The organism is Bacteroides sp. 3_1_23 (assembly GCF_000162555.1).
Lineage (GTDB): Bacteria > Bacteroidota > Bacteroidia > Bacteroidales > Bacteroidaceae > Bacteroides > Bacteroides ovatus.
In genome coordinates this window covers 142,131-199,801 of sequence record NZ_GG774952.1, presented here as the reverse complement: position 1 = coordinate 199,801, position 57,671 = coordinate 142,131, and the positions used below count along the sequence as shown (strand labels likewise).

Sequence of the window (57,671 nt, the reverse complement as noted above, 5' to 3'; positions counted from 1 at the left end):
CGGGCATCACGATTTCTAAATGGAAAATTCTTTCTAAAACCGGATTTTGTTTCATCTTCACTCAATGGCAAACCGTTCTCCATACCATATAAATTCACATAGTTAGCAGTAGGTTGGTGGATGATATTATCATGTTCAACCAAACCATAAATTTTAGGTCCCCACAACTTGGTCATATTCCAGTTACTACCGTTGAAGTCTTCGGACGGACCACGGAAAATAGCTTCTGTAGTACCCGGCATTTTCCAGTTCTGACCAGTAGTATAGAATATTTCAGAATAACTATTAGAAGCAGATGCCGATTTGGTATGATTATAAATATCACTATAATCAAACTGCGCCAATGCATATTGCGTCTGCCCGCTTTCGACAAGTGTCAGTAACTCTCCAAATGCCTCTGCTGCTTTTTTTGCATATTCTGTATTGTAATTGTAAGTATTGCTTCCACCTAGCTGCGCACCATGTTCCATCAGAGGGCTGGCAGCCCAAAGATAATTCTTGCCCAGATAGCCTAATGCCATAATCTTGTTGATACGCAAATCATTCTTACCCGCGGTTTGTTTGCCAACAGTTGTGTTATCCCAATTAATAGGAAGCAAATCCGCTGCCATACGGAAATCGACTGCTGCTTTATCTGCACATTCCTGATAACTCAGACGTGGCAAAGACATTTTCTCTGTAGCAGATAAGACTGTATCAATATAAGGCAAGCCACCAAAATATTGCATCATTTCAAAGTGCCACCATGCGCGGAAAAAATAAAGCTGACCGGCAATCAGTTTTTTCTCCTCATCCGTAGCTTCCGTTAACCTTTCTAGATTAGCGATACCGATGTTAGCCTTACGTATACAATACCATGCATGTGGCCACAGTGAATGTTTAAACTTAGCATTGCCGTCACTGTTCGGATGATAAGTAGCCGTAGGATCACTGCCGGTACGATAGAGCCAGCATTGATTATTGGTAGACCATGCACGGAAGTTACCCAAATCGACCTGATGCGTCATGTGGCTGTCACCTTCCGGGTTGAATATTTCATCATCTCCCCAGTTCCAGGAAGTAGTATAATTGTTCTTCTCCTTATCAGGAATACAGTTGTATATTTCCTCGATAAACCCCTGAAAATTCCTAAAGTTCTTAAATGCTTCGTCTTCAGATACAGTAGAGTCAGCTTCCTTGTCTAGATAGTCCTCACAAGATGAAAATCCCAACGAGAAGAGCAATAAGCTACCGCATAAAAGAGTTCTATATATTTTTCTCATAGTACTTTGATTATAATGTAAATTTAACACCTAAGTTGAAACGTTTCACCGTAGGATACGCCCCTTGATTACCCGAACCTGCAAAATTCGATTCACGGTCGTCCGGCATCTTAGACCATACCCATAAGTTGTTTCCATTTAAGTAAATCTTCAAATTTTTCACCCCGAGTTTTCGCACCCATCCATCTGTAAAGGTATAGGCTATCTCCGCATTTTTCAGACGAATATAAGAACCGTCATAATAGTATTGCGTACCATTACTGTAACCGCTCACCTTTGACAACCAGCGCGGAGTTACAACATCGGCCGCATCGCCAGCCTCAGACCACCAGCTACCCTGGTCATACACCGTATTCATCTGACTGCCAAAACTGGTCAACTGAACGACACGAGTCACATTGTTTACACCATAGAACTGAACAAAAGCACTAAATCCCTTCCACTCAAAGCCAAGAGTAGCATTATATGTGTTCTGTGGAGTATCAGAGTAACCGTAAGGAGCTTGGTCCTTGCTGTCGACGACACCATCCCCATTGAAATCGACAATATAATAGTCTCCGGGAAGACGTTGTGAATTGTTTGTATCATGCTGCGGGCTACCAATCACATCGTCATAAGAATTCAAATATCCATTATCAATATATGCCTTATTCTGACCAATGGCATAACCAGCCACCTTTTGATACCCAGCCAACAATGGAGCATCGTCTTTTTCAAGTATCTTATTTTCCGCATGGGTCATGCTCATATTAGCCCAAACGCGCATCTTATTGGAAAATGTCTTGTTGATACGAAGTTCCAACTCATAACCTTTGGTTCTAACCTTACCTAAGTTAGCAGTAACTGCTGTAGTACCAAAATAAGAAGGAATAGCCCGATCGCTTCCACCCACCAGAATATCAGTACGTTTATCACGAAAGACTTCCACGCTACCTGCAAACAAACCATCCAAAAAAGAGTAATCAACACCAAAATTCAATTTCTTTACTTTCTCCCAATGCACATCAGAATTACCTACTGCTGATTCACGATACCAAGTATATGGACTTTCACCACGATCTACATCCAAAGACGAGGTTCCGCCGTAAGCCCATTGGTTCATATACAACCAACGTGTTTTTACATTATCATCACCGATTTCACCATAAGAAGCACGAATTTTCAACATATCCAAAATTCTGCGTTCTTTCAAGAATTTCATAAACGGTTCTTCACTAACCATCCATCCGATAGCACCGGAATTAAAGAATGCAAAACGATTTTCTTTGCTGAACTTCTCGGAACCATTATAAGCACCATTATATTCAATAAAATACCGATCCGCCCAATTATAAGTAGTACGGAATGCCCAGTCTTCACGATAGTGAGGAATTTCACTTCCTGTAGCCGTTTCTTGACGACTGAACAATCCCATAAGGGTAACATTATGCTTTCCAAAACTACGGGCCCAATTTAACTGTGCCTGATAATTAAGGTTACGCTGTGTCGCCCAATTCTTGACTTCACCACCTTCCGTATTCCACATTACACCCTGCATAAAATCAAAACCTGTATTGTTGTCATACGACTTTTTATAACTGACCTCCCCTGTATCCGGATTAATCCATTTATGTTGTGCGTCGTTATATAGGTCATTGATACCGCGCTTCCATTCTACAAAAGTATTATCCCAAGAAACCATAGCCCTTGCACTCAATCCTTTCGTTATAAAGCTCAAATCCTGTTCCAATGCAAAGTCAGTTGTTATCTGTGTAGTAGTGGTAGTCATCGTACCTCCCAATGAAACATTTTCTGCAGAATTGGTAACATTCGAAATATTCGGATAATATCCCCATGAACCATCCGAATATTTTGGAAGAAATACATCCGGAGCAATATTATACGCCCCCGCCCACTGCTGGGCAATCGACCAGTCGGCCGAGCTATCATAATTGGAATTATTATAAGGAGTTTTCTTGTATCCATTAGAGCCCGCTACATTAACCTTAAAAACAGTACTCTTGGTTATCTGAAAATCCAGATTACTACGTACATTAATTCTGTCATATCCATAACCGGAATTATAATCACGCCCATTATCAAATACATCGAACAAGTCCCCCTCATGCACATAATCGACAGAAGCGAAATATTTTACAAACCGAGTTCCACCGCTGACATTCACATTTGCATTGTAGGACATCGCATAGTCTTTGAACAATACATCCTGCCAGTCCACATTCGGATAGCGTTCCGCTTCTTCCAAATTTGCCGGATTACGATACTTATTAATTATTGCCTGCGGCTTTATGTACGACCATGAATCCGGATACAAGCTCAACTCATGCTCAATAGCCATATTGCGCGCCATCAAAGCATCATAAGAATCCAACTTATTAGGAAGCTTGGAAGGTATCTTCATCGTGGCATTGGCTGCTATATTTATTTGGGCAGCTCCCTCAGTTCCGCGTTTAGTCGTTACCAAAATGACACCATTTGCACCTTTCACACCATAAACAGCAGTTGCAGAAGCATCCTTCAAGACAGAAATAGATTGTACAGAAGCAATATCCACACTGCTCATCGGACGTTCTATGCCATCCACCAGTACCAACGGGTCACTATTATTCCATGAACTAGTCCCACGTATTGTGATTTTCGGTTCTTCTTCACCTGGCATACCGGAACTTTGAGTCGTTATAACCCCCGGCAGGTTACCGGTTAACGCCGCACCAATATCAGAAATACCAGCCGCCCGTTCCAATACTTTTCCAGTGGTCTGCGTGATAGCACCTACCACACTCGCTTTCTTCTGTTGTCCGTAACCTACAACTACTACTTCTTCCAGTTGTTTAGTATCATCTTCCAACACCACTTTAAAAAGACCTTTGGAAACCACTTTTACCTCCTGTGGTTTCATTCCTACATACGAAACAATAAGGGTAGACTTCTCATTGGGTACAGTCAATACAAAATTTCCATCTATATCTGAAATCGTACCTATTGAATTATTACCCTTTAAAACTACTGAGGCTCCAATGATTGTCTCACCATTACTGTCAAGAACCGTTCCCCTCACCGTTATCCCTTTCTGTGCTGATGCTGTTACAAAACTAAACAACATAAGGAGAAACAAGTAAGGAATCTTTTGAATTTTCTTCGTTACATTTTTCATTACCATTAGTTTAAGATGTTAATTAACTACATTGTTTTCTAATCATCATTCTTTTTTTAAGTGCGTTAGCCATCATTATAAATATCACTCATAATTACTAGCATTATATTTATATAAAAAAAATAATTATTTGCAAGTAGCGTATAATCCAATTGTAGTACCGGTAAATCCACCAGCCGTTGTAGTAGAGAGATAACTAGGGGCTACATCTTTACAAAGCAGTTTCCAGCTTTTTTCACCATCAATAGAATAATAGAAATCGTAACCAATTCCTTGAGATACTAATTTCAAATATACTTCATTTGTATCTGCGTCTATTTCATCTGAAGCCAATGTCTGTTCCTTTTCACCGATTTGTTTCAGAGAAATATTTTTATTCTCACCCACTTTATTCAAGCAGAAGAAATATTGACGCGTCTCATCTTTAAACAACAGCATTCCGGCTGTTTCCTTATCGTTAGAAGGATTGAACAACATACGGGTAGCACATTCAAATTTATGATGTTGTAACCGACGGCAAACAAATGCCGGAGTTTTCTTTTCCGTAGCGCTAATATCTGCACACTTCAAGGTCAGATATCCGGGCGTTTCCGTCAATGAATATAAATCGGAAGCAGAAGCTCTTAAAGTCATCCATGGCATATCAAGTACAGGAGAATCAAAGTTCTCTATTAACTCGAAATTACCATAAGTAACTGTCGTATCGCGTTTCGCACCTTCACGTTTTACAATCATAGGTACTAAATCATCTCCTTGTGTCATGTACGGGAATCCGTCTTCACTCCATTTCACCGGCATCATAAATGTTTCACGTCCCAAATTCTCAAACTGATTATTAATAGGGCGACAAGCCAGAAAAACAGCCCACCAATCTCCCTCCTTTGTTTGAATCAAGTCTGCATGACCAGCACAGGTTACCGAATTAGGACGGTCAGAATTCAAATGTCTTTGCGTCAAAATCGGATTGTTTTTCCATGGAAGAAACTTACCCATCGGAGAATCACCACGGAAAATCACTTCCGAATGCCAGTTTCCCGTTCCACCTTCGGCGGACATCAAGAAGTACTTTCCATTTATTTTATATAAATGAGGTCCTTCTATCCAAATTGGTTTGTCTGCCGGTTGAGCTCCTTTGTTTACAAGAATTTTACGGGGACCGATCGTCTTATCTGTTTTCACATCAAACTCTTGTATGCGTATGGTACGGTGTCCGCTATATTCAGGCTTATTATCCGGAGCCTCATCGTTATTCACGATATACGCCTTACCATCTTCATCAAAAAAGAAAGAAGGATCAATACCACCAACTTCCGGCAACATGACAGGCTCTGACCATTCACCAAACGGATTTTGTGTCTTAACAAAGAAATTTCCGGCCCCTACATTGGTAGTCACCATATAATAGGTCTTATTATGCGGATTATAGGAAATAGCCGGAGCAAAAATACCGCCACTCACTTTCTGCCCTTCCATATTCACTAATTGCGAAGCACGATTCAACACATGCCCTATCTGTTTCCAATTCACCAAGTCCTTGCTGTGAAAAATAGGAACACCGGGGAAATAAGTGAATGTAGATGTTACTAGAAAATAATCACCTTTTCCATTTGTACAAACACTAGGATCAGAATACCATCCCGGCAAAATAGGATTATAGAAATAGTCTTCACCTGACAGAGGATTGGAAATATAGAAATCATCATTTCCCTTATAAGAAAAATAATCAAAGAGAGCCACAGATTTTCCAATAGCCGATAATTGTTGTTCTTTCTTTGAGTTACATGACATCATTGTTATCCCCAACATAAATATGGAGAACCGGACGATTGACATTAATTGTATTACCTGTGTATTCTTCATAATACCTCTTATTTTCTTTATAATCAAATATGAATTACTGATCTTTTTCTGCAAAGATATGCCAGCTTATAAAACTACAAACATAATTATGTTACGGGCTTCTTTTCCTAAATAACATCTTCATTTTCAATGTTACATCTATCTTTCCCCTTGTAGCACGCCCTAATAATTACACTGATTATAAGCACATTACAATCTTATTTTTTTTGAATAAAAGCTATTCAAATTCCCAATAATCCAGATTGAAAAGTTTGTTTCCTTTCTCTCCTTTAAAGCAGAAATAAAGATCATGTACACCCTTTGCATTCTTTATCCGGCATGACATCTGTTTATATATATCCAGTCCTCCTGTCGGTGATATACTGACACTGCCTATTACCGGACCTTCAGTGCTGTCCAGACGAATTTCTATCATTCCGCCTTTTTCAACACAAGCTGCGCTTACACTGAATTTCTTTGCTCCCTTCTTGCCAAAGTCGACACCACGCACACACAGATATTCATTATCATCAATATCGGTTATATACAAACCACCATTCTTATGATTTTCAGCTTTAAGACCATATCCCCAAGCCATCGTTTCAGCTTCCACTCTACGGTAAGGATTAAAGTTTTCAATCTGTTCCAGTTTCGTCTCCTGCCAATAAGGAACTTCCTTAATAGTTCCATCCGGATTATAATGCATTTTTGCAACAGAGACCGAACGGCGTTCCTTATGATCCAAAGTCTCCAAATGAAGCAAATCATAATTTAGGCCAAATACATAAGAACTACCTTTATAATCGATAATTCCAGGATGATTTCCTCTACTCCGCTCTGTTGGACGCATAATATATCCTTTTGTACTCCATGGTCCGGTAGCTTTGTCGCTCATGGCATAGCCAATCCCTTCCGGACAACAAGTAGAAGCGAAAGCCATATAATAATGACCGTTACGTTTATATACCCACGGTCCTTCCTGATAATGTTCCGGCCTATCAGCCAGTTTTACTATTTCTCCTGAATATGAAATCATATCCTCATTCAGTTTCACATAATAAACATTCGGATTGCCCCAATACATATACGCTTGTCCGTCATCATCAATAAATACAGTAGGGTCAATATCATCCCAATGCTCTTTTTGCCAAACTAACGGTTTGTTCAAAGGGTCTTTAAAAGGGCCGTAAGGAGAGTCGGAGACCAATACGCCAATACCATTACCGTGAATCGGACAATACATATAAAATTTGCCATTACGTTCGATGACTTGTTCTGCCCAGGCACCGTTATCACGTTTCACCCAATCAAAACTCTTCAGAGAAGCGACAGCTCCATGATCGGTCCAATTCACCATATCGGTGGAAGTATAAAGTAACCAGTCCAACATTTTGAATCCTTCGGCATCATCCTCATCATGAGTTGTATAAAGGAAAACGGTATCATTATATACCATCGGAGCCGGATCAGCGGTATATTTTGTCTGGATAATAGGATTTTGTGCCACTCCTGAAGTAGCGGCAGTCATTGCCAACAAAAACGACATGCCTAAAAATTTTAAGTTTCTCATATTCTTTTATTTTAAATGGTTTTAGATTCTACTACTTTACATTTTTATTTTCAGCTGTTTTCCTCTATACTCTATGGTCTTTCCATTGATACTTTCTGTCACATCTATTCCCGACTTTCTATCAACTTTTACCAACTTCAGTTTGCGAGATACAGTCATACCGGAATATCCACCTTTCCGGTCAGAGATTATCAATGTGTTATTTTTATCATTCCAAATTATTTCAAAACTTGAAGACTCCCCCTTCTCATAATTGTAATTGTCGCCTGCATCTTCATAGACCGTAAATGAAGAATCGGCTCCCGGATAAACCCGTATCTCCCACTCTGCATCTGTTTTTTCCGAGGTATATTGCATAACCGGCCCCATTGGAATGATAGATCCTTGACGCACCAATAGAGGAATTTCATTTATCGTTGCTTCAGCGACAATCCATTGTCCGCCCTTATATTTTTTTCCGGTCCAAAAGTCAATCCAATCGGCTCCATCCGGTAAATATACACGACGCGTCTTATCTACATTTCCCAAAGGGTTAGAATCCACCGAATAATACATAGGATTGGTGACAGGAGCAACCAATAAAGCTGGTCCGAACATAAATTCATCTTTTAAATCAGCGACCTGCATATCCTTGGCAAAGTCAAACGCAAGTGTTCTGGTCATTGTATAATTTTCACGGTGAACCTTTCCTGCTAAAGAATAGATATAAGGAAGTAAGCGATACCTTAAATGAATCACTTTAATCAAACTATCATAAAAAGGCTCACCTGGTTTACCAAAACGCCATACTTCACGAGGAGTATCGGAACCATGACTTCGAAACACCGGTAAGAAGGCTCCATATTGAAACATACGAGTGTATAATTCCCGATAAGCCATATCAGCCACTCCTTTATCATAGTCGCCTTTCCAAAACCATTGAGGTCCATTTTTTGTAAAAAAGGCCCCAATATCTACTGTCCAATAAGGGCAGCCTGTAGCCATAAAATTTAATCCGGCAGGAATCATTTGGGCAAAAGATTGCCAAGTTGCATAAGTATCACCGTTCCACGTTATTGTAGAATAACGTTGTTGACCTGCGTAACTAGAACGGGTAAGATTTACAACACGCTTATCTTCATTTGTAGAACGTTGGTTCTCATAAATTCCCTTCGCATGATATAATGAATACAACTGGCTTCGCTCTGCCCCCAATACACTATTCAGCAAATTCGTGTTTAACTCCCAACGTTGCCGATGATTATCCGCTCCATAACCATCCTTCATAAAAGTCCAATCAGCATCTAATGGTTCTGAAGCGTCACACCACCAGGCATCAAAACCATTACCAAAAAACTCATTATTCGCATAGTTCCAGTATAATTTTCTAGCCAACGGATTAAAAGCATCATAGACAGAGGTGCCGCTTAACAACCATCCCTTTCGTCTAAATTCCTCATGTTGAGGACAGTTCATGGCATTCGGCCATATTGATATCATTAATTTAGCATGTAGAGAATGAATTTCATCTGCCAGTTTTCTTTTATCCGGATAGAATTTAGGATTCATACTCATATTCCCCCATTGACCTTCAGGCCAATAGTTCCAGTCCTGTACAATCATATCGATCGGTATTTGCCTTTGGCGATACTCTTTTAAGGTATTAATTAAATCATCGGAACTGACATAGCGTTCTTTAGATTGAATATATCCAAAAAGATAGAGAGGCATCATTGGAGAATTGCCTGTCAACAAACGATAATTAGCAACCACAGCATCCATCGTCTTACCTTTCATAAAGTAATAATCAATCTGTTTAGCTGCCTCAAGTTCGACAAAACTTCCTTCCGAGTTATCCTTAAAAATCATGGCACATCCCGCGTCAAACAATAATCCATATCCGGCTGTTGAATTTAGCACCGGTACCATAGCTTTCAAATTATGCTGGCACAGATAAAGTTCCTTACCACGTAAATTCATATAGTCTTCCATGTGAGCTCCCCACCCATATAAAGCCTCCAACGGTTGCCATTTAAAATTGATCCTATATTTCCAGGTGTGCCCTATGGTATCATAACGCAAAACATTTTTTATTTCTTTATCACCATCCGCAGTTTTCTCTATATGTTTTGAATGTTCATCATATATGACTTGCTTCGTCACTCTCTTTTCACTGATTCGAGGTATATTTTGATCTTCCTGCAATAATAATCCCCCCTCTTTATCCAAATAAGTGATAGAAGCAGTACTTAAATCAACTCTGACTATCAAGCTATCCGATTTTAATAAATAACAATCCGGATTTGGGGTATATACCCAACGAACAGGATTATCAACTGCACGTGGCAAACAAACATCCGTTCCGTTTCCTATAAACGTATTTTCCCCCGTATATTGAACTCTTACCACATCCGGAGTCACAAACTCTACTTTTAATATGCCTTGTTCCAAATCACAAGAAATACCATTTACAAGAACAGTAGCCTGCTTAACCTGTGCAAAAGCTGTGAAAGTATTCGCTAAAGCCATCAACAATATTATTAACCATACCACACCAAAACTTTCTGACCCATGCTCTTTTTTCATAAACAACACTGTTATAAATCTATCTTTTGCGAAACATAAATATCAAAGATATGCTTCCATATCCTCTTCACAGCAAACTATTTAACAATCAAAATTCCGCCATTGCAAGGAATAGATAGTTGCAATTCTTGTTTCTTTCCTATTCCTATTTGTTTCACACCGCCCTGCAATACCTTATCATCACTAAATAGTCTCACCTTTTCCCCATTGGAGAACATCGGCAAATTAACTTTAAGTTTCAGTGTTTCCTTCTGCGCATTTACTCCGGCAATATACCATTTGTCGCCATGACGACGGGCAAGAATAACGTATTTACCAGGATAACCGTCAATGAAACGTACCTCATCCCAAGTCGTTGGAACCTCTTTCATAAAATCAATAGCCCACGACGGAGCATCGGTCAGGTTATTCGGTGCCAAAGCGAAATGCTGTACCGGACTCTGAAATAGCACCGCCGTAGCTAGTGCGTAGACATCTGATGTCACCCGCCGGCTTCCCCGTGGAGCATTATCCGCATTATAATATTTGTTCAATGCACTACCTCCAAGATCCATGCTACCCACAGTGTTACGGATAAACGGATGCAGGGTGGCATTAAAAGCCTCATTATCACAGCTGCCTTGAGAGAAATGAAGATTTTCACTAGCCAATACAGCCTCACTCGATGCGAAGTTAGGATACATACGTTCCCAGCCACGAGGCAAAGTACATCCATGGAAAATAACTAAAAGACCGTACTCGTTTGCATCCGACAAGATATCCTCATACAACTGCATAGTCATTTGCTTGTCACCTCCGAAAAAGTCAACTTTTATTCCACGGATACCAATGCTTTGCATCCATTTCATCTCCTTACGTCTGGCTATCGCATTATCCATAATGCCTCTCGGAGTTTGTGGTGCATCATTCCAATACCCATTCGAATTATACCACAAATAAAGAGCTACCCCTTTGTCCTTCCCATATTTAGCCAATTCTTCAATTTTATCACGCCCTATTTGCTTATCCCACAAAGCATCCACCAACACGGACTGATAGCCCATTGCTGCCGAAAAATCAATATACCGGAGTTGCTCTTTATAATTAGTACTTCCATCCATACCGATAATCCAGCTCCATGAACCCCGGCCATACGTATACTCTCCTTTTGCCTGATAAAGCGGTTTTACAACATCAAAAGGAACCGTTGTCTCCACTATTGGAGCCAAAGTCTTGCCCACAGTAATAGTACGCCAAGGCGTCTCGCCCGGCAACGCTATCCCCGGAGAAACCGTACCATTCCCATTTGCTTCACCTTCTTGCGGAAATCCAATGGTATACACTCCTCCTTTGTGTCCCAACAGACGGCTCGCACAATATCCACCATTTACTCCCGTTTCGGAAACAAGCACCCAACCATTATCTCCATTACGGAATAGGCAGGGAAATGTATACCCTTCTCCCCAGCCATTTTTGCCTGCGACATCATCTGCCGTATAAGACGTCTCATAACTTGGAGAAGTACGGGCAAATCCTCCCATCGGTTTACTTTGCGGACAAAGGAAAGTGGTGGTTCCGTCAGGAAACACAAATCCTGTGACTTCTTGCTTAACCACGCAACTTAGTGTCTCACCTTGCGGATACATCTTATATTTAAAAGCAACATCGTTATTACTTATGCGGAATATAACATCATAAATTGTTTTCCCTTGTTGTGTAAACGAAAATACAGCTTCATTTGCCACATAATGTACCTTACTCTTTTTAATAGAAGCCAACTCGTATGTTTCATCTATTTTATTTGTTGAAACATTCTTCTCCAGCGACATCCCCGATGAGAAATCTCCTATATTTGCAATCATCCCCAATGGAGATGGTTTCAAAAAGAGAACATTGTCATAACTAACAGAATAAGAGGGTCTTCCATCCATATCTGCGACTGTTACTACCAGCTTTCCATCAGGACTTGTCATCTGTTTATTTTCTGCACTTGCAACACTACTACCCAATAACATAGCCATTACTATAAAAAACTTCACCATATTTCTACTTTTTAGATTCTTCTCTATTGGCATAATCACACATTCTATTACAATCAAAACTTTACAGAAATAGCCTTTCCATTATAATCGACGTTTTTTTGAGTCCCGTCCTGGAGAGTTACAGTAAACTTACGGTTCTTCAACATTCCCTCATACGCACCTTTTCTTGCTCCTATCGTCAATTTACAAGATGTATTATTCCACGAGATTGGAATTTCCGTATAAACGCCTTTTTCGTAGTTGTAATTATCAAATTCATCTTCATATAAAATGAAGTTTCCATTCGCACCCGCATACACCTTCAGTTCAAGATGATCCCACGGTTTTTCAGTTGCATACTGAACTTGTGGACCGACAGGAATAATACTACCCGCTTTTACATACAATGGAATAACATCAAGTGTAGTCTCTTTGGTAATTTCCTTTCCGCCTTCGTGTTTCTCGTTCGTCCAGAAGTCATACCATAGCGTTCCTGCCGGTAAGTATATTTTAGTAGATTTCGTTTCCATGAAATCCACAGCAACGTCAGTTTTTGCTTTTTTCACTCCATCTCTGTTCCATCCTTCTTCTTCGGAGACTTTTACCACAGCTTCCGGTGTATATTGTGCATGAGCAATCGGAGCTACAAGGATTGATTTTCCAAACATATATTCGTCATTGATATCCCACACCTTTCTGTCATCTACAAAATCCATCATCAAAGCGCGCATAAAACTCGATTGGCGATTGCTCACCTCCCAAGAAGTAGAATAAATATAAGGCAACAGAGAGTAACGCAAACCTATCATCTTCTCGATAGCATCATATACAGGCTCACCCTTCTTTCCGAACTTATAGATTTCCCTATAAACATCCGTCCCGTGCGAACGCATCATCGGATTGAACGTTCCAAACTGCAACCAACGCACATAAAGCTCCTGATACAATGGATTTTTTGAAGCACTATCATCATTCCAGCTTTTATTATAGTGTCCTGCAAAAAAGCCACCAATATCACTATTCCAGTGAGGCATACCACACAAAGAAAAGTTTAATCCGGCAGGAATCTGATTTCTAAAACTCTCCCATGTGGAAGCGACATCACCACTCCATACATTTGCACCATAACGTTGTTGCCCCAAAAATCCCGAACGGGTTAAAATAAACACACGTTTGTCCGAAGTCACTTCACGCTGATGGTCGTAAACCCCTCCGACAGTCATCAACGGATAAGCATTGCGCACCTTACGGAACGAGCCCAGATAGGTTTTGGTATCCATATCCTCCGGCTTCCAGTCCAAATGGTCGGGTTCGGTAGAGTCCATCCACCAGGCATCCATTCCCAGCTTGAAAATTCCGCCATTCAGATATTTCCAATAAATATCACGCGCTTCGGGATTGTAAGCATCATACACTCTTACACCGGAAGGATATTCCATGTTGGGGGCCATGACTCCAATCCCGATTGCGGCCAGGTAGTGAAGTTAAACAACATCCCTTTTTTATCCAATTCTCTATAAGGCTTGGTCATCGGTCCGAATGACGACCAGATAGATATAGCCATGTGTGCGTTCATCGCATGGACATCCTCAATCATCTTTTGAGGATTATTGAAAGTCGGATTCTGAAAATCCATCGCATTCCACAAATAGTTATGCCCCCAATATTGCCAATCCTGAATAATGCCATCCAAGGGAATACCCAATTCACGATATTTACGAACAACGTCTACCACTTCCTCCTGGCTCTTATATCTTTCTTTACTTTGCCAGTAACCATAAGTCCATAAAGGAAACATCGGTGCTTGCCCGGTCAAGCTGCGTACTTGTGCTATTACACCATCGGCATCCTTCCCATACATGAAATAATAGTCTACACAATCACCTACTTCAGAACGAAAAGATGTTTCAACTTCGTTGTCCGTAAAAAGAGTCGGCGAATAGTTATCCCAAAACACACCATATCCTTTAGTGGACTGGAAGAAAGGTGACACATCTTCAACATTTCCCTGTATCAGATTTTTAGTCATGTTCCGCTGAATCATCTTTCCATTTTGCAATTGTCCCAAACCATAAATGGCTTCCTCCTTATCTAATATAAAAGGTTGATAAACCTGATAAGTTTTTGTCCCGGCATCATCGAAATCGATAAACTGCATACCGGATTTCTCTGCCAATAATGATTTGCCATCCTTTGAGAAATAAGAAACAATTCCCGTCCCGGTGTCCACACTGACACTTAGTTCACTGGTATTCAATACAATCTTATTATCTTGTATATCAGCTTTGAAACTCACCTTTTCAGGTTTGGCAATTACAGAAAGACTCTGTTTTTCATAGGCAACACCTTCCGGTGACTTTATTACTCTCGCCACAGCAGGCGCAAAGAATTGTACTTCTATATCCACTGCATTTACAGTGGTTTTGATACCGGACGATGTTTTCTGATAGTTCTGTGCGAATAAGATATTTGTGCTGAAGCATAAACATATACCCCAAAATAGATGATGTATTTTCATAATTATAGAATGATAAGGTTTCTAATTAATAACCAACAGATGTTGCATACAGCCCAATCATTGCTCCTGTAAAGCCACCAGCCTCATTAGTAGAAAGAATATCGCCGGAAACGGTTCCTCCTAAATTTAGGAAACTCTTGCCATCAATCGAATAATTAAAACGATAATCATCTCCATTGGCTGTTACTTGCAGTGTCACAGGTTTCTCTGTTTCTATCTTCACCTCACCCAGGACACTCGCTTGTCCTTTTTCGGTTCTTTGCAGTATCAGGTAATAGTCTTTTCCCTTTTTAGTGATACCGAAAACATAGTGATATCTTTCATTCTGATAACATGTTATACCGGCAAAATCTTTCTCATTTTTCGGTTTGTACTCCATGGTTGCTGCCGCTGTAAATTGATTATGCTGCTGACGGTAGAACAAGGTAGAAGTAGGTTTCACTTCATTGATATTTGAGGTAAAAGGGATGATCCGCAACCCTTTATCGGTCATCTCAACGAATTCTTCACGAGGACCTCTAAGACCGATCCATCTAAAATCTAATGTCTTATCGGAGAAATCATCCTTAAAGACAAAGTTGCCACTAGGCAAATAACCGTTTTTCCCTGTTTGGTTCTCTACTCCCGAAGGCATCTTCAATGTAGGTTTCATAGGGATAAGCCCATTCTCGAAAACGGGAAATGTTCCGCTCCAGTCCACCGGAAGAATAAAAGTTTCGCGTCCGGTATTCACTCTGTTCTTCTCATTGGGGCGTATTCCTAAAAATACACCATAATATTTTCCGTCGGGTCCCTCCACTAAGTCTGCATGACCAGCCCAGTCTACTTTATCCGCCCGGTTTGCAGGAAAATAACGTTGAGTTAAAATAGGATTATTATTTGCCGGAAGATAAGGTCCTTTCGGATGATCACTTACAAAAATAACTTCGCTATGCCAGCCTCCGGTTCCTCCTTCCGCACACATTAAGTAATAACGTCCATCTTTCTTATAGATATGAGGAGCCTCAATCCATATCGGTTTTTCTTCTATATTGACGCCACCGTTTACAATGATCCGGTCCGTTCCCGGAACCACTTTATCATTTTCCACATCATAATCCCATATTTTTATGACACGGTGTCCCGAGTAACGCTCGTTTGCTTTAGCAGGAGCATCATTATGTACCACGTATGCCTTGCCATTATCATCAAAGAAAAGAGAAGGATCAATGCCTTCAAATTGAAGTTTGACCGGATCGCTCCAGCCATTCTCCGGATTCTTTGTCTTTACCACCATATTTCCAAAGCCACCGGAAAATTGAGTCGTTATCATATAAAACGTATCATTATTGGGATTATATCTTATAGCAGGAGCATATACACCAGCACTAATACCGCAATCTTCAACCTTTAATTGTGACGTTCTGTCCAGCACATGACCGATTTGTTTCCAGTTGACCAGATCATTAGAATGGAAAATAGGCACCCCGGGAAACATAGCAAAAGATGAGCACACTAAATAATAATCATTCCCTTTCCGCGTTATACTCGGATCGGGATAGCAACCCTGCAAAATAGGATTATAGAACTCACCCGGCTTTAAAGGATTGTTTTGATAAATAGCATCCTCCCCCTGATAAATAAATTGCGTAAAGACAGGAGCATTTTTTGTTATTTTACCCTTGCCACTCACCTCCATATTAAAAAACAGCATAATAAATACGACAAGCCCCAAGGATTGCCAGCCCGACAAAATCAATTTTAATGTTCTCATATTATCACTTTTTATTTTCTATAATTTTCTGTTCCATAGTAGTGTTTGCAAATGTATCGATTCGGTTTTATCATATATGTACAATCATGATACAGGCATCTATATACAGGTTACATTTATCACAGACATGTAACATGATTCTTTTCTGATGTAACAAAAAGCCCCAAAACAGAAAAATGGTAAGATAAATAACTACATTACCTATTATTTCAGCACTTTTATCTTCCATCATATAAAATGCTGAATATCAAGAATTAGCAAATGCTCATTTTCCTTTAAAGGAAAGCCCCCGTTGGTTTAAAAGAAACGGGGGCTTGGTTTAAAAGAAACGACCCGTTCCTTTTAAAGGAACAAGGTCGTTCTTTCTTTATTCATTCAATAAATAAATCCGGATTGTCTATCTGTAAAAATAAACAAAATTCCAAAGCGGTATTACTGTACGTTCATTACAATCGTTTTCAACTTATTTCTATCAGAAGTTCCTCCATACAGTAATTCATAAGTACCTTCCAACGGACGCATCGTATTCGACTCTGCATCAAACCATTCAAAGTTCACACCGGTAAGAGGAATAGCTACTGATTCAGTTTTCCCTGCCGGAATATGAACGCGTTTGAAAGCACGCAAGGTATAACGGGGACCTTCCTTATCACCCGGACGTCTCAAATAAACCTGAACCACCTCTTCTCCATCACGTTGTCCGACATTACTTACCGGAATAGTCAATACTACATTTTCACCTTTGGCGATTGTATTCTTGCTCAATTTAGCTTCTCCATAAGTAAACGTAGTATAACTCAACCCATGACCGAATGGGAAAAGTGGTTGCTGTTGCATATATCGATAGGTACGCCCCTTCATGGAATAGTCTTCAAAGTCCGGCAATTGATTCACATTCTTATAGAAAGTGACCGGCAGGCGTCCACCGGGATTATACTCTCCCCAAAGAGCATCAACGATAGCTGTACCACCCGCCTGTCCCGGATACCATGCCTGCAGAATCGCTTCACAAGTAGTCGTTTCGGGCACTAGTCCGATAGCTGAACCGGAATAATTGATAAAGACAACCTTTTTACCAGCCTTCTTCAAAGCTTTCAACAGATTACGCTGAACGTCCGGAAGTTCAATATCCGTACGGTCACCACCCTTAAATCCGGGAACTTCTACCGGCATTTCCTCACCTTCCAGACTTGGAGAAATTCCACCAGCAAAAAGAATCACATCAGCATCCATTACTCTCTTCACTGCGAGGTTCAAGTCGATCCCGACCTCTTTGCCCAAATCAAAATCAAGTGTAGCCCTTTCATTCCGTTGTTTGAATAAAATCTCGATATGATACTCTTTTCCAGCCTTCGCCTGTAACGTATAGAGGTTCGTCGGATTCTTAACATATATTTTCCGAGCCACTTGCTCACCATTTATAATAAGAGTCACTTCACCATCCAGTTGGAAACGGAAAGCAACATCACCCGACTGCGAAGGACGAAAGACAGATTCATAACGAGCCGAGAAATTAGTTATTTCCACACCGGGCGCAAATGTAGTAGCCCCTGTTGTCGCAAAATGGAACGGAGTGGAAATCTGATCGGTAGCAACCACTTCCCCTTCACGATCACGATTATTCCAATATTCTGCCAAGAAACCGGGTTTACCATTTATGCTACATTCATCAAACAGGCTTTGGAGTGTCTTTCCATCCACACGGTCACAACCCGGTTCGTATATGATTTGTCCTTCCGGTAGTTTGGCACGGACAGCTTCCAATAAGGTAACCGTATGTGCCGGAATACCGTTATAATTTCCCCACTGCATCACGGAGTCATTGGCATTAGGTCCCATAACAGCTACTTTCAGATGGGTATTCAGAGGCAGGATGTTGTTTTTATTCTGCAAGAGCACCAATGATTCACGGGCCATACGCAAAGCCAATGCCTGATGTTCCTTACTATTCAACACAGAGGTTGGAATTTCCGACCAAGCCGGTTGTTCGTCCATTTCTCCCAGTTCAAAACGTGCCGTCAACAAACGTTTCAATGAAATATCTATTTCTTTTTCGTCAATCAAACCGGCTTTTACAGCATCCGCCAGTGATGCATATTCACTTCCACATTCAAGGTCTGTGCCTGCCCGCACAGCATCGGCCGAAGCGTGTTCCTTGTCCGGGTGAGTCCCATGCGTTCCCGGTCTATAGAAATCGGAGATCGCTCCACAGTCAGAGACTACAATGCCTTTGTATCCCCATTCATCCCGCAATATTTGCATCAACAGGCGATTACTGCCACAACAAGGCTCTCCCTCAAAACGATTATAGGCACACATCACTTCCTTTACATGCGCTTTCTGTACCAAATCTTTAAAAGCAGGCAGATAGGTTTCCCATAAATCCCGGGGATCTATATTCTCCGCATCAAAACTATGCCGGTTCCACTCCGGTCCTGAATGAACGGCAAAGTGCTTGGCACATGCGTGCAGCTTATCATACCTGGCATCTTCCGGTCCTTGCAAACCACGGACTACAGCCATTCCCATTTGTCCTGTCAGATAAGGGTCTTCACCATAAGTTTCCTGACCGCGTCCCCAACGAGGGTCACGGAATATATTGACATTCGGTGTCCAGAATGTTAATCCCTGATAGCGTTTCAGCACGCCGCTTTCACCGAAAATACGCGATTTTACGCGAGCCTCATCGGAAGTGGCATTGAACACTTCATATAATAATGAATCATTAAAAGAAGCTCCCATACCGATAGACTGGGGAAAAACAGTAGCCAATCCGGCACGTCCCACACCGTGCAACGCCTCATTCCACCACTCATATTCTTTAATTCCCAGTCGAGGGATAGCAGGTGACGCATTTTGCATTAATGATACTTTTTCTTCCAAAGTCAACCGGGGCAACAAATCCTCCGCCCGTTGTTCCGCCGTTAAAGAAGTGTCCTGGTAAGGCAGCAATTGCTTACATGCCGAAAACGATAACACCAAACAAACACCCATAATCGGTATCCAACCTCTTTTCATAATATTATACTTATTAGTTATGATTAATTTGGAAACAAAAATAGCCTATTTTCCAATAAAACAATGTTTCATTGGTTACAAATACATATTTGTTTGTTACATTGACGCATCACAGAACGAATAATCAAAAGAGTCCACATCTACATAACCGCCTACAGAACGTGTAGCATAGTTAAATATGGCAAACTTACTGCCCATAAACATACGGGTGTAGTCAAATTTCATCTTGACAGGCAGACCAACAGGTATCCATGCTTTCCCATCAAGACTATAAGAAAAACGAGCCTCATCCCGTCCATTGGTAAAGTCACCTTCCACACGCAAGTAGACAAGCTCTTTGTTAAGAGGTATACGGGCTTGTTCGGTCATATCCACACGGCTAATGGCACGCTTCGTTTTCTCAAACACGCTTTTCTGTTCACTCATCACAAGAGACAGTTTATTTCCGTTCTTTTCAATCGTAAGCACACCGCTGTCACCATTAAAAGCCGATAATCCTGCACGGTCACCATCTTTCATCCCCCCCAGAGAGAGACTGACAGTGCCCATACATTTCGGTCCTACCATACGTTGGGTCAACGTATTGGGAGCAACAAACAGGTTATCTACCACACGGGAGGTTTTCAAACGCAGAAATCCGGGACGGTCGGTAAGACTCCATGCCTGATCGACGGGGTTATGATTCCACTGCCAATAGAGGGAAAGCCCGGAAGCGGAAAAATCATCCGAACCGCAGATACCATCCATTGACATATACGATAAAGTGGTATCATTCGGAATGTGCCCATCCTTGTCTCCCAGCATAGGCCAACCATCTTCCGTCCATGTACAAGGCATGAGACACGGCACACGCCCTACGCCACCACGATCCTGAAAAATCAGTCCGTACCATTCACCGTTTTTCCCGTCTACGATACATCCTTGACCAACACCGCCATGCCCGTCAAACTCCGTTTCAAGAATGACACGCTTTTCGTAAGGTCCGGTAATCTTATCGGCACGATAGCATACTTCACGACGCAGACGGCCGGGAATACTCCAATCCATAGAAATCATCAGCAAGTAATATTTCCCATTATACTTGATGACGGAACTACCTTCCAACAGCCCTTGTTCGTCAGCATCCCGTTCAAATATTTGCTGATTGATGCCACCGGGAAGTACATCGGTCAAATCGGTTTTCAACTCCGTAAGCTGTCCCGTACTGTGAAAGAGATACACCCGCCCGTCATCATCAAACAGAAGCGAACCGTCATGGAAATGCGGAGGACGCGAAAGAAGTTTCCAGGGACCGGCCGGATCTGTCGCAGTATAGACAAACCCACGTCCGGGCGCGCCATTGGCTGTAAACCAGACATAGAATTTACCGTCATGATAGCGGATAGATGATGCCCATTGTCCTTGCCCGTAAGCAGTGCCTTCGAGCAAATCATAACGAGGACCATCGTCAATGCGAGAAAATACGTAGCTGATAGTTTCCCAATGTTTCATGTCCGGCGAACGCATGATAGGTGCTCCCGGCATCAGATGCATAGTAGTGGAAACCATGTAAAAGTAATCGCCTGCGCGACACACCGACATATCGGGCACGTCAGCATAAAGAATAGGATTACGGTATTGTGCTCCGGCTGATAGCGGGAAGAACAATGTAAAAAGAGTACACAGTAAAATAGTGTTGATTTTTGTTTTCAGCATAATCATCGTTTTTTATTAACTGGCTACATTATCTATTATTTGAAAGCTAATTATTTAAAATGTTCCTTGTTATCTTCCACATCACAAAAATAGAAAATGCAAACAGATATATTGACCAAAGTATGCTACATGATTTCTTTGTGATGCTACATATCGAATGAAGAATGTTACATCTATATTTACTCATGTTACATCACCCTATCTCCCAAAGAGAGGAGACTGTATTCAGCCTCCTCTCACTTATTACATACCCGAAACAACAGGCATCAACAACTATTCTTATTACAAGAACTTATCAGAACTCAACCAGTATACGGAACACCTTTCCCGGATTCGCCGTCCATTCTTGCATAGCTTCCAAAGCCCCTTCCGGTTTTGCTATCCTCGAAATCAGTTCTTCCACCGGACAATTCCCTTCTTTCATATAATTAATAACCGCACGGAAATCAGCAGGTAACGCATTTCTGGAACCACGGATATCCAGTTCTTTCTGAACGAAATATTTCGTTTGGAAAGCTACTTCACTCTTGGCATAACCGATGCAAACCACACGTCCTGTAAAACCGACTTCATCCACCGCCATCACATAAGTGACCGGACTGCCGACAGCTTCAATCACCACATCGGCACCGAAGCCCTCCGTTACCTGTTGCATCCGTTCGTGTACATTTTCTGTCTTGGAGTTAATCACATAAGAAGCACCTACCCTTTTCGCCAGTTCCAGTTTCTCGTCATCCAGATCGACAGCAATGACCGTTGCCCCTCTCAAAGCAGCACGTACAATGGCACCGATACCAATCATACCGCAGCCAATAACCATCACATATTCATTATCGATCACCTGCGCACGAGATACCGCATGGAATCCGACACTCATCGGCTCAATCAACGCACAATCGCGAGGAGAGATATTACCAGCCGGAATAATCTTTGTCCAAGGTAAAACTGCATATTCGCACATCACTCCATTGCGCTGTACCCCTAACGTTTCATTATGCTCACAGGCATTGACACGACCATTACGACAGGAAGCACATTTACCACAATTGGTATATGGATTCAATGTCACGTTCATCCCTTTTTCAAAGCCGGCCGGAACATTCGGACCAACCTCCTCAATCACCGCTCCTACCTCATGTCCCGGGATTACCGGTAACTTCACCATTGGGTTACGTCCTAAAAAGGTATTCAGGTCGGAGCCACAGAAACCCACATACTTGATTCTTACTAATACTTCACCGGCACCAACGGTCGGTTTTTCCAGTTCAACCACCTTCATTTCGGAGGGATTGACAATTTGAACTGCTTTCATTGGATATGTTTGATAAATAAATTTATTAATCGATTACTTTATAACCTTTCCAGCCGTAATACGCACAGAAGACAAAACAAATCATCGGTACACAATAGGCCATATAATAGATATGCTCATTGGCATGCATAAAATAAGCCGTCAACTGTGGCAGGCAGGCATTGCCGACAATAGCCATTACCAGAAATGCCGAACCGCTCTTTGTCTGATTCCCCAGTCCTTTTAGCGCCAATGAGAACTGCGTGGGATACATTATAGACATAAAGAAAGAGATAGCCAACATTGCGTATAACCCGATCATACCTCCCCATATCATCACTGCCCCGCACAAAAGAATATTCATCAAGGCGTAAACCAGTAGCATATCCTGTGGACGGAATTTCACCATCAATCCGGTACCGATCCAACGCCCCAAAAGAAATGCGAGCATATACAATCCGAAGAAGGTAGTCGCTGTATCTTCCGGCAATCCGGCATAAGTGCAACAGTAAACCAAGAACAGACTGTTTATCGCCGTCTGTCCGCCGTTATAGAAGAATTGCGCAATCACTCCCCACCGCAAGTGTGAGTGCTTCAATACACCGAAGTCTATCAGTTTTTCTTTCTGGCTACCCTCTTTCGTTTTACCCGAAGAAGTCGTTTTATCGGAAGAAGCCGTTTCTCCTTCGTCCCCAATCTTCGGCAATTTTGAAAAGATGAAGACAACAGCTATGGCAATCAACAGTATAGCCAATATCAGATAAGGGAGTTTCATGGCATCCGTTTCCAATTGGATATAGGCCTGCCAGCCTCCCGGATAATCAACAGGTAGGGTATCGCGTGTGTAATGAGTTCCGCTAAGGATGAGCTTACTCAAAAACATGGCAGCGATAAAAGCTCCGAGTCCATTGAAAGACTGCGCCAGATTCAATCGGCGAGGAGCTGTTTCGGGTGCTCCTAAAACCGTCACATACGGATTGGCAGCTGTCTCCAGAAAGCACATTCCCGTAGCGATAATAAAGAAGATACAAAGGTAAGCCCAATATTCTTTTAAAATGGCAGCAGGAAAGAAAAGCAGGCCTCCGATTGCTGCTAATACCAGTCCGAAAATAATTCCCGCCTTATAGCTGTAACGTTTCATAAACATCGCTATGGGGATGGGGAAAATAAAATAAGCCAGCCAGTAGGCAGTCTCGGTAAAAGAGGCTTCAAAGGTATTCAGTTCACATGTCTTCATCAATTGCCGGATCATCGTGGGAAGCAGATTGCTGCTTATCGCCCACAGAAAGAAAAGGCAGAAAACCAACGCTAAAGGTATTGTATATGTATTCTTTTTCATGGTATAAATCTAGTTTTACGATAAGGATGTTTTCTCCATCATTCGGACATGTTCTTGATGTAAGGAAGTACGGGGAGATCCGTGAATCCATAGAAGTTCCGGGCATTTTCTCCCAAAAAGAGTCTTTTGTCCTCTTCCGTCAACTCGGAAGACTTCACCACAAAATCGTATGACATCTTGTAGGTGATTGCTGTAATGGTACGCGGATAGTCCGATCCCCACATCAGTTTCTCCATGCCAACTAAATCCGCCGCTTCCCGAATGGCTTTCACTGCTCCTTTGAAAGGATAAAATTCATCATTGAAAAGCCAAGTGATTCCTCCGGATTCAATCATCACATTGGGATGACGTGCCAGGCGGATTTGTTCTTTCCAGCCTAGACGTGTCACCATTCCGAAGTGTCCGACAGCTATTTTTAGGCGGGGACATTCCTGAATAATCTCTTCCATTTCGGAAACTTGTGTTGCTCCGTCAGCCAAATCGATGGAGAGCATGACATTCCGTTCTTCCATAGAATGAAACATCTGCATCATTTCCTCATTATTCAGCATTACCCGTCCCTCTTTTAACAACAAGCGTTGGGCAGGTATTTTTATAGCCTTAAAACCTTTGGCTATAAGCTCTTTCGCCTGCTCCAGAAATCCAGGTTTGCGGAACTCACACATTCCGCAAACAAAGAAACGGTTGGGATAATGGGAAGCGACTTCCGACAAATAATCATTCTGAATACCGTCAATAAACTCTTGGGTAATGACAGCCGCAGCCACTTGCGCATAGTCCATATTCGAAAGAAAAACTTCCGCGCTATTCACTCCGTCTATCATAAAGGGTGGAACCATTTGCCGGATTTCTCCCATAAATTCCGAACGGCCATTTTCCAAAGTCCGGATAGGCAATCCGTCCACAACAGTATCCTGCCGTAACCACAGATGGGCGTGCGCATCAATAATTGTATAGTCCATACGAATGACGCTGTTTTATGAGTTTGCCCAACTTACACGTTTCTGCTCTCCGATAATCTCCTGTACTTCTCGAACGAGTTCCCAGTCAATAGGTTCTTCGATGAAAGCGATGTTCTTTTTCACATTCTCCGGATTAGTTGTACTAAACAAAGTCGTTGCTATACGAGGATTGCTGACGGAGAACTGCATAGCCAGTTTCTCAATCGGATAATTCTTAGCTTTGCAATGTTCCATTGCTTTACGGCAAGCCTCTACCAAGGGTTTGGGAGCCGGATGCCAGGCAGGCACGCCACGTTCACTCAACAGTCCCATTGAAAGCGGAGAAGCATTAATCACGCCGATTTCTTTGGATTCGAAGTAGTCCAGGAAGTCTGCTAATTTATCATCACACAGGCAATAATGGCAGAAACTAAGCACAGATTCAATCGTACCGCTTGGTGAATGGTCGATTACCCATTTCAAGTTTTCGAGTTGCAAGTCGGTAATTCCAACGTGTCCTACCACTCCTTTTTCACGCAGCTCAACCAAAGCAGGCAGAGTTTCATTAACTACCTGGTTCAAATCGGCAAATTCCACATCGTGTACATTTATCAGATCGATAAAATCTATATTCAGACGCTCCATACTCTCATGCACACTTTCGGTAGCACGCTTTGCAGAGTAATCCCACAGGTTCACTCCATCTTTTCCATAACGTCCCACTTTGGTAGAAAGGTAATAACGGTCGCGAGGAAGATCTTTAAGCGCCTTCCCTAAAACAGTTTCCGCTTTATAATGTCCGTAATAAGGAGACACATCGATAAAGTTCATTCCTGCTTCAACAGCAGTAAACACTGCTTGAATTCCTTCTTTTTCTTTCAAATCATGGAAAACTCCTCCCAAAGAAGAAGCTCCAAAACTAAGAGATGATACTTTCATCCCTGTCTTTCCGATTTCATGGTATTGCATACTTTTAGGTTTTAAATCATTTTGTATGCGACAAAAATAGGTCAGTAATAGTTTCAGTGCAGCAGAGAGCGGTCGAAAAAACAACGTAACGGTTTACGTAAAAAATATTGCTTCAGATGCTCTTAATTTTCCGGGAATGTGCTTTCTTTGTAAAAAGAATCTAAGTTGCAGACTTTCAAATGGAAAACCGGAAACATACTTCACTCAAAGATCTCGCCCAAGCATTGGGGGTGTCGATTCCTACTGTATCCAGGGCACTAAAAGATAGTCCGGAAATCAGCCGTGAACTTTGTGTTAAAGCAAAGGCACTGGCTAAAGAGATGAACTATCGTCCCAATCCTTTTGCCATGAGCCTGCGGAAAAATGCACCACGTATCATCGGAGTGATCGTTCCGGATATTGTCACTCATTTCTTTGCATCAATTCTGAATGGAATAGAGAATATGGCTATTGCCAACGGATATTTCGTGATTATCACGACTTCACATGAGTCTTACGAGCACGAAAAAAGAAATATTGAGAATCTGGTCAATATGCGTGTGGAAGGCATCATCGCCTGTCTGTCTCAAGAAACAACCGATTTCTCCCACATCTCCGCCTTGAAAGACATTAATATGCCACTTATCCTGTTCGACCGTGTTTGCCTGACCGACCAATTTTCATCGGTGATAGCAGATGGGGCCCAATCCGCACAGATAGCTACACAGCATCTTCTGGATAATGGAAGTAAGCGGGTAGCTTTTATCGGAGGAGCTAATCATCTGGATATTGTAAAGAGAAGAAAACATGGCTATCTGGAAGCCTTGCGTGAGAATCGTATTCCTATCGAAAAGGAGCTGGTTGTTTGCCGGAAGATTGATTATGAGGAAGGCAAGATTGCCACAGAAACTTTACTGTCACTTCCACAGCCTCCGGATGCTATTCTTGCCATGAATGACACATTGGCTTTCGCAGCAATGGAAGTTATCAAAAATCACGGCCTCCGGATTCCGAATGATGTGGCAATCATCGGGTATACAGACGAGCAGCATGCTAATTATGTGGAACCGAAATTATCAGCAGTATCACATCAGACCTATAAAATGGGAGAAACTGCCTGCCAACTACTTATCGATCAGATAAAAGGAGATAAGACTATCAAGCAGGTGACGATTCCGACACATTTGCAGATTAGGGAGAGTAGTATAAAAAAATAAGGGAAACGTCTTATTAAAAGAAGTTTTATAGACAAACGATTCTACTTTTTATTTATAAATACTTACTTTTGCAGAAACAGATAAAACTCTATGAAACCGAACTACCTAACTATTCTAATTACAACACTATGCATTTTCTTTAATGCGTGTCATAATTCAAACACTGCCCCTCAATTACAATTAGCAGATTCATTAATAGACAAACGTGCTGACAGCGCATTATGCATATTGGAAAAGCTATCTATTGAAGAAATATCTAATAAATCAGCAAAAGCCATGTATGCACTATTATTAACAGAAGCTTTAGATAAGAATTTCAAATCTCACCGCAATGACTCTCTAATTCTAATAGCAGTTGACTACTATAAGGATAACAGTAATAATAAGCTAAAAACAAAAGCTTATTATTATCTCGGAAGAGTATATCAAGACAATAAAGAATATATAAAAGCAACAGAAGCTTATCTAACAGCTTTAAAAACAGCATCCCCAACCCAAGCTCCAATATTACAAATATACAATAACCTGGCTTTATGCTACGAGAGTCAAGAGTTTTATCTTCCGGCTATCAAAACATATAAAGAATCATACGCAACTGCAGAAAAGATGCAAGACAAATATGGAATTTTACACGCAACCCGAGGATTAGGCAATGTTTATGCAATACAAGATGAGGAAGAAAAAGCATTATCTTATTATCAGAAAGCATTATCAATAGCACAATCTATCAAAGATTCATTGTGGGAAAATGCAATTTTTTGTGATATAGCAAAGGTATATGACGACCAAGGGTTATATATAGAAGCTAAAAAGCAAATAGATTTAGCCTTGAGATATGCTCCTTCTAACATTAATTTATCTCCTACTTACTTTTGGAAAGGAAGTATATTGTATAATCTCGAAGAAACTGATTCTGCTATTCACTATTTATCCCGAGCTAGTACTAAGGCCAATATTTATACTAAAGCTTCTATTTATCAGACTTTGTATGAAATAAACAAAGAAAACAAAAATTATGAACAGGCAATTCTATATAACGATACAGCTTTAACCTGTTATGACTCTATCCAGAAAATTATTCACCATACTGAAATTAACAATCTCATCAAAAAACACTCAATAGATATATATAAAGAACAAATAAAAAAACAATCACAACAAACAAAAGTAATATTCATTATTGGTGGATTAGTTACAATGTTTCTGTTTATCTATACTGTAATGTATATAAGCAATCGCAATAAAAAGACACATATACACTGGCAGCAGCTACTAATGAAGAATCAGACAGAAAAAGCCACATTAAAAGAAGAAATCAGAGCACTATCTCATGCCAATGAAATCAATGAACACAGATATGCAGATATATTAAATCAAAGAATAAAGTTATGGCATCAAAGTCTTCAGATATGCGTACGTCTATTCAAAACGACTACATCTTATAAAAAAATTCAATCAATAGAAACATCTAAAAACAAAAAAGAGAAAGAGATAACTCAAGAAGAGTTATCACTGATTTATCAAGAAATAAACGAAGCCTTCATTGAAGCGATGCAAGAGTTATTAGAACAATACCCTAGTCTAACACAAGACGATCTCTATTACTGCATACTTAACTACCTCCAATTATCCAATAATACAATCAAAGTTTGTATGAAAGCCGGAAGCCAGTCTGCACTGACTCAAAGGAAATATCGTATAAAAAAACAATTATCTGACCTTAGTTTCTCTATAATTTTCGATGCTAAAGGAGAAAGCAAGTAAATGAACACAATGCCCTGTTATCACAATTAGTTTTTTGTTATATATATTTTATAACACACTGATTACCAATAGCTATATATAATCATATTGTTATTATTTGTTATTGTAACATATAGCAAATCATCCTACTTTTGCTGAAAATCAATAACAATAAAACTATTATGAAACGAAATCTACTTTTATTCACATTCATGGCTCTTTGCTCTAGCTTTATCTTTTCAATGCCATCAGACACAAGAAGACAAATAAAAATGAAAGTTAGACAGCCGATAGAGCATCGCTCTACTAACCACCCCGATCCTGTGCGAGTGTATATAAACAATTCATTATTAGAGGTTGAATTTGAGCATCCATCCAAAGATGTAACAATCACAATCATTAATTCTGAAACAGGAAAAACAATCTACTATGAAAAGATTATATCTTTAGAGAAAGTCAGACTCATTGATTTATCCGAAGAAGATAAAAAGGCTGAATACGCTCTTGAAATATCAACATCTTCGTGGTTCACAACAGGAATATTTACAATAGATTGAAGTACACTATGAGACTTATTCCATACTACATATCAGCCATGCTGATGGTGTTATTCTATGCATCTTGCAACTCCCATCAAAGTTCCAAAGGTACCGAGAAAGATATAATAGCTGAATTTGATGGAGAAGCAATATATGCCAGTGAGATAAACACAATTATAAAACAAGAGCTTTACGACGAACTTTGCAGAATTCATAATATTAAAAAGGAAGCATTGGAGCAACTAATCAATGTTAAGCTATTACAGAAAGAGGCAAATAAAAAACAGCTCACTTATCAACAATATATAGATGAATATACAGATGCAAAAATTAAGAAAACAGGTACAGACTCTCTTTTAAAACGATATAATATAAATTCAATCACGGAATTTCGTGGGAAGAGTGCATACAGTGTACCAATAGGCTCTCCTACTGGGAAAGTGACACGATTGTTTCATTTAAAGGGAGCTATTGTCAATGAGTTACTTGATTCTTTAAAAAGGAACAAAAAGATACTCCAATATCTCTATCCTCCTAAAAGTCCTTCTATTGATTTAAATAGTTTGCATACTTATTATAGAGGAAATCTCCAATCAAAAGTTTCCATGATTATTATATCAGATTTTGATTGTGACGCCTGTATTAATGCACATTCTTTATACGACTCAATACATCAAGAGTACAAAGACAAAGTGAAATTTGGATATATCCATTACTCTACAATGCCAACGTTTGCTCAAATAGCAAGTGATGCCGCTAACAAACAAAACAAATTTTGGGAATTTCATGATTCATTATATACACATAAGGGATACATAGATTCTATAGCCGCATTTAATATAGCACAGAATATGTCTATGGATATTAACAAATTCCAAAATGATATTACTAATAATGAAGGGAAAAAATCTATCGAGAAAACGATTAACCAATTAGTACTTCTAGGCATATACGCAACCCCAACTATAATCATCAATGGACGATTAATTGTTAATTCTAACTCAAAAGAAGAAATCTGTCATCTAATTGATGAAGAACTTTTAAAATAACATTACTCACTAAAAAAATGTATTATGAAAAAATTATCTTTTTATGTTTCTGTGCTTTATTAGCGTCTTGCTCTTCAGATGAAGAATTGCAAGATATAAGTACAAATAACGAAGAGTTGGCAAACATGATCAACGACTATGAACTTGTCTTAAAAGGCTATTCTCTTGATGAATTGAAAAAAGAAAAAGATGAATCGACTCCGACAACACAAGAAGAAACAGATGCAGAACCATGGCTAATTGATGCTTTAGAAAAAGCATCAGAAGAAACAAAAACTTCTAATTTTGGTAAAGTTAGAAGCGAAGCTAAAGCTTACACTAGTATAGCAAAAATCGCCGGAGTCTTTAAAATTAATTCATGTGGTAGTTACCGTGAATTTGTATACCACATGGATTGTGAAGATGGCGGTGACACTAAATCTATAGGTGATATTGGAGCAACATATGTTGATGGAAATGGCAATGTAACATTTCATTTCTGCTTAGTACCAGTAGGAAATTATGAAGGTGGGGCTTTACTTTTACATAATTACACATGGACTCCAGAAGAAGGGGATGTAGACGTTGTATTAAGACACCATGATAATGAAGATCATAACAATAAAAATCACATAGTAAACAATGGTGGATTAACGTCTACTGGAATCTCTAGATTCGATAAAAACACTGAATTTTATTGGAGATTTAGCAATAATCCAACATATACCTTAACTGGCTTCGGAGTATTAAGCAAACCAGAGCAAGGTCCCGTGCTACCTCATCAATTATTTATTGATGATGAAAACGGAAAAAATGCGAATACTGCAACCCTATGGATGCATCGAGCTAAAAAAAATACAGGAGGACTACCTCCAACAGGTACAACAACTAGTCGCAAACTAAATACAGGTGAAGATTATAGAGGAGCAATGATAGTTGATAGAAATACTATTTATAATATAAAAATATTCTAAATATAGCACATACTCTTTGGTAAAAAGAAATAAAACCTAGACTACCATTTTTTTACAAAGAATATAGGTGTTGTATCGTTTAGACGCAACACCTATATTTACATTTATTATATTGTTATAGAATTACTTCTCTACGATCTTTTCCAATCTAACATTATATACTAATGCAGAATAAGGCTGCAAAGAGCCATCGTTACCAGTACCAGAACCGTACCCACTTTGATAAGGAATATACAAAGTCCAAAAATCACCAGCCACCATATGAATCAGCGTGTAAGCCCATCCCGAAATTACCTTCCCAACATTAGGGTCAGGAGAACTTAGGACAAAGATAGCCGGAGAATCAAACTCTGTCGGTTCTGTTCCTGTATAAGTCTGCTGAACTACATCTCCATTGAAATAAAACATACGGTAATGTGCACTTACTGTAGAAGTATATTTAGGAGATTCTGTACCCTCCCCTTTTTTATCTTCTTTACATATATAGTCTGATTATTCGTCGGATCTGGAAAAGCATGAAGTTTCTCCGGATCATCATTAGCCAAAGCCTGATTTTCTGGGCTGTTATAAACATTAGCTATTGAATCAATAAAAGCTACACCACGTGCCTGCCAATTATCGTAACGGCTAGTCTCTTCCGTCTCACTGCAAGCAGTGAATGCAAGAACCAACAATACTAAGGAGAATAAATAGATCTTTTTACTCATTCGTTAAAGGTTTATTGTAAAGTTTTCAATAGAGAAGTGATGCTTACTCTGTCTGCGATGATGTTATTCAGTTCAGAGATAGCTACACGCTCTTGTTGCATGGTATCGCGGTTACGCAATGTCACGCAGTTATCTTCTAATGTCTGATGATCGACTGTTACACAGTACGGAGTACCAATAGCATCCTGACGGCGATAACGCTTACCGATACTATCCTTTTCGTCATATTGGCAATGGAAGTGGAACTTCAGGCTGTCAATAACCTCGCGGGCTTTTTCAGGCAGACCGTCTTTCTTTACCAACGGCATAACCGCCAGTTTCACCGGAGCCAAAGCAGCAGGTAATTTCAGAACCACACGGCTTTCACCATTTTCCAATTGCTCTTCGCAATAAGATGCGCTCATGATGCTAAGGAACATACGGTCAACACCGATAGAAGTTTCGATTACGTACGGAGTATAAGACTCGTTCAGTTCCGGATCGAAGTATTTGATGCTCTTGCCGGAGAACTTCTCATGTTGAGACAAGTCGAAGTTAGTACGAGAGTGAATACCTTCCACTTCTTTGAATCCGAACGGCATCAGGAATTCGATATCAGTAGCGGCATTTGCGTAGTGAGCCAGTTTATCGTGATCGTGATAACGATAGCTTGCATCGCCGAATCCAAGAGCTTTATGCCATTTCAGACGGATTTCTTTCCATTTCTTGAACCAGTCAAGTTCAGTTCCCGGTTTTACAAAGAACTGCATTTCCATCTGTTCGAACTCACGCATACGGAAGATGAACTGACGGGCAACGATCTCGTTACGGAAAGCCTTACCAATCTGTGCGATACCGAAAGGAACTTTCATACGACCCGTCTTCTGTACATTGAGGTAGTTTACAAAAATACCTTGTGCAGTTTCCGGACGAAGATAAATCTTCATTGCTCCTTCGGAAGTAGAACCCATTTCAGTAGAGAACATCAGATTGAACTGACGAACTTCTGTCCAGTTCTTTGTACCGGAGATCGGGCATACGATTTCTTCATCAATAATGATCTGACGCAATTCTTCCAGATTACCGTCGTTCAGAGCTTTAGCAAAGCGAGTGTGAAGTGCGTCGCGTTTTGCCTGATGCTCCAATACACGTCCGTTGGTAGAACGGAATTGAGCCTCATCAAAAGATTCGCCGAATCTCTTGGCAGCTTTCGCTACTTCTTTATTGATTTTATCGTCATACTTAGCCAGCTGATCTTCGATCAACACGTCAGCACGATAACGTTTCTTAGAGTCTTTATTGTCAATCAAAGGGTCATTGAATGCGTCTACGTGTCCGGAAGCCTTCCAGATAGTAGGATGCATAAAGATGGCAGAGTCGATACCGACAATGTTCTCGTGCAACAGCACCATGCTGTCCCACCAGTATTTCTTGATGTTATTTTTCAATTCAACGCCCATCTGACCGTAGTCATACACAGCGCCTAGTCCGTCGTAGATATCGCTCGAAGGGAATACGAAACCATACTCTTTGCAATGCGATACAAGCTTCTTAAAAACGTCTTCTTGTGCCATTTTCTTTTCTATATCTATTAATTTGAATTTGCTTTTTTCGTAAAAAGTGCCACAAAGATAGGGATTTATCTCATAAATAAGACAGGGAGGGTATTAATTTATCTTATTCCTGAACTTCTTCATCGATTTCCGGTGCCACCATACGGTCATATTCTTCCCGCTCCTGCTCCCGGTCCGCTTTCTTCATTTCTTTGGTCAGCATCTCTTCGGGCATATACAGATTAAAAGGAATACGCATGCATTTCATTTTTTTCACTTCCCGGCTAAATTCAGGACAAGCCACGAAATAGACACGTGAAACGGACACCTTTCCCGGAGTTACCTGTTCGGGGCGTTCAAATCCCGGACTGGTCAGTGACGTATGGAACGTGCCAAGTCCTTCGATAGTAACCGGCTGTCCGATAGACAACAGACTACGGATAGCATCAACCATTTCCGTCAATATACCATCTATCTGCCCGCGATGAAATCCACTCCGTTTTTCCATGTACTCGGCAAATTCTCTATTCCGAATCGGATCTATCAGTTTTTTGGGTACACCATACCATAATTCTTTTCTTTCTCCCGATGTTAAATCGGCTTTTTTTCTCACTACATAAGGCACTGCCATCGTTTATACTCCTTTCTTTTTTCGTTTATACTCGCGTTCTATCTGACACCCGGGTGTCAACACCATTGAGACCCGGGTGTCAAGCATACCAACACCCGGGTGTCAGTGCTCATGAGACCCGGGTGTCAGATAAGTGTTGGCTGCAACAAAATTAAGTCTTTATTATAGGAAAACAAAGGAATTCTTCTATATTTGTGCATCCCTACATTTATACTAAAGAAAAACATAGAACTATGATTAAGATTCTTCTATTGATAGACTATTCAAGCGAATTTGACAGGAAACTGCTACGGGGACTTGTCCAATACTCCAAAGAAAACGGTCCCTGGCTCTTTTACCGGCTGCCTTCTTATTATAGCACAATGCATGGCGAACAAGGCATTTTAAGATGGGCGAAAGAATGGAAAGCCGACGCCATTATCGGTCAGTGGAATAACGATACGATCGATTTGCAGAAGGAGCTGAATATTCCGGTAGTACTACAAAACTATCATCACCGGAGCGTCACTTACTCTAATCTGACAGGTGATTATAAAGGTACGGGAAGAATGGCAGCCCAGTTTTTTGCCAAAAGAATGTTTCGCAATTTTGCTTATTTCGGTGTTAAAGGAGTTGTCTGGTCTGACGAACGCTGCGAAGGCTATCGGCAGGAGGTAAAACGTATCGGAGGCGAATTTTTCAGTTTCGAATCGGATAAGCAGGAAGACGAGATAAGAATGGAGGTAAGCCAATGGTTGCAGCAACTCCCCAAGCCAGTCGCCCTATTTTGCTGTGATGATGCGCACGCCCTGTTCATTTCTGAAACTTGCAAAATGACGAATATTCCTATTCCGGAAGAAATTGCTTTATTAGGCGTGGACAATGACGAACTGATGTGTAATATTTCCGACCCTCCCATTTCATCCATAGAGCTCGAAGTAGAAAGAGGCGGATATTCTATCGGCAGACTTATTCATCAACAAATAAAGAAGGAACACGAAGGTACTTTCAATATTGTTATCAATCCTATCCGCATCGAATTACGGCAATCTACGGAGAAACACAATATCAAAGACCCTTATATTCTGGAAGTAGTGAAGTATATAGAGTCTCATTACAGTTCCGATTTGACCATAGAGTCTCTGCTTGCAAACATTCCGCTATCCCGCAGAAACTTCGAAGTGAAATTCAAAAACGCACTGAATACCTCTATATACCAATATATTCTGAATTGCCGGTGTAATCATCTTGCAGATCTACTGCTCACAACCGACCGTCCATTGGCCGATTTAGCAATGGAAGTAGGCTTTACAGACTATAATAACATTGCCCGGATTTTCAAAAAATTCAAAGGATGTTCACCTATTGAATACCGGCAGAAAAAGACTAGACAAAGATAAAATAAACGCTTTCTGAAGACTGTTTTTCGTTTTGACATTAAGATCATTCATGAGAATGACCTACCTTTGTTTTCATACCTTTCGAAATACATTTTAGATATTAATACTATGCAAAGACATACCATAAGAGGAAAAACAAGAACGATTATCTATCCTATTATTATTTATTTGGGGGTCACCTCAATAATGGGGTGCAAAAGATTAGAGATTAACCAGACAAAAAGAAACTGGGAGAAGCTATCCGCCTACTTTACCCCACCACCACTGTATCAGGAGAAATTTGGAACTTACCGCAATCCTCTTTTATTTTACAATGGAGATACAGTCAAAAACGCAGACGATTGGCTAAAACGAAGAAAAGAAATAAAAGACAAATGGTTGAACCTGATCGGTCATTGGCCGGCTATCATCACCAATCAAAAACTGGAGATTATAAAAACCACAGAACGCGAAGATTTCAAACAACATTTAGTGCGTTTTTATTGGACTCCTCTGGAACAGACTTACGGCTATTTACTGGAACCAAATAAGAAAGGGAAACATCCTGCCGTTATCACAGTATTCTACGAACCGGAAACAGCTATCGGATGGGGAGGAAAAGCTAATAGAGATTTCGCCTACCAATTAACCAAAAGAGGATTCGTTACTCTCTCATTAGGAACTAGACAGACCACCAAAGATAAGACTTACTCTCTCTATTACCCGACTATTAACAACTCCACTATGCAACCTCTTTCAGTACTTGCTTATGCGGCAGCCAATGCATGGGAAGTATTAGCCAGAGTCGAAAGTGTCGACTCTACCCGAATTGGTATCATGGGACACTCTTACGGTGCTAAATGGGCTATGTTTGCTTCTTGTTTATATGAAAAGTTTGCCTGCACCGCCTGGAGTGATCCGGGTATCGTCTTTGATGAAACCAAAGATAATTATATCAATTATTGGGAACCTTGGTACTTGGGGTATTATCCCCCACCCTGGAAAAAGATCTGGAGCAACAACGGCAATAACTCTTCAACAAGTGTCTATGCCAGACTATGTAAAGAGGGGCATGATTTACATGAACTCCATTCTTTATTGGCTCCTCGCCCATTTCTCGTATCAGGAGGTTATTCTGATAATGTAGACAGATGGATTCCATTAAATCACTCTGTCGCAGTCAACCAGCTTTTGGGTTATCATCATCGAGTGGCAATGACGAACAGGCCCAAGCATGATCCTACTCCCGAATCAAACGAAACTATATATAAGTTCTTCGAATGGTTCTTAAAAAGAAAAACGCCAAAAGAAGATTAACAATACATTATTCTTCGTTTTTTGAAGATAGTTTTTCGTTTTTGCCACCGCACATATCTTTGAAACAGAATACTTTTGTATCATTAACTAGTTAACCGGTCTAAAGAGACTATTGTTAGAAATTAAAATTTCAAATCGACGATCTAATATTTAAAAACTTATCATGCAATGAAGAAAATCAGATGGAATCCAAGGTTAGTAACCTCGTTGTTTATTATTCTTTTAATGTGCACTCTCGATTGTCTTGCACAAGAAGTAATAAAGGGGTTTGTGAAAGATGGTAATGATGAACCATTACCTGGCGTATCTGTAGCTGTCAAGGGTGCAACGAATGTCGGTACCATTACAAATGTTGACGGAAAATATAGCATTAATGCCCATAAGAATGACGTATTGGTATTCTCCTATATCGGAATGGTCAGCCAGGAAGTCAAAGTAGGTAATAAGACGAATATCAATATCACTCTTAAAGAAGATGTTTCCTCGCTGGATGAAATCGTAGTGGTAGGCTATGGAACTCAAAAGCGCGGTAGTCTGACCGCCGCCATATCTACTGTCTCCGATAAAGAAATCCTTAAAGCCCCAACCATGGGAATCAGTAATATCATCGGTGCACGTGTTGCCGGTATTTCCGCCGTACAAGCCAGCGGACAACCCGGTGCGGATAATGCCTCCTTGTCCATACGCGGGCAAAGTGGTATTATCTATGTTATTGACGGCATCAGAAGAAGCGCAAGTGACTTCAACGGACTCGATCCGAATGAAATAGAATCTGTGTCTGTATTAAAGGATGCATCAGCCGTAGCCGTTTATGGTCTGGACGCAAATGGAGCATTCATTGTCACAACCAAAAAGGGACAAACAGATAAAGTCACCATTAGCTATACAGGTACTGTGGGTATCAGCCAGAATGCAGAAGAACAAGAATGGCTCGACGGACCGGGATATGCTTATTGGTACAATAAAGCCCGTCTTCTACAAGGTGATACGGAAGTGTTTACTGTCGACATGGTGCGCAAAATGCGCGAGGGTGTCGACGGATGGGGAAATACCAATTGGTACGATAAAGTATATGGAACCGGTGTTCGCCAACATCATAATATTTCAGCATCAGGAGGAAGTGAAAAGATTCGTTTCTTCACATCTATCGGTTATCTGGAGGAAAAAGGAAATATAGATAAGTTCAAATACCGTCGAATGAATCTTCGTTCTAATATCGATGCACAGTTGGCTAAAGGACTTAGTCTGTCATTAGGTGTTTCGGGACGTATAGAAAAACGGGATGCTCCCAAATTTTCTGCCGATCCGGATGATTGGATGAATATTCCCCAACAGGTATGCTATGCTTTGCCATACGTACAGGACACTTATGAATATAATGGGAAAATATACGATGTTTCAACCCCGACTTCCGGTTCTCCGGTAGCTCCTATCGCATCCATATACGATTCAGGATATAACAGGTCCAACCAATCATATATGCAGTCTAATTTCAGTCTGAAATACGACACACCTTGGCTTAAAGGATTAAGTTTAAAATTCCAGGGAGCGTACGACTTAGTTCATGGGATGACTAAACAGTTGACCAAGCCGAATGAAGTCATGATTATGGATTTACCTAATGCAGCCACTACCACACTCACCTACCATAAGGACTACAGTGTTTTGAAAGATACACCTATATTATCCGAATCGGCATCACGCGCCCAAGAGTTCACTACGCAAACCAGTATCACATATGATAACAAATTTGGAGATCACTCGATCGGAATATTATTGCTGGCTGAAACACGGGAACGTAATAGCAACAATCTCGGTGTAACGGGAACCGGATTAGATTTCATTCAGTTGGATGAGTTGAACCAAATCACAGGATTCACCAAAGAGGGGAAAGAGCAACCTGCTATACCTTCGGGTAGCAGCAGCCAGACACGTGTAGCCGGTTTTGTAGGTCGTTTGAACTACAATTACGCTGACAAATATTATTTGGAGGCTTCACTACGCCACGATGGTAGTTATCTGTTTGGTGGTATGAACAAACGCTGGGTCACCCTGCCCGGTCTCTCTCTTGCCTGGAGAATCAATAATGAAAAATGGTTTCATGCTACTTGGGTAGACAATCTGAAATTAAGAGCAGGTATTGGAAAAACTGCAACCAGCGGTATCCAGCCTTTCCAATGGAGAAATACGATGAGCACATCCCCCAATTCTGTAGTAATAGGCGGAGCCAGTCAAACAGCTATCTATCCGTCCGTATTGGGAAATCCCAATTTGACATGGGCGCAATGCCTCAACTATAATATCGGAATAGATGTAACTTTATGGAATGGATTATTAGGAATGGAACTGGATGCTTTTTATAAATATGAATATGACAAATTATCTTCTGTAACCGGTTCGCACACTCCTTCCATGGGAGGCTATTATTTTTCAACTGCCAACGTTAATAAAGCAGATTATAAGGGTTTTGATGTCACCTTTACACATCAGAACAGAATCGGAAGTTTCAGCTATGGAGCCAAATTAATCTGGTCATACGCATACGGAAGGTGGCTCAAATATGCAGGTGACTCTGAAAACACACCGGAATACAGACGACTGACCGGAAAGCAAATCGGTTCGAAAATGGGATTCATTGCCCAAGGATTGTTCCAGAGTGAGGAAGAGATAGCCAACTCCGCTACCATGCCCGACCGACCGGCTTATCCCGGATATATCAAGTATATGGATAGAAATGGAGACGGTATTATAACCGTCAATCAAGATCAGGGGTATGTAGGTAAAAGCTCAAGACCGACCCACACAGGTTCTTTCAATTTATTTGGTAACTGGAAAGGATTCGATTTTGATATTTTGGCATCATGGGGGCTTGGCAGCGATGTTGCATTAACCGGAGTATATACGGCAACCGGTTCATCCGGAATCCAAAGCGCTACGGCCTTCACGCGTCCATTCTATCAGAATGGCAATGCACCAGTCTATCTGGTGGCAAACTCCTGGACACCCGAAAATACAAATGCAGAGTTCCCTTGTCTGGAAATCAATCCGAGAAGTTTGAATAACGGGCTGGCCTCCACATTCTGGTATCGTAACGGAAACTATTTGAGAATAAAAACAGCGCAAATAGGATACAATTTCCCTAAAAAATGGTTGAGTCCATTGGGAGTGGAAGCTCTTCGCCTCTATGTTGAGGGATACAACCTTCTGACTTTCAGCGCTGTGTCCAAGTACAACATCGACCCGGAATCTCCAGCTGTAAACAATGGATATTATCCGCAACAAAGGACTTATACACTTGGAGCTAAAATCACATTCTAAAATATACGCTATATGAAAAAGTTATGTATTAATATATCACTCTTCTTTATGTTGCTGACTTTAAGTTCGTGCAACGACTGGCTGGATGAAGTAAAACAAACGACTACCGTTAGTGATGAAATCATCTGGCAAGATGAAACCCAGGTTGACAAATATGTGAATAGTTTCTATCCCCTCCTGCATGATTACGGTCAATTTGGGGAGGCCCAATTCTACGGAAGTTTTACAGAAAGTCTGACTGACGCATTTAAGTATGGTTCATATACGCTGGGACACAGAGCCGGCCATCCTAATCTTTATGTACTAACACCGGATGCTATCTCTCCGGATAACTGTCTATACAGTATCTGGCTACGTTCAACAGCATACAAACAGATCCGAGAAACAAACCAATTTCTATCTCTACAAAGAAAATATTCCGAATTTTCAGCAGACAGAAATAAGCTTTGGGAAGCTCAAGTACGCTTTTTCCGTGCATTTGTATATTTCCAGTTAGCCAAAAGGCATGGAGGTGTCATCTTGTATGACGATCTGCCGGTATCAACTAATAAAGCCCGCAGCAGTGCTGAAGAAACCTGGCAATTCATAGCCGACGATCTTGATTTTGCAGCCAATAATTTACCCAAGGAATGGGATGCGGCAAATAAAGGGCGTATCACCAAAGGAGCAGCCTATGCACTGAAATCGAGAGCAATGTTATATGCCAAACGTTGGCAGGATGCCTATGATGCTGCTAATAATGTAATTGCACTCAAATTATATGGTCTGACGGACAAATATGAAGATGCATGGAAAGGGAATAATAAAGAAGCGATTCTGGAGTTTGATTATGATGCTGCCAACGGGCCTAATCATCTTTTCGACCGGTATTATGTACCACAATGTGATGGTTATGACAATGGTTCAACAGGAACTCCTACCCAGGAAATGGTAGAATGTTATGAAAGCAAAAATGGAGAAAAGATAGACTGGACACCCTGGCATGGCATTACTGATGAAACTCCTCCATACGACCAACTGGAACCTCGCTTCGCCGCAACTGTAATCTATAGAGGATGTACCTGGAAAGGGAAAAAGATGGATTGCAGCCTTGACGGAAAGAATGGTGTGTTTATGCCTTACCGGGAACAGGGTACTTCATACGGCAAAACCACAACCGGTTATTTTTTAAGGAAATTGTTAGATGAAACGCTGACAGACGTCAAAAATGGGAAAAGCGCCCAACCGTGGGTTGAAATTCGCTATGCAGAAGTTTTATTGAACAAAGCGGAAGCAGCTTATCGACTCAATAAGATCGGGGAAGCCCAAAGTGCAATGAATGAGGTACGCGCCAGAGTAAAAGTGAATTTACCGGGTAAATCCTCTACAGGCGAGGCTTGGTTCAAAGATTACAGAAATGAAAGAAAGGTTGAACTAGCCTATGAAGGTCATTTATTCTGGGATATGCGTCGTTGGGAATTAGCCCATATTGAATACAACAACTATCGCACACATGGCTTCAAAATCATTGGCGCTACCAATACATACGAATATGTTGATTGCGACGGGCAGGACCGCAAGTTTATAAAGAAATTATATGTCCTTCCTGTACCGTCTGAAGAATTGAAGAATAACTCATTGATTGAGCAATATGATGAATGGAAATAACAATAAAACTCTTAGAACAATGAAAAACAAAATTATATCAATCATCCAGGCATTAGTTCTTCTATGGGGAGTAACTAGTTGTCACAGTCCTGAAGAGTTGGGTTCTGACATTCAACGCGAAGGTATCAACAGCATCACTGCATCGTTTCCGAACGATGACAGCAGCGAAAATAGTTTCAAAGGTGAGATAGATTATACCAATCATTCAATCACATTTGTTTTCCCATACAATTATCCCAAATTGTCGGATAATGTATTGCCGACCTCTGCACTAAAACGGGTAAGATTGAGTGCCAGTTTAGCGAATAATGTCAGTGTAACTCCACCATTACTTTATATGGATCTTACCCAAGACAACTATATCACAGTGAAAGATCAGACTTCCGGGACTAGTACCGAATTCAAAGTAATAGGTGAAATCCGTAAGAGCAACGAATGTAGCATCACCAAATTCGATATTCCTGCCATAGGGCTATTGGGAGTCATTAATGAAAACGAAAAAACAATTTCATTAGTAACCATAGATAATGTAGGGGAGCAGATAGCTAACATTGATATCTCACATGGAGCAACATGCAGTCCCAACCCCGAAACAGAAGCACTAGACTATGAACAAGAACAGACCATCGTCGTCACAGCACAGAATGGCATAGATAAAGCAACATATACGGTAAAAAAAGATATTCCGCAAAAAACTGTTGCAGGTATTCGCCAAGGAAGCGGTAAGCTATTATGGTCTAAAAGACTATCTGAAATAAGCGGTATTCTGCTACCGGGTAAAGTAACCGGACTTGCAGTAGTCGACAAATATGTTGTCATCAACGAACGTGCCAATGATCGTGCCATTTACTTAAATAGCCAGACCGGAGAAATAGCAGGTTCTATGGATATCAGCCAATTTGCCGGTGACAATTCAAACTTCCATGCAACAGCAGATCGGGGAAATAATATTTTATTCTGCAGCTATACTCCATCAGGAGGTACTTTCACCGTATGGAAAGCTAATGGAGTGAATGAGAAACCACAGAAATATATTGAATATAAAACTGGCACTAATATAAGATTTGGTTGGAAGATCTCTATCCAAGGAGATTTGGATGCCAATGCCCTTATCACAACTCCGGTATTCCAAAAGGATAGTAAAGTGCAATTCGCCCGCTGGCGTGTCATAAATGGTACTTTACAATCACAAAGTCCGGAATTTGTCATTATGAGTTCCTCTCTACTGACTTCAAACTGGATTAAATGGGCGGATGTGATTTATGCTGATGACACTGACACTCAAAGTGACTATTTCTTGGCCAGCCATGTCACAGACACTTCTGCCAAACGCTATTTCTACTGGTTTAAAGGAACAGACAACAGCATAAAAGCGGCAAATACGGGTGCTCCGGGTAACACAATTATCAATGCTGTAGACTATGCCGTGTTCAACAAAGTACCTTATGTCATTTACAATCATGTAAATAGTTTCAACTATGCCGTAACTGGTTCTGATGCTGTCCGTATGTATGATCTTAGTAGCGGCTCGTTCGACAACCAAATAGTAGTATGTCCGGACAAGATATATGGAGGTCTCGAGAATTCCGGTCAAAACACCGAAGGAACCGGAGATGTCGTATTTAAAGTTGCCCAAAATGGTTATTATCTATACGTTTATCTCGTATTCTCTAATGGAGGCATCGCCTGCTACCAATATGACTGTATTGATATGTAATACAAACAACCAGTAATCAACCTTATAATATACCACTAAATATGAAATTAAAAAATTTATGGTTAATAGCAGTTGCAATACTCATATACGCTTGCAATGCAGAAGAAACGAGATCGTGGGAAGTTACTTTTGATCCAAATAAGCCCAAAGATCCAAATGAACAAAGCATTATTAATGTGGCGGCAGGCAAATTCTATAAAATGAATGTTGTAGCCAACAGTGCCTATGCTGATAAAGCCCCTCTCGATCCCTGGACATCCGGCACCAAACTGACGGATGAGGAGACCGGTACCCTCTCGACTAAAAACAGAGGAGTCGGTTGGGATGCACAAACTGTAGAAGTTATAATTGATTTGGGATCATTACGCAGTATCACAGAAGTATCAGTACATGCTATTTCCGATCCGACATCACAAATTGTATTCCCTGCTCAAATAGAAGTATCAACCAGCAAGGACAAAAGCCAATGGGAAAAAGCAGCCTCACCAATTACCTATTCCGACAGCAACGGAAAGTCGGATGCTTGGGGAAAAACAGACTTTAGTAATGTAGCATGCAGATATGTGAAAGCGACTCTCAAATCTTCAGCTTCCACCAGTACGATGATGCTCATCGACGAAATCAAGGTAATGGGAGAATTTCATAATGACATGAAGTACGTCCCCGAAAAAGGGTGTTATCATGGAGCATTCCCACCATTATACGGATTCGATCCGGAAGACCGCGAAGGAAGTACTGACCAGTGTGCCGTTGCCTTATTTGAAAAATTGGTGGGAAAGCAACTATCTATGATCTTATGGTATCAGAATATGGAACCGGGACGAAATTTCAGCGAAATGCAAACAGTACGTGAGAAATACTGGGGAAAAAACTATCAGGGCAAATACCGATTCTTCCTTTACGGATGGCTGCCCGTCATTCCCACCCAACAAATGGCAAATGGCGAACTCGACGATTTTCACAAATCATACTTCGCCGAAGTAGCTGCCCAAAAAGTACGTGACATGGGACCTATCTGGTTCAGACCAGCCAACGAAATGAATGGAAGCTGGACTCCGTATTACGGAGATCCCACAAACTATGTCAAGGCTTGGAGACGTATGTATAACATTGCAGAACAGTTGGGTGTCACTGCCTACAATGTCTTCGTATGGTCACCCAACAGTGTAAGCATGCCGGGTACGGAAGCAAACGCAATGAAAAACTATTATCCAGGAGATATGTATGTAGATTGGCTGGGAGTAAGCTGTTATCCACCATCGCTTAGTGCTACTTATCCGGAAGAAAGAAGATATCCGCTCACGCTGATGCAAGGAATCAAGCAGGTATCGGCAGACAAGCCTATCATGATTAGTGAAGGAGGATACTCCAGTACATGCGATCACCAAAGATGGGTAAGAGAATGGTTTAAGCTGAAGGATGAAGAGCCACGTGTCAAGGCCGTCGTATGGGAGAATCACGAAAATGCAGAGAATGGTGACCGCCGTCTGCAAAGTGACCCTCTGGCACTTGAACTGTACAAGGAACTCGTCCAGGATCCGTACTGGCTTGATCTGATCCCGGATGCTGTGTACAGTGAAATTGAAACAAGAAAGAATAATTCAAAATGATCAAAGACAACAAGTATTCTAGTATGAAAAGACTGACTCCATATAGCTGGCTGATTCTGATTATATTCTCCTCCTGTCTGACTGGTAATAAAGTAGCAAGTACTGATAAACAGATAGAAAGTTTATTATCACAAATGACTTTGGAAGAGAAAATTGGAATGTTGCACAGTAACACGATGTTTTCAAGTACCGGTGTTCCAAGGCTTGGCATCCCCGACCTGCACTACTCCGACGGACCTCACGGAGTAAGATTTGAGGGAGTAGCCAATGGGTGGGAATCCGCCCGATGGGATAACGACGCATGTAGCTATCTACCTGCATTAAGCGCCTTAGCATCTACTTGGAACCGTGATCTGGCACAGCTATATGGAGAAGTTCTTGGAGCTGAATGTAAAGCACGCGGTAAGCATGTGAGCCTGGCTCCGGGAGTCAACATTCACCGTTCCTTACTCAATGGACGTAATTGGGAATATTTCAGCGAGGATCCTTTCTTCTCCGGTGAACTGGCTGTTCCATATATACAAGGAGTACAGTCACAGGGAGTAGCCTCTTGTGTGAAGCATTTTGCTCTGAATAGCCAGGCATACAACCAGTACAAAGTGAGTGTAGAAGTAGACGAACGCACCTTACACGAAATTTATCTTCCGGCTTTTGAAGCTGCCATACAACGAGGTGGAGCCATGGCAGCCATGGCGGCATATAACAAGGTTCGAGGGTTGTGGTGTACGGAAAGTCCTTATCTTCTTGATACTTTACTTCGTGATGAACTAGGATTTGACGGATTAGTCGTATCAGACTGGAATGCAGTCCATAACACAGAGCGAACAGCTCTGTGTGGTATGGATGTCGAAATGGGAACAAGCATCAAAGAAAATGGGAAATATGCTTTCAATAAATATTATTTAGCCGATCCTTTATTGAAGAAAGTACGTAATGGAGAGATTCCGGAAGAAGCTGTCAACAAAAAAGTACGTAATATTCTGAAATTGATGATTCGACTTGATTTAATAGGACAAGCTCCTTATGACACCACAGGCATGGCAGCCAAACTTGCAATACCTGCCCATACTAAGGCTGCCAGAGAAATAGCGGAGGAATCATTGGTATTATTGAAGAATTCCAAAGATATGCTACCACTAGACCCTGCACAATACAAGAATGTCGCAGTGATTGGCGCAAATGCGACCGAAGTATTTGCAGCAGGAGGTGGCAGTACAAAACTTAAAGCTAAATATGAAGTTACTCCTTTGGAAGGGCTACAAAATCTTTTAGATGGAAAAGCCCGGATCGAATATGCACCCGGTTATCAATTGAGTAAAAAGGCGTATAAGGTTGGCCATTGGTTCACGAACGAATTTGATAAATCCGATGAAGAGCTATATAAGAAAGCAATCAATACAGCTGCCCAAGCAGAATTGGTAATCTATATAGGTGGAACCTCCCACGAACATGGTTCTGACTGTGAAGGGTATGACAAGCCGAATTTAAAGCTTCCCTACCAACAGGACAGATTATTAAAAGGTATCCTGGAGGTTAATCCCAACACTGTAGTGGTACTAATCTCCGGTGGCCCCGTCGAGATAGGAGAATGGTATAATGATGCTACGGCATTACTGCACGGCAGTTTTCTAGGGATGGAAGGAGGAAATGCACTAGCACGTACATTGTTTGGAGAAGTCAATCCTTCGGGAAAACTGACTACTACCTGGTGTAAGCGTCTGGAAGATATGCCTGATCACGTATTTGGAGAATATCCGGGTATAAACGACACCGTCCGTTTCAAGGAAGGGCTTATGGTCGGCTACCGCTACTTCGATACTTACCGTGTAGTCCCCCTATTTGAATTCGGTTATGGATTATCCTATACCACTTTTACTTATTCAAACATAAAGATGAAACCTGTATGGAAAGACTCAGACACAGAGTTTGCCGTATCATTCACCGTTACTAACACAGGAAAACGATATGGCCAGGAAATTGCACAGTTATATTTGCATCAAAACAAATGTTCTGTAGAACGCCCGTTTAAAGAATTAAAAGGGTTCACTAAGGTTGGCTTAAAACCGGGTGAATCCAAACAAGTCACTATCAAGTTACCGCGCCGCGCCTTACAATACTACGATACCGAAAGCAAACGCTGGAAAGACGAACCGGGTATGTTTACTGTATTAATAGGCGCATCGTCACGGGACATCAAATTACAGAAAGATTTCGAACTGAAAAAATAAAAACACATGGGAAACAATAACCTTATAAGCAGCAAAAAGACATACTACATATCAATTGCAATTCTGGCAGGGATGTTCTTTATCTTCGGATTTGTGTCGTGGGTCAATGCCATACTGATTCCATACTTCCGCATATCCTGTGAACTGACACATTTCGAATCCTATTTTGTCGCCTTTGCATTTTATATCGCCTACTTTGTAATGGCTATCCCCTCGGGAGTACTTCTCAAGAAAGTGGGATTCAAGCGAGGTATTATGTATGGTTTTATGCTTACCGCCTTAGGAGCTTTCTTATTTGTTCCGGCAGCATTAGCCCGTCAGTTCGAGATATTCCTGGCCGGTCTGTTTTCCATCGGTACCGGATTAGCCATATTGCAAACTGCTGCTAATCCTTATGTCACTATTATCGGTCCTATTGATAGTGCCGCCAGACGAATCAGTATTATGGGAATATGCAATAAATTCGCAGGTATCGTCTCACCACTCATATTTGCTGCATTGATATTAAATGTTACCGACAAGGAGCTTTTTGCCACTATAGAATCGGGGACTTTAGACATAGTCACAAAGAACGCTATGCTTGACGAATTAATACAACGCGTCATTGTGCCTTATGCTGTTCTAGGCGTTATTTTACTGTTTACCGGTATCGGTATCCGTTACTCCATTCTGCCTGAAATCAATACAGACGAAGAAAACAGCACGGAAGATACAGGTAGCCACCATCACACCAGAAAAAGTATTTTCGACTTTCCTTACCTTATCTTGGGAGCAGTGGCTATATTTCTTCATGTAGGAACACAAGTTATCGCAATCGATACAATCATCAATTATGCCAATTCGATGGGTATGGACCTGCTCGAAGCTAAAACATTTCCCTCATATACATTGGCCTGCACTATGATTGGTTACCTGCTGGGTATCCTGTTAATACCGAAATATGTTTCACAGAAAAATGCACTTATAGGTTGTACCATCATCGGATTACTCCTTTCATTCGGAGTTGTATTTGCAGATTTTGAAGTAACTCTGTTCGGTCATCATGCCAATGCCTCCATTTTCTTTCTGAATGCATTGGGTTTCCCGAATGCTTTAATCTACGCAGGTATCTGGCCACTTTCCATTCATGGACTGGGGAAATTCACCAAAACCGGTTCCTCTCTTCTTATCATGGGATTATGCGGCAATGCCATTCTGCCTCTGATATATGGTCATCTGGCAGATATGTATAGTCTGCGTTTCGGCTATTGGGTATTGATTCCCTGCTTTTTATATTTGGTTTTCTTTGCAGTTAAAGGTCATAAAATAGACTCCTGGAAATAAATTAAAAACGAAATAATATGGAAAGACTCATCATAACAAATGGAAAACTCATTCTGCCAACAGGCATAGAAATGGGCCAAATATTGATATGTGAAAATGGAAAAATTGAGCAGATTATTCCCAATGAGAGCTATCAACCGCTCGTCGGTGACAAAGTAATAGACGCCCGTCAGAATTATGTCTCACCAGGATTCATCGACATGCATATCCACGGAGGAGGAGGACATGACTTCATGGATGGCACTGTCGAGGCTTTTCTCGGAGTGGCCGAGACACATGCCAAGTATGGTACCACTGCAATGGTTCCCACCACACTTACCAGCACTAACGAGGAGTTAATGACGACGTTTACCGTATATCAGAAAGCTAAAGAAATGAATGTCAATGGTTCGCAGTTTATCGGTTTACATTTGGAAGGACCTTACTTTTCACCGAAACAATGTGGTGCGCAAGACCCGAACTTCCTGAAAAAACCGCAAGCAGAAGAATATAATGCCATTCTGGAAGCCTCAAAAGATATTATCCGTTGGAGCGTAGCTCCAGAGTTGGAGGGTGCTCTAGCACTAGGGCAAACTCTGCAACAACATCATATTCTGCCCTCCATCGCTCATACCGACGCGATTTATGAAGAAGTTGAGAAAGCCTTTACAGCAGGTTATACACATGTGACCCACCTTTATTCGGCTATGTCATCAGTGACTCGCAGAAATGCTTTCCGCTATGCCGGAGTAGTAGAAGCCGCCTACTTGATTGAAGATATGACAGTGGAGATTATTGCCGATGGCATACATCTTCCGAAACCTCTGCTCCAATTCGTATACAAGTTCAAAGGAATTGATAGAACAGCCCTCTGCACTGATGCCATGAGAGGAGCGGGTATGCCGGACGGTGAATCGATATTAGGCAGCCTCAACAACGGGCAGAAAGTCATTATCGAAGACGGAGTGGCCAAAATGCCGGATCGGACAGCTTTTGCCGGTAGTGTTGCAACAACTGACCGACTGATTCGAACCATGGTATATTTAGCCGGTGTTCCTCTTATTGACGCTGTTCGTATGATGACCCTGACGCCCGCCCGTATTCTTCATATTGACAAAGAAAAAGGTTCTTTAGAAATCGGTAAGGATGCCGACATAGTCATTTTTGATAATCAAATAAATATAAATAATACAATATTAAAAGGCCATGTTATCTATACTAAATGAAACTAAGACCAAAGTTTTTCAGCAGGAACAATTAACAGTTCGAATTTTCCCGTCCATTCAAGAGATGGGCAGTGTAGCCGCAAAAGAAGTCGGCGACCAAATTTGTCGCTTATTGGAAAGCAAACCGGAGATAAATATGATTTTCGCTGCTGCCCCCTCACAAAATGAGTTTTTGAGTCATCTGATTCATGACAAACGCATCGACTGGACCCGAATAAACGCTTTTCATATGGATGAATACATCGGTATACATCCGGAAGCCCCACAAAGTTTTGGACATTTCCTTAGAATTCGTATCTTTGACAAAGTTCCTTTCAAGAAAGTCAACTATCTGAATGGCCTGGCAGAAAACCTTGAAGAGGAATGTCAGCGATATGCAGAGTTGCTGACTAAGCATCCGGTTGACATCGTTTGTCTGGGAATTGGAGAAAATGGGCATATTGCTTTCAATGATCCGGATGTAGCAGATTTTAATGATCCCAAACTTGTGAAAGTAGTTGAACTGGCCCCAATATGTCGCCAACAGCAAGTCAATGAAAAATGCTTCAAGACACTAGACTTAGTACCCAAAGAAGCTTTAACACTCACGATACCGGCTTTGCTAAAAGCTGAATGGATGTTTTGTATCGTCCCGTTCAAAAATAAAGCTCAAGCAGTCTATCAGACTGTTTATGGTGAAGTTTCAGAAAAATGTCCGGCCAGCATATTGCGAAGAAAAGAAAATTCTTCGTTATATTTGGACCCGGAAAGTGCAGAAAGAATTAATTTATAAAGGATTATGAAAAACAGAATCTCACTTCTTATACTACTGGCTATCAGCTTCAGTATACACGCACAAAAAGTTATGCGGATCGGAATTATTGGTCTGGACACATCCCATTCCACCGCTTTCACCGAATTGATTAATAGTGGTTCGGATGAGACCTTTTCCAAAGGTTTTAGGGTAGTAGCAGCGTATCCGTACGGTTCAAAGACTATTCAATCCAGTTACGAACGAATCCCCGGATACATTGAAAAGGTCAAAGCAAATGGCGTGGAAATCACCTCATCAATAGCAGATTTACTGGAAAAAGTAGACTGTGTCCTTTTGGAAACCAATGACGGCAGACTACATTTGGAACAAGCCGTCGAGGTATTCAAATCAGGTAAGATATGCTATATTGACAAACCTGTCGGAGCTACTTTAGGAGATGCAATCGCTATTTATGAAATGGCAGAAAAATACAATGCACCTGTTTTTTCCTCTTCTGCTCTTAGATTTACTCCTCAAAACCAGAAATTAAGAAATGGAGAATTTGGCAAAATCCTTGGAGCCGATTGTTATTCTCCTCACAAAGTGGAGCCAACGCATCCGGATTTCGGTTTCTATGGCATTCATGGAGTAGAAACATTATACACAATTATGGGAACAGGATGCGAATCAGTCAACCGGATGTCTTCAGATAGAGGGGATGTAGTAGTAGGACGATGGAAAGATGGTAGAATCGGAACTTTCAGAGCGATTATAAAAGGACCGCAAATTTATGGTGGAACTGCCTATACTTCAAAAGGAGCAGTAGCCGCAGGAGGTTACCAAGGTTATAAAGCGCTTCTTGAACAGATTCTTAAATACTTTCAAACAGGAATCTCTCCTATCTCCAGAGAAGAAACAATTGAAATATTCACTTTCATGAAAGCATCCAATATGAGTAAAGAAGAGAATGGAAGAATTGTCACATTGGAAGAAGCTTACCAAAAAGGATGGAAAGACGCCCGGAAATTAATCAAAACCTATAATAAATAAGAAAATGAAATTTATATATAAAGGAATCGGGCTTATATCAATCTTATTTATAGTTTCTTCATGTTCTTTCTCCAAGAAACAGATTATGAATAAGGCGGAAGCCAATGATTCATGTAAAATAGAAGTAGTGGTTCTCGATCCCGGACATTTCCATGCCAGCCTACTTCAAAAAGAGACATTGACAGATGTCAGTGACACCATCCGGATATATGCCCCCGAAGGAATAGCCGTCAACCAATATCTGGAAAGCATTGATTCTTATAATCAGCGGGCGGAATCTCCTACGACATGGAAAAAACAAGTATATACCGGAGATGATTATCTCCAGAAAATGCTTGCCGATCATAAAGGTAATGTAGTAGTATTGGCCGGAAACAATCAGAAAAAGACGCGCTATATCATGGAGTCTATCAAAGCCGGATATCATGTCCTTGCCGATAAGCCACTGGCTATCAATCCACAGGATTTCAAGTTATTGACAGAAGCCTATCAACTCGCCAAAGAAAAGAATCTTCTTTTATACGATCTGATGACGGAACGTTATGATATCCTCAATATCATAGAAAAAGAGCTTTTGCATCAGACGGAATTATTCGGAGATTTACAAAAAGGTTCACCGGACAATCCATCTGTCATAATGGAAAGCGTGCATCATTTTTTCAAGACAGTTTCTGGCAAGCCATTAATTCGCCCGGCATGGTATTACGATGTAGAGCAACAAGGAGAAGGCATTGCAGATGTTACAACACATCTGATCGACCTCATCAACTGGCAATGTTTTCCTGATGAAACGATTCATTATCAATCGGATGTCACCGTGAATGCCGCCAAACACTGGCCAACTCCAATTACATTAGCAGAGTTCAGTCAATCGACACAAATCGATTCTTTTCCCGCTTATCTTAACCGATACATAAAAAACGATGTATTGGAGGTGATGGCAAACGGAAGTCTCAACTATACCGTTAAAGGGATTTGTATAGGAATGAAAGTCACATGGAATTATACTCCACCCACTAACGGAGGAGATACATTTACTTCCATAAAGAAAGGAAGTAAAGCCACTTTAAAAATCGTTCAGGATGAAAAAAATGGATTTGTAAAAGAGCTATATATACAGAAAGAACCGGACATTGACAATCGGACATTTGAAGCTCAATTGCAAAAAACAGTGGAACAGCTTCAAATAACTTATCCGTTCTTATCTGTCAAAAACAAAAAGAATGGAACTTATCTGATTGACATACCACAGGAAAAACGATTAGGACACGAAGAACATTTCAGCAAAGTGGCAAAGGCTTTCCTGCATTATGTACACAATCAGGATATGCCGGAATGGGAAAATGAAAATACACTAGCTAAATATTACATTACTACTACTGCTGTAGAAATGGCAAAGAAAGGAAACAAATAAACAAAACAATAGGTGTTAGAAACAAGATGCAAATATTATGAAAATGATGCCATGTTTCATGGCTTCATTCCTCATATCATGGGGACCCGATTCGATATCCTGCTCATTCATTCCGATATCGACCGATTGAATACACTTTGGGCAGATATCGCCTATGAGCTGGAGCGATTGGATAAAATATTAAATCGTTTTGATCCTCATAGTGAAGTTTCCAAGATTAATAATCATGCTTCTCAAAGCAAGATTCAAATCAGTAAAGAGATGAAATCAATCTTACAGCTTTGCTCATACTATTATGAGACCACTTCACACTTATTCGACATTACATTAAAAGATTTCTCCCAAATACAACTTCATGAACATTCATATATCTCCTTTACATCTCCTGATATTTCACTTGATTTTGGAGGTTTTGCCAAAGGATATGCTTTGAAGAAAATAAGAAAATTCATTGAACAGGAGAATATTAGTGATGCATTTGCTAATTTTGGAAACAGTTCGATCCTGGGTATAGGACATCATCCTTATGGAGATTGTTGGAAAGTCAGTTTTCTGAACCCGTACAATCAGTCTCTTCTAAAAGAATTCGATCTGCAGGATACAGCATTATCCACTTCCGGCAATACGTTACAATATACCGGACACATTATGAATCCGCTTACAGGCATATTTAATAAACAACGAAAAGCAAGTTCTATCCTGTCCCCCGACCCGTTGGAAGCCGAAATTCTTAGTACGGTCTGGATGATTGCCAATGAACAGGAACAAAAAAAGATTTCAGAAAAGTTCAATAATATACAAGCAACCCTATACAATTTATGATATGAAAGAACATAAAGAAAAAGGAGTAGACTTAGGACTCAGACAATTCATCAAAAGCCTGGGATATGTTGCCGGAGGAACCGCATTATTGGCGACCACTCCTTGGCTGACTTCCTGTACTCCGGAGAAACTACAAGAGATCAAGCATGAGAAAGCACGAATCGCTTTGATTGGTACCGGGTCCAGAGGACAATACCACATCCATAACCTCAAAGAAATACCTCATGCACAAATTGTTGCCGTATGTGATAATTATGCCCCCAATCTTCAACAAGCATTGGAACTTTGTCCGGATGCAAAGCCATATACGGATTACCGCAAACTACTGGAATCGAAGGACATCGATGGAGTCATCATATCCACACCACTAAACTGGCATGCACCTATTGTATTGGACGCATTAGCTGCCGGCAAACATGTCTTTTGCGAGAAAGCAATGGCACGTACCCTTGACGAGTGCAAGGCTATCTATGACACTTACAACCAGTCAGACAAAGTCCTCTACTTTTGTATGCAGCGAATGTATGACGAGAAGTACATCAAGGGAATGCAGATGATCCATTCCGGTCTCATCGGAGATGTAGTAGGTCTTCGCTGTCACTGGTTCCGTAATGCAGACTGGCGTCGTCCGGTTCCTTCACCAGAGCTGGAACGCAAAATTAATTGGAGATTATACAAAGAGAGCTCCGGAGGATTAATGACGGAATTAGCATGCCATCAGTTGGAAGTTTGTAACTGGGCAGCCCAAAAAATGCCGGAATCCATTATGGGAATGGGTGACATTGTATACTGGAAAGACGGACGAGAAGTTTATGATAGCGTCAATGTCACTTACAGATACTCGGATGGAGTTAAGATCGCATACGAATCATTGATTTCCAACAAGTTCAACGGAATGGAAGACCAGATTCTGGGAAGTAAAGGAACCATGGAAATGGCAAAAGGTATTTATTATCTGGAAGAAGATCATTCAACTTCGGGTATCCGGCAACTGATTGACCAGGTAAAAGACAAGGTCTTTGCCGCCATCCCGACAGCAGGTCCCAGTTGGCGACCGGAAACAAAAATGGAGTACACACCACACTTTATCATTGATGGAGATATTCACGTAAACAGTGGATTGAGTATGATCGGAGCAGACAAAGACGGTTCGGACATTATCCTGTCTTCTTTCTGCCAGTCATGTATCACCGGAGAGAAAGCACAGAATATAGTTGAAGAAGCATATTGTTCAACGGTTCTTTGTTTACTTGGAAATCAGGCCATGGAAGAACAACGCCACATATTCTTTCCTGACGAATATAAAATACCTTATATGAAATTCTAAACCATGAAAGATATTATCATCACATCCCAAAAGCTGAAACGAGAAAGAAATATCTATCTTCTAAGTTTCATACTTGCGTTTATCGTCAATGTTATTGCAATCATTGTCTATTCCCGACCATGGATCGAAGTAATTTCTCAAATCGGATATGTGATTGTCATCAGCATTTTCATTTATTTCATCCTATGGATTCCCCGGGGAATTCTTAGCGTCCTGATCCGTCTTTTCCGAAGAAAAAAATAAGAAATTTACGTTTTTTGAGGGAGAATTGGCGGAAATACTCATTCACATATCCTAATAACAACCTAATTTTGGAGAAAAATAGATACTATGACAACAAGAAGAGATTTCATCAAAAAAACAGTAGCAGGTACAGCTGCACTTTCTTTAGGAAGCATACTTCCAGGGTTTGGTTCCAGCCGATATCAAGATATTCTGGGAGCTAATGAGAAAATACGTATCGGAGTTATTGGCGTAAATTCCAGAGGCAGTGCTCTCGCGCAAGGATTTGCCAAACAACCCGATTGTGAAGTAACTTACATTTGCGATGTAGACTCAAGAGCACTTGAAAAATGCCAGGCTGTGATTCACAAACTGACCGGACGGACTCCTAAAGGAGAAAAAGACATACGCAAAATGTTAGAATCCAATGAGTTTGAGGCAGTAGTAATCGCCACTCCGGACCATTGGCATGCCAAAGCAGCCATTATGGCTATGCAAGCCGGCAAACACGTTTATCTGGAAAAACCAACTAGCCACAATCCGGCAGAAAATGAAATGTTGGTTAGAGCCACTTTAAAATACAATCGAATCGTTCAGGTTGGCAATCAACGCAGATCATTCCCGAATGTAATCAAAGCGATGGAGGAAATCAAGTCCGGCACCATCGGAAAAGTGAGATATGCCAAATCATGGTATGTCAACAACCGTCCTTCTATCGGAACAGGTAAAGTCATTCCCGTACCGGATTATCTGGACTGGGATTTGTGGCAAGGCCCTGCCCCTCGTGTACCCGATTTCAAGGATAACTTCATTCATTACAACTGGCACTGGTTCTGGAACTGGGGAACTGGAGAAGCTTTAAATAACGGTACTCACTTTGTCGACATGCTTCGCTGGGGACTAGGTGTGGATTATCCAACCAAAGTAGATTCAATCGGAGGACGTTATCGTTTTCAGGATGATTGGCAGACGCCGGATACACAGCTTATCACTTTCCAGTTTGGCGACGAAGCATCTTTCTCCTGGGAGGGACGTAGTTGCAATACGATGCCGGTAGACGGATATGGAGTCGGTACTGCATTCTATGGAGATACGGGCACTCTTTTTATTGGTGGTGGTAACGAATATAAGATAGCAGATATCAAAGGCAAAACGATCAAGGAGGTAAAGAGTGATTTGAAGTTTGAAACCGGAAATCTCCTGAATCCTTCAGAAAAGCTGGACTCTTTCCACTTCCGGAACTGGTTTGATGCTATCCGCAAAGGTACTAAGTTAAACTCCGGAATTGTAGATGCCTGTATCAGTACCCAGCTAGTACAATTGGGTAATATCGCTCAGCGCGTCGGTCATTCATTACAAATCGATCCGGGAAGCGGCCGTATTCTCAACGATTTGGAGGCTAATAAGCTCTGGGGAAGAGAGTATGAAAAAGGATGGGAAATACGAGTTTAATTCAGCTTATTCCTCTCACTTTTAATAAGTTATTTAGAGATATGGTGTTCAAATACCATATCTCTTTCTGTTATACAAGTAGCCCCCCTGCAGTCGCTACAGCCTCATTCAAAGGAACCACCCCACAAAAAGAGCAAAGAAACTCCCCAACTGTTCTTTAAAAGTGCGAAGAGCCAATTCTATATGCTTCTCAACGGTACGAATAGAAATACCGAGTTTATCAGCAATCTCTTGGTTAGTCAGGGATTTGAAACGGCTAAGACAAAACACACTCCTACGTTTAGGCGGCATCGTATCAATCACACTTTGTACTGCTTCACGCAATTCACGATAGTCTGTAGTTGGCTCATCCGTACTTGAAGATTGCTCCAATGTCATCATGTCTTCCGTTAACACAACATGGGTATTGTATTTGGCCCGAAGATAATTGAAAACCTCCCGTTTGGAAAGTACATAAATATAGTTCTTGATTGACATCGTTTCATCCAAAGCTTCACGATGTATCCAGATCTTCATAAATACATTCTGGATAATATCTTCTGCTGCCCCTGCATCCTTCAGCATACCTCTGGCAAAAGCAAAAAAGGTGGGATAATAACGATGAAAAAGGGTCTCATAGCTCCCCATATCCCCTTCTCTCAACTGCCGTAACAACAGTTGTTCT

At 40.9% G+C, this 57,671-nt stretch carries 37 protein-coding genes and 2 pseudogenes (2 of these 39 cut by a window edge); 21 read left to right on the top strand and 18 right to left on the bottom strand.

What is annotated here, in order from left to right:
• The 14 genes and pseudogenes from HMPREF9010_RS10625 to HMPREF9010_RS10690 all read right to left on the bottom strand — a co-directional run.
• A protein-coding gene (locus tag HMPREF9010_RS10625) for a RagB/SusD family nutrient uptake outer membrane protein (protein WP_032846732.1) crosses the window boundary here: on the bottom strand, positions 1-1,262 show its 5' portion. The gene continues 739 nt to the left of window position 1, outside the view; 1,262 of the gene's 2,001 nt are visible here — the first part of the coding sequence; its start codon is at positions 1,260-1,262; its stop codon lies off the left edge, out of view.
• A 10-nt stretch (positions 1,263-1,272) separates the two neighbouring features.
• Positions 1,273-4,422 (bottom strand): SusC/RagA family TonB-linked outer membrane protein, encoded by a 3,150-nt coding sequence (locus HMPREF9010_RS10630; protein WP_008649495.1) that lies wholly within the window; start codon positions 4,420-4,422, stop codon positions 1,273-1,275.
• 120 nt (positions 4,423-4,542) lie between these two features.
• The gene (locus HMPREF9010_RS10635; protein ID WP_032852769.1) at positions 4,543-6,276 is read right to left on the bottom strand and encodes a glycoside hydrolase family 43 protein; all 1,734 of its coding nucleotides are present in this window, start codon (positions 6,274-6,276) and stop codon (positions 4,543-4,545) included.
• A 217-nt stretch (positions 6,277-6,493) separates the two neighbouring features.
• Positions 6,494-7,825, bottom strand: coding sequence for a glycoside hydrolase family 43 protein (locus tag HMPREF9010_RS10640; RefSeq protein WP_004305128.1), 1,332 nt, complete (start codon positions 7,823-7,825; stop codon positions 6,494-6,496).
• A gap of 36 nt (positions 7,826-7,861) precedes the next feature.
• Positions 7,862-10,333 (bottom strand): TIM-barrel domain-containing protein, encoded by a 2,472-nt coding sequence (locus HMPREF9010_RS10645; protein WP_008649493.1) that lies wholly within the window; start codon positions 10,331-10,333, stop codon positions 7,862-7,864.
• 134 nt (positions 10,334-10,467) lie between these two features.
• Positions 10,468-12,444: a glycoside hydrolase family 97 protein gene (locus HMPREF9010_RS10650; RefSeq protein ID WP_032852768.1), complete on the bottom strand. Its 1,977-nt coding sequence runs from the start codon at positions 12,442-12,444 to the stop codon at positions 10,468-10,470.
• Positions 12,445-12,464: 20 nt separating this feature from the next.
• Positions 12,465-14,908 (bottom strand): annotated as a pseudogene (locus HMPREF9010_RS10655) (TIM-barrel domain-containing protein).
• A gap of 25 nt (positions 14,909-14,933) precedes the next feature.
• Positions 14,934-16,661, bottom strand: a complete 1,728-nt coding sequence (locus HMPREF9010_RS10660) for a glycoside hydrolase family 43 protein (RefSeq protein ID WP_008649491.1) — start codon at positions 16,659-16,661, stop codon at positions 14,934-14,936.
• Between the two features lie 432 nt (positions 16,662-17,093).
• Positions 17,094-19,679 (bottom strand): xylan 1,4-beta-xylosidase, encoded by a 2,586-nt coding sequence (gene xyl3A, locus HMPREF9010_RS10665; protein ID WP_008649489.1) that lies wholly within the window; start codon positions 19,677-19,679, stop codon positions 17,094-17,096.
• A gap of 96 nt (positions 19,680-19,775) precedes the next feature.
• Positions 19,776-21,374: a glycoside hydrolase 43 family protein gene (locus HMPREF9010_RS10670; protein WP_032849613.1), complete on the bottom strand. Its 1,599-nt coding sequence runs from the start codon at positions 21,372-21,374 to the stop codon at positions 19,776-19,778.
• A gap of 295 nt (positions 21,375-21,669) precedes the next feature.
• The gene (locus tag HMPREF9010_RS10675; protein ID WP_008649486.1) at positions 21,670-22,686 is read right to left on the bottom strand and encodes a zinc-binding alcohol dehydrogenase family protein; all 1,017 of its coding nucleotides are present in this window, start codon (positions 22,684-22,686) and stop codon (positions 21,670-21,672) included.
• Positions 22,687-22,711: 25 nt separating this feature from the next.
• On the bottom strand, positions 22,712-24,004 hold the full coding sequence (gene fucP / locus HMPREF9010_RS10680; protein WP_008649484.1) for an L-fucose:H+ symporter permease: 1,293 nt from the start codon (positions 24,002-24,004) through the stop codon (positions 22,712-22,714).
• Between the two features lie 38 nt (positions 24,005-24,042).
• Entirely contained in the window at positions 24,043-24,966 is a 924-nt protein-coding gene (locus HMPREF9010_RS10685) for an amidohydrolase family protein (RefSeq protein ID WP_008649483.1), read from the bottom strand.
• Positions 24,967-24,981: 15 nt separating this feature from the next.
• Positions 24,982-25,914 (bottom strand): aldo/keto reductase, encoded by a 933-nt coding sequence (locus tag HMPREF9010_RS10690; protein WP_008649481.1) that lies wholly within the window; start codon positions 25,912-25,914, stop codon positions 24,982-24,984.
• 179 nt (positions 25,915-26,093) lie between these two features.
• Here HMPREF9010_RS10690 and HMPREF9010_RS10695 point away from each other — a divergent pair, with 179 nt between their 5' ends.
• The 5 genes from HMPREF9010_RS10695 (at position 26,094) to HMPREF9010_RS10710 (ending at position 31,394) form a co-directional block, all read left to right on the top strand.
• Complete coding sequence (locus HMPREF9010_RS10695) at positions 26,094-27,110, top strand: LacI family DNA-binding transcriptional regulator (protein ID WP_008649480.1); 1,017 nt, start codon at positions 26,094-26,096, stop codon at positions 27,108-27,110.
• Between the two features lie 90 nt (positions 27,111-27,200).
• On the top strand, positions 27,201-28,874 hold the full coding sequence (locus HMPREF9010_RS10700; protein ID WP_008649478.1) for a tetratricopeptide repeat protein: 1,674 nt from the start codon (positions 27,201-27,203) through the stop codon (positions 28,872-28,874).
• Positions 28,875-29,035: 161 nt separating this feature from the next.
• Positions 29,036-29,410, top strand: a complete 375-nt coding sequence (locus HMPREF9010_RS0124505; protein WP_032852736.1) for a DUF3244 domain-containing protein — start codon at positions 29,036-29,038, stop codon at positions 29,408-29,410.
• An 8-nt stretch (positions 29,411-29,418) separates the two neighbouring features.
• On the top strand, positions 29,419-30,441 hold the full coding sequence (locus HMPREF9010_RS10705) for a DsbA family protein (RefSeq protein ID WP_225450246.1): 1,023 nt from the start codon (positions 29,419-29,421) through the stop codon (positions 30,439-30,441).
• Between the two features lie 17 nt (positions 30,442-30,458).
• Entirely contained in the window at positions 30,459-31,394 is a 936-nt protein-coding gene (locus HMPREF9010_RS10710; protein ID WP_008649474.1) for a hypothetical protein, read from the top strand.
• Positions 31,395-31,517: 123 nt separating this feature from the next.
• Here HMPREF9010_RS10710 and HMPREF9010_RS10715 read toward each other — a convergent pair.
• The 3 genes and pseudogenes from HMPREF9010_RS10715 to HMPREF9010_RS10725 all read right to left on the bottom strand — a co-directional run bounded on the left by HMPREF9010_RS10715 (position 31,518) and on the right by HMPREF9010_RS10725 (position 34,264).
• Positions 31,518-32,101 (bottom strand): annotated as a pseudogene (locus HMPREF9010_RS10715) (FKBP-type peptidyl-prolyl cis-trans isomerase).
• Positions 32,102-32,112: 11 nt separating this feature from the next.
• Complete coding sequence (locus HMPREF9010_RS10720; protein WP_004299629.1) at positions 32,113-33,654, bottom strand: glycine--tRNA ligase; 1,542 nt, start codon at positions 33,652-33,654, stop codon at positions 32,113-32,115.
• Positions 33,655-33,757: 103 nt separating this feature from the next.
• Complete coding sequence (locus tag HMPREF9010_RS10725; protein WP_004299627.1) at positions 33,758-34,264, bottom strand: HU family DNA-binding protein; 507 nt, start codon at positions 34,262-34,264, stop codon at positions 33,758-33,760.
• A 233-nt stretch (positions 34,265-34,497) separates the two neighbouring features.
• Between HMPREF9010_RS10725 and HMPREF9010_RS10730 the strand changes: the two genes are divergently transcribed.
• From HMPREF9010_RS10730 to HMPREF9010_RS10805, 16 genes are all read left to right on the top strand, one after another.
• Positions 34,498-35,643, top strand: coding sequence for a xylose operon transcription regulator XylR (locus HMPREF9010_RS10730; protein ID WP_008649472.1), 1,146 nt, complete (start codon positions 34,498-34,500; stop codon positions 35,641-35,643).
• A gap of 108 nt (positions 35,644-35,751) precedes the next feature.
• On the top strand, positions 35,752-36,939 hold the full coding sequence (locus HMPREF9010_RS10735) for an alpha/beta hydrolase family protein (RefSeq protein WP_008649470.1): 1,188 nt from the start codon (positions 35,752-35,754) through the stop codon (positions 36,937-36,939).
• A 168-nt stretch (positions 36,940-37,107) separates the two neighbouring features.
• Positions 37,108-40,257 carry a SusC/RagA family TonB-linked outer membrane protein gene (locus tag HMPREF9010_RS10740; protein WP_008649468.1) on the top strand — a complete coding sequence of 1,050 codons (3,150 nt, stop codon included), beginning with the start codon at positions 37,108-37,110 and terminating at the stop codon, positions 40,255-40,257.
• A gap of 12 nt (positions 40,258-40,269) precedes the next feature.
• Positions 40,270-41,904, top strand: coding sequence for a RagB/SusD family nutrient uptake outer membrane protein (locus HMPREF9010_RS10745; RefSeq protein ID WP_004299618.1), 1,635 nt, complete (start codon positions 40,270-40,272; stop codon positions 41,902-41,904).
• A 19-nt stretch (positions 41,905-41,923) separates the two neighbouring features.
• Positions 41,924-43,621: a DUF5018 domain-containing protein gene (locus HMPREF9010_RS10750; protein ID WP_004314071.1), complete on the top strand. Its 1,698-nt coding sequence runs from the start codon at positions 41,924-41,926 to the stop codon at positions 43,619-43,621.
• A gap of 41 nt (positions 43,622-43,662) precedes the next feature.
• Positions 43,663-45,231: a glycoside hydrolase family 26 protein gene (locus HMPREF9010_RS10755; RefSeq protein ID WP_008649462.1), complete on the top strand. Its 1,569-nt coding sequence runs from the start codon at positions 43,663-43,665 to the stop codon at positions 45,229-45,231.
• A gap of 23 nt (positions 45,232-45,254) precedes the next feature.
• On the top strand, positions 45,255-47,459 hold the full coding sequence (locus HMPREF9010_RS10760) for a beta-glucosidase family protein (RefSeq protein ID WP_004299607.1): 2,205 nt from the start codon (positions 45,255-45,257) through the stop codon (positions 47,457-47,459).
• A gap of 6 nt (positions 47,460-47,465) precedes the next feature.
• Complete coding sequence (locus HMPREF9010_RS10765) at positions 47,466-48,782, top strand: sugar MFS transporter (RefSeq protein WP_004299605.1); 1,317 nt, start codon at positions 47,466-47,468, stop codon at positions 48,780-48,782.
• A 17-nt stretch (positions 48,783-48,799) separates the two neighbouring features.
• Positions 48,800-49,987 carry an N-acetylglucosamine-6-phosphate deacetylase gene (gene nagA, locus HMPREF9010_RS10770; RefSeq protein WP_008649460.1) on the top strand — a complete coding sequence of 396 codons (1,188 nt, stop codon included), beginning with the start codon at positions 48,800-48,802 and terminating at the stop codon, positions 49,985-49,987.
• Complete coding sequence (locus HMPREF9010_RS10775) at positions 49,968-50,759, top strand: glucosamine-6-phosphate deaminase (protein ID WP_008649458.1); 792 nt, start codon at positions 49,968-49,970, stop codon at positions 50,757-50,759. The genes nagA and HMPREF9010_RS10775 overlap by 20 nt, the downstream gene beginning before the upstream one ends.
• A 6-nt stretch (positions 50,760-50,765) precedes the next feature.
• Positions 50,766-51,770, top strand: coding sequence for a Gfo/Idh/MocA family protein (locus HMPREF9010_RS10780; protein WP_008649456.1), 1,005 nt, complete (start codon positions 50,766-50,768; stop codon positions 51,768-51,770).
• A 4-nt stretch (positions 51,771-51,774) separates the two neighbouring features.
• Entirely contained in the window at positions 51,775-53,184 is a 1,410-nt protein-coding gene (locus tag HMPREF9010_RS10785; RefSeq protein WP_008649448.1) for a putative oxidoreductase C-terminal domain-containing protein, read from the top strand.
• Between the two features lie 51 nt (positions 53,185-53,235).
• Positions 53,236-54,006 (top strand): FAD:protein FMN transferase, encoded by a 771-nt coding sequence (locus HMPREF9010_RS10790; RefSeq protein ID WP_008649447.1) that lies wholly within the window; start codon positions 53,236-53,238, stop codon positions 54,004-54,006.
• A 1-nt stretch (position 54,007) separates the two neighbouring features.
• A complete protein-coding gene (locus HMPREF9010_RS10795) occupies positions 54,008-55,333 on the top strand; it encodes a Gfo/Idh/MocA family protein (protein WP_008649446.1) in 1,326 nt (441 codons plus the stop codon).
• 3 nt (positions 55,334-55,336) lie between these two features.
• Entirely contained in the window at positions 55,337-55,576 is a 240-nt protein-coding gene (locus HMPREF9010_RS10800; RefSeq protein WP_004309603.1) for a hypothetical protein, read from the top strand.
• Between the two features lie 87 nt (positions 55,577-55,663).
• Positions 55,664-57,007: a Gfo/Idh/MocA family oxidoreductase gene (locus HMPREF9010_RS10805; RefSeq protein ID WP_004309602.1), complete on the top strand. Its 1,344-nt coding sequence runs from the start codon at positions 55,664-55,666 to the stop codon at positions 57,005-57,007.
• A 108-nt stretch (positions 57,008-57,115) separates the two neighbouring features.
• On the opposite strand, the gene HMPREF9010_RS10810 is transcribed toward HMPREF9010_RS10805, so the two are convergent.
• On the bottom strand, positions 57,116-57,671 hold the 3' portion of the coding sequence (locus HMPREF9010_RS10810; protein ID WP_004309601.1) for an RNA polymerase sigma-70 factor. It continues 32 nt past the right edge of the window; only the last 556 of its 588 coding nucleotides appear in the window; its start codon lies off the right edge, out of view; the stop codon is at positions 57,116-57,118.

Bases quoted from the DNA above. Each gene is read 5' to 3' on its own strand.
- HMPREF9010_RS10630 (WP_008649495.1), bottom strand. From the start codon at position 4,422: ATGGTAATGAAAAATGTAACGAAGAAAATTCAAAAGATTCCTTACTTG.
- HMPREF9010_RS10635 (WP_032852769.1), bottom strand. From the start codon at position 6,276: ATGAAGAATACACAGGTAATACAATTAATGTCAATCGTCCGGTTCTCC.
- HMPREF9010_RS10640 (WP_004305128.1), bottom strand. From the start codon at position 7,825: ATGAGAAACTTAAAATTTTTAGGCATGTCGTTTTTGTTGGCAATGACT.
- HMPREF9010_RS10645 (WP_008649493.1), bottom strand. From the start codon at position 10,333: ATGGCTTTAGCGAATACTTTCACAGCTTTTGCACAGGTTAAGCAGGCT.
- HMPREF9010_RS10650 (WP_032852768.1), bottom strand. From the start codon at position 12,444: ATGCCAATAGAGAAGAATCTAAAAAGTAGAAATATGGTGAAGTTTTTT.
- HMPREF9010_RS10660 (WP_008649491.1), bottom strand. From the start codon at position 16,661: ATGAGAACATTAAAATTGATTTTGTCGGGCTGGCAATCCTTGGGGCTT.
- xyl3A (WP_008649489.1), bottom strand. From the start codon at position 19,679: ATGAAAAGAGGTTGGATACCGATTATGGGTGTTTGTTTGGTGTTATCG.
- HMPREF9010_RS10670 (WP_032849613.1), bottom strand. From the start codon at position 21,374: ATGCTGAAAACAAAAATCAACACTATTTTACTGTGTACTCTTTTTACA.
- HMPREF9010_RS10675 (WP_008649486.1), bottom strand. From the start codon at position 22,686: ATGAAAGCAGTTCAAATTGTCAATCCCTCCGAAATGAAGGTGGTTGAA.
- fucP (WP_008649484.1), bottom strand. From the start codon at position 24,004: ATGAAAAAGAATACATATACAATACCTTTAGCGTTGGTTTTCTGCCTT.
- HMPREF9010_RS10685 (WP_008649483.1), bottom strand. From the start codon at position 24,966: ATGGACTATACAATTATTGATGCGCACGCCCATCTGTGGTTACGGCAG.
- HMPREF9010_RS10690 (WP_008649481.1), bottom strand. From the start codon at position 25,914: ATGCAATACCATGAAATCGGAAAGACAGGGATGAAAGTATCATCTCTT.
- HMPREF9010_RS10695 (WP_008649480.1), top strand. From the start codon at position 26,094: ATGGAAAACCGGAAACATACTTCACTCAAAGATCTCGCCCAAGCATTG.
- HMPREF9010_RS10700 (WP_008649478.1), top strand. From the start codon at position 27,201: ATGAAACCGAACTACCTAACTATTCTAATTACAACACTATGCATTTTC.
- HMPREF9010_RS0124505 (WP_032852736.1), top strand. From the start codon at position 29,036: ATGAAACGAAATCTACTTTTATTCACATTCATGGCTCTTTGCTCTAGC.
- HMPREF9010_RS10705 (WP_225450246.1), top strand. From the start codon at position 29,419: ATGAGACTTATTCCATACTACATATCAGCCATGCTGATGGTGTTATTC.
- HMPREF9010_RS10710 (WP_008649474.1), top strand. From the start codon at position 30,459: ATGTATTATGAAAAAATTATCTTTTTATGTTTCTGTGCTTTATTAGCG.
- HMPREF9010_RS10720 (WP_004299629.1), bottom strand. From the start codon at position 33,654: ATGGCACAAGAAGACGTTTTTAAGAAGCTTGTATCGCATTGCAAAGAG.
- HMPREF9010_RS10725 (WP_004299627.1), bottom strand. From the start codon at position 34,264: ATGGCAGTGCCTTATGTAGTGAGAAAAAAAGCCGATTTAACATCGGGA.
- HMPREF9010_RS10730 (WP_008649472.1), top strand. From the start codon at position 34,498: ATGATTAAGATTCTTCTATTGATAGACTATTCAAGCGAATTTGACAGG.
- HMPREF9010_RS10735 (WP_008649470.1), top strand. From the start codon at position 35,752: ATGCAAAGACATACCATAAGAGGAAAAACAAGAACGATTATCTATCCT.
- HMPREF9010_RS10740 (WP_008649468.1), top strand. From the start codon at position 37,108: ATGAAGAAAATCAGATGGAATCCAAGGTTAGTAACCTCGTTGTTTATT.
- HMPREF9010_RS10745 (WP_004299618.1), top strand. From the start codon at position 40,270: ATGAAAAAGTTATGTATTAATATATCACTCTTCTTTATGTTGCTGACT.
- HMPREF9010_RS10750 (WP_004314071.1), top strand. From the start codon at position 41,924: ATGAAAAACAAAATTATATCAATCATCCAGGCATTAGTTCTTCTATGG.
- HMPREF9010_RS10755 (WP_008649462.1), top strand. From the start codon at position 43,663: ATGAAATTAAAAAATTTATGGTTAATAGCAGTTGCAATACTCATATAC.
- HMPREF9010_RS10760 (WP_004299607.1), top strand. From the start codon at position 45,255: ATGAAAAGACTGACTCCATATAGCTGGCTGATTCTGATTATATTCTCC.
- HMPREF9010_RS10765 (WP_004299605.1), top strand. From the start codon at position 47,466: ATGGGAAACAATAACCTTATAAGCAGCAAAAAGACATACTACATATCA.
- nagA (WP_008649460.1), top strand. From the start codon at position 48,800: ATGGAAAGACTCATCATAACAAATGGAAAACTCATTCTGCCAACAGGC.
- HMPREF9010_RS10775 (WP_008649458.1), top strand. From the start codon at position 49,968: ATGTTATCTATACTAAATGAAACTAAGACCAAAGTTTTTCAGCAGGAA.
- HMPREF9010_RS10780 (WP_008649456.1), top strand. From the start codon at position 50,766: ATGAAAAACAGAATCTCACTTCTTATACTACTGGCTATCAGCTTCAGT.
- HMPREF9010_RS10785 (WP_008649448.1), top strand. From the start codon at position 51,775: ATGAAATTTATATATAAAGGAATCGGGCTTATATCAATCTTATTTATA.
- HMPREF9010_RS10790 (WP_008649447.1), top strand. From the start codon at position 53,236: ATGTTTCATGGCTTCATTCCTCATATCATGGGGACCCGATTCGATATC.
- HMPREF9010_RS10795 (WP_008649446.1), top strand. From the start codon at position 54,008: ATGAAAGAACATAAAGAAAAAGGAGTAGACTTAGGACTCAGACAATTC.
- HMPREF9010_RS10800 (WP_004309603.1), top strand. From the start codon at position 55,337: ATGAAAGATATTATCATCACATCCCAAAAGCTGAAACGAGAAAGAAAT.
- HMPREF9010_RS10805 (WP_004309602.1), top strand. From the start codon at position 55,664: ATGACAACAAGAAGAGATTTCATCAAAAAAACAGTAGCAGGTACAGCT.